The organism is Bacillus sp. SJ-10, from assembly GCF_002843505.1.
GTDB lineage: Bacteria > Bacillota > Bacilli > Bacillales > Bacillaceae > Bacillus > Bacillus velezensis.
In genome coordinates this window covers 1,103,328-1,159,794 of sequence record NZ_CP025258.1, presented here as the reverse complement: position 1 = coordinate 1,159,794, position 56,467 = coordinate 1,103,328, and the positions used below count along the sequence as shown (strand labels likewise).

General features: G+C 46.5%; 64 protein-coding genes and 2 pseudogenes (2 of these 66 only partly in view). 25 read left to right on the top strand and 41 right to left on the bottom strand.

The annotated features are described in order from the left end of the window. The 4 genes in view from CXL14_RS05990 to CXL14_RS05975 are tightly spaced (at most 60 nt apart) and all read left to right on the top strand, a layout consistent with a single transcriptional unit that may run on beyond the window. Positions 1-106, top strand: partial view of a sugar ABC transporter ATP-binding protein gene (locus tag CXL14_RS05990; RefSeq protein ID WP_014419046.1) — the 3' end only. The gene continues 1,388 nt to the left of window position 1, outside the view; the window shows 106 of its 1,494 coding nt (coding positions 1,389-1,494); its start codon lies off the left edge, out of view; it ends in the stop codon at positions 104-106. Continuing rightward, positions 96-1,067, top strand: a complete 972-nt coding sequence (rbsC, locus tag CXL14_RS05985; RefSeq protein ID WP_012118605.1) for a ribose ABC transporter permease RbsC — start codon at positions 96-98, stop codon at positions 1,065-1,067. The genes CXL14_RS05990 and rbsC overlap by 11 nt, the downstream gene beginning before the upstream one ends. A 13-nt stretch (positions 1,068-1,080) precedes the next feature. Next, the gene (gene rbsB, locus CXL14_RS05980) at positions 1,081-1,998 is read left to right on the top strand and encodes a ribose ABC transporter substrate-binding protein RbsB (protein WP_014419047.1); all 918 of its coding nucleotides are present in this window, start codon (positions 1,081-1,083) and stop codon (positions 1,996-1,998) included. A gap of 60 nt (positions 1,999-2,058) precedes the next feature. Next, a complete protein-coding gene (locus CXL14_RS05975; protein WP_007407525.1) occupies positions 2,059-2,592 on the top strand; it encodes an SH3 domain-containing protein in 534 nt (177 codons plus the stop codon). Positions 2,593-2,716: 124 nt separating this feature from the next. Here CXL14_RS05975 and CXL14_RS05970 read toward each other — a convergent pair whose 3' ends face one another. The 3 genes from CXL14_RS05970 to alsS all read right to left on the bottom strand — a co-directional run bounded on the left by CXL14_RS05970 (position 2,717) and on the right by alsS (position 5,883). Then, positions 2,717-3,241 (bottom strand): NAD(P)H-dependent oxidoreductase, encoded by a 525-nt coding sequence (locus CXL14_RS05970; RefSeq protein WP_014721897.1) that lies wholly within the window; start codon positions 3,239-3,241, stop codon positions 2,717-2,719. Positions 3,242-3,342: 101 nt separating this feature from the next. Continuing rightward, positions 3,343-4,110 (bottom strand): acetolactate decarboxylase, encoded by a 768-nt coding sequence (gene budA / locus CXL14_RS05965; protein WP_003151318.1) that lies wholly within the window; start codon positions 4,108-4,110, stop codon positions 3,343-3,345. Between the two features lie 60 nt (positions 4,111-4,170). After that, positions 4,171-5,883 (bottom strand): acetolactate synthase AlsS, encoded by a 1,713-nt coding sequence (gene alsS, locus CXL14_RS05960; RefSeq protein ID WP_032860108.1) that lies wholly within the window; start codon positions 5,881-5,883, stop codon positions 4,171-4,173. Positions 5,884-6,039: 156 nt separating this feature from the next. Here alsS and alsR point away from each other — a divergent pair, with 156 nt between their 5' ends. Together alsR and CXL14_RS05950 are read left to right on the top strand one after the other, a co-directional pair. After that, a complete protein-coding gene (gene alsR, locus CXL14_RS05955; protein ID WP_007407528.1) occupies positions 6,040-6,948 on the top strand; it encodes an acetoin biosynthesis transcriptional regulator AlsR in 909 nt (302 codons plus the stop codon). Positions 6,949-7,143: 195 nt separating this feature from the next. Next, entirely contained in the window at positions 7,144-8,475 is a 1,332-nt protein-coding gene (locus CXL14_RS05950; RefSeq protein ID WP_021494843.1) for an arsenic transporter, read from the top strand. Between the two features lie 48 nt (positions 8,476-8,523). On the opposite strand, the gene CXL14_RS05945 is transcribed toward CXL14_RS05950, so the two are convergent. The 3 genes from CXL14_RS05945 to CXL14_RS05935 form a co-directional block, all read right to left on the bottom strand. After that, on the bottom strand, positions 8,524-9,198 hold the full coding sequence (locus CXL14_RS05945) for a hypothetical protein (RefSeq protein ID WP_007407530.1): 675 nt from the start codon (positions 9,196-9,198) through the stop codon (positions 8,524-8,526). A 41-nt stretch (positions 9,199-9,239) separates the two neighbouring features. Beyond that, positions 9,240-10,133: a spore coat protein gene (locus CXL14_RS05940; protein ID WP_101287730.1), complete on the bottom strand. Its 894-nt coding sequence runs from the start codon at positions 10,131-10,133 to the stop codon at positions 9,240-9,242. A 122-nt stretch (positions 10,134-10,255) separates the two neighbouring features. After that, the gene (locus CXL14_RS05935) at positions 10,256-11,350 is read right to left on the bottom strand and encodes a CotH kinase family protein (protein WP_015240725.1); all 1,095 of its coding nucleotides are present in this window, start codon (positions 11,348-11,350) and stop codon (positions 10,256-10,258) included. Between the two features lie 140 nt (positions 11,351-11,490). On the opposite strand from CXL14_RS05935, the gene cotG reads away from it, so the two are divergent. The 3 genes from cotG (at position 11,491) to CXL14_RS05920 (ending at position 13,343) form a co-directional block, all read left to right on the top strand. Further along, entirely contained in the window at positions 11,491-12,057 is a 567-nt protein-coding gene (cotG, locus tag CXL14_RS05930; RefSeq protein WP_029972849.1) for a CotG/ExsB N-terminal domain-containing protein, read from the top strand. 156 nt (positions 12,058-12,213) lie between these two features. Then, the gene (locus CXL14_RS05925) at positions 12,214-12,834 is read left to right on the top strand and encodes a flavin reductase family protein (protein WP_053574035.1); all 621 of its coding nucleotides are present in this window, start codon (positions 12,214-12,216) and stop codon (positions 12,832-12,834) included. A 164-nt stretch (positions 12,835-12,998) separates the two neighbouring features. Then, the gene (locus CXL14_RS05920) at positions 12,999-13,343 is read left to right on the top strand and encodes a DUF4181 domain-containing protein (protein WP_088056396.1); all 345 of its coding nucleotides are present in this window, start codon (positions 12,999-13,001) and stop codon (positions 13,341-13,343) included. A gap of 11 nt (positions 13,344-13,354) precedes the next feature. Here CXL14_RS05920 and ggt read toward each other — a convergent pair whose 3' ends face one another. After that, on the bottom strand, positions 13,355-14,932 hold the full coding sequence (gene ggt, locus CXL14_RS05915; RefSeq protein ID WP_088056395.1) for a gamma-glutamyltransferase: 1,578 nt from the start codon (positions 14,930-14,932) through the stop codon (positions 13,355-13,357). A 207-nt stretch (positions 14,933-15,139) separates the two neighbouring features. Between ggt and CXL14_RS05910 the strand changes: the two genes are divergently transcribed. The 3 genes from CXL14_RS05910 to chrA are packed head-to-tail and all read left to right on the top strand — an operon-like array spanning position 15,140 to position 16,753. Beyond that, a complete protein-coding gene (locus tag CXL14_RS05910) occupies positions 15,140-15,616 on the top strand; it encodes a chromate efflux transcriptional regulator ChrS (protein ID WP_007407537.1) in 477 nt (158 codons plus the stop codon). Positions 15,617-15,629: 13 nt separating this feature from the next. After that, on the top strand, positions 15,630-16,220 hold the full coding sequence (gene chrB, locus CXL14_RS05905) for a chromate efflux transporter subunit ChrB (protein ID WP_014419054.1): 591 nt from the start codon (positions 15,630-15,632) through the stop codon (positions 16,218-16,220). After that, positions 16,217-16,753, top strand: a complete 537-nt coding sequence (chrA, locus tag CXL14_RS05900; RefSeq protein WP_014419055.1) for a chromate resistance efflux protein ChrA — start codon at positions 16,217-16,219, stop codon at positions 16,751-16,753. The genes chrB and chrA overlap by 4 nt, the downstream gene beginning before the upstream one ends. Before the next feature lie 26 nt (positions 16,754-16,779). Here the strand turns inward: chrA and CXL14_RS05895 are convergent, their stop codons facing one another. Together CXL14_RS05895 and CXL14_RS05890 are read right to left on the bottom strand one after the other, a co-directional pair. Further along, a complete protein-coding gene (locus tag CXL14_RS05895; protein ID WP_014419056.1) occupies positions 16,780-16,998 on the bottom strand; it encodes a hypothetical protein in 219 nt (72 codons plus the stop codon). Then, on the bottom strand, positions 16,995-17,540 hold the full coding sequence (locus CXL14_RS05890; protein WP_007614245.1) for a flavodoxin family protein: 546 nt from the start codon (positions 17,538-17,540) through the stop codon (positions 16,995-16,997). Before CXL14_RS05890 ends, CXL14_RS05895 begins: the two co-directional genes overlap by 4 nt. A 122-nt stretch (positions 17,541-17,662) precedes the next feature. On the opposite strand from CXL14_RS05890, the gene CXL14_RS05885 reads away from it, so the two are divergent. Continuing rightward, on the top strand, positions 17,663-18,544 hold the full coding sequence (locus tag CXL14_RS05885) for a LysR family transcriptional regulator (protein WP_014419057.1): 882 nt from the start codon (positions 17,663-17,665) through the stop codon (positions 18,542-18,544). Positions 18,545-18,630: 86 nt separating this feature from the next. On the opposite strand, the gene CXL14_RS05880 is transcribed toward CXL14_RS05885, so the two are convergent. From CXL14_RS05880 to CXL14_RS05805, 15 genes and pseudogenes are all read right to left on the bottom strand, one after another. Further along, the gene (locus CXL14_RS05880) at positions 18,631-19,347 is read right to left on the bottom strand and encodes an endonuclease V (RefSeq protein WP_014419058.1); all 717 of its coding nucleotides are present in this window, start codon (positions 19,345-19,347) and stop codon (positions 18,631-18,633) included. A 40-nt stretch (positions 19,348-19,387) separates the two neighbouring features. Further along, positions 19,388-19,888, bottom strand: a complete 501-nt coding sequence (locus tag CXL14_RS05875) for a hypothetical protein (protein ID WP_032863848.1) — start codon at positions 19,886-19,888, stop codon at positions 19,388-19,390. A 191-nt stretch (positions 19,889-20,079) separates the two neighbouring features. Continuing rightward, complete coding sequence (locus CXL14_RS05870; protein WP_014419060.1) at positions 20,080-20,520, bottom strand: SMI1/KNR4 family protein; 441 nt, start codon at positions 20,518-20,520, stop codon at positions 20,080-20,082. A gap of 421 nt (positions 20,521-20,941) precedes the next feature. After that, positions 20,942-21,407: pseudogene (locus CXL14_RS05865) on the bottom strand (DUF6985 domain-containing protein). Position 21,408: 1 nt separating this feature from the next. Continuing rightward, a pseudogene (locus CXL14_RS05860) lies at positions 21,409-21,953 on the bottom strand (HNH endonuclease); the annotation flags it as partial. A 160-nt stretch (positions 21,954-22,113) separates the two neighbouring features. After that, positions 22,114-22,419 carry a hypothetical protein gene (locus CXL14_RS05855; RefSeq protein ID WP_012118628.1) on the bottom strand — a complete coding sequence of 102 codons (306 nt, stop codon included), beginning with the start codon at positions 22,417-22,419 and terminating at the stop codon, positions 22,114-22,116. A gap of 16 nt (positions 22,420-22,435) precedes the next feature. Continuing rightward, complete coding sequence (locus tag CXL14_RS05850; RefSeq protein WP_014419064.1) at positions 22,436-24,181, bottom strand: ribonuclease YeeF family protein; 1,746 nt, start codon at positions 24,179-24,181, stop codon at positions 22,436-22,438. Positions 24,182-24,200: 19 nt separating this feature from the next. Then, complete coding sequence (locus CXL14_RS05845) at positions 24,201-24,461, bottom strand: YwqI/YxiC family protein (protein WP_007614257.1); 261 nt, start codon at positions 24,459-24,461, stop codon at positions 24,201-24,203. Then, entirely contained in the window at positions 24,461-24,895 is a 435-nt protein-coding gene (locus CXL14_RS05840; RefSeq protein WP_014419065.1) for a coiled-coil domain-containing protein, read from the bottom strand. Before CXL14_RS05840 ends, CXL14_RS05845 begins: the two co-directional genes overlap by 1 nt. Positions 24,896-25,175: 280 nt before the next feature. Continuing rightward, complete coding sequence (locus CXL14_RS05835) at positions 25,176-25,964, bottom strand: YwqG family protein (protein ID WP_014419066.1); 789 nt, start codon at positions 25,962-25,964, stop codon at positions 25,176-25,178. Positions 25,965-26,027: 63 nt separating this feature from the next. Next, on the bottom strand, positions 26,028-27,353 hold the full coding sequence (locus CXL14_RS05830; protein ID WP_014419067.1) for a UDP-glucose dehydrogenase family protein: 1,326 nt from the start codon (positions 27,351-27,353) through the stop codon (positions 26,028-26,030). 199 nt (positions 27,354-27,552) lie between these two features. After that, a complete protein-coding gene (locus CXL14_RS05825) occupies positions 27,553-28,317 on the bottom strand; it encodes a tyrosine-protein phosphatase (RefSeq protein WP_014419068.1) in 765 nt (254 codons plus the stop codon). A gap of 45 nt (positions 28,318-28,362) precedes the next feature. Continuing rightward, positions 28,363-29,052: a CpsD/CapB family tyrosine-protein kinase gene (locus CXL14_RS05820; RefSeq protein WP_014419069.1), complete on the bottom strand. Its 690-nt coding sequence runs from the start codon at positions 29,050-29,052 to the stop codon at positions 28,363-28,365. Then, positions 29,039-29,785, bottom strand: a complete 747-nt coding sequence (locus tag CXL14_RS05815) for a protein-tyrosine kinase activator TkmA (protein WP_007407552.1) — start codon at positions 29,783-29,785, stop codon at positions 29,039-29,041. The genes CXL14_RS05820 and CXL14_RS05815 overlap by 14 nt, the downstream gene beginning before the upstream one ends. Positions 29,786-30,000: 215 nt before the next feature. After that, complete coding sequence (locus tag CXL14_RS05805; protein ID WP_003151259.1) at positions 30,001-30,144, bottom strand: YwzD family small protein; 144 nt, start codon at positions 30,142-30,144, stop codon at positions 30,001-30,003. Positions 30,145-30,347: 203 nt separating this feature from the next. Here CXL14_RS05805 and CXL14_RS05800 point away from each other — a divergent pair, with 203 nt between their 5' ends. Together CXL14_RS05800 and CXL14_RS05795 are read left to right on the top strand one after the other, a co-directional pair. Next, positions 30,348-31,958, top strand: a complete 1,611-nt coding sequence (locus CXL14_RS05800) for an SWIM zinc finger family protein (protein ID WP_014419070.1) — start codon at positions 30,348-30,350, stop codon at positions 31,956-31,958. Beyond that, positions 31,945-34,719 carry a DEAD/DEAH box helicase gene (locus CXL14_RS05795; protein WP_101287728.1) on the top strand — a complete coding sequence of 925 codons (2,775 nt, stop codon included), beginning with the start codon at positions 31,945-31,947 and terminating at the stop codon, positions 34,717-34,719. Before CXL14_RS05800 ends, CXL14_RS05795 begins: the two co-directional genes overlap by 14 nt. A gap of 112 nt (positions 34,720-34,831) precedes the next feature. Here the strand turns inward: CXL14_RS05795 and CXL14_RS05790 are convergent, their stop codons facing one another. From CXL14_RS05790 to CXL14_RS05775, 4 genes are all read right to left on the bottom strand, one after another. Next, positions 34,832-35,689, bottom strand: a complete 858-nt coding sequence (locus tag CXL14_RS05790; protein ID WP_014419072.1) for a Cof-type HAD-IIB family hydrolase — start codon at positions 35,687-35,689, stop codon at positions 34,832-34,834. Continuing rightward, positions 35,686-36,468 (bottom strand): transcriptional regulator GlcR, encoded by a 783-nt coding sequence (locus CXL14_RS05785; protein WP_003151250.1) that lies wholly within the window; start codon positions 36,466-36,468, stop codon positions 35,686-35,688. The genes CXL14_RS05790 and CXL14_RS05785 overlap by 4 nt, the downstream gene beginning before the upstream one ends. A 208-nt stretch (positions 36,469-36,676) precedes the next feature. Then, complete coding sequence (locus tag CXL14_RS05780; protein ID WP_003151249.1) at positions 36,677-37,018, bottom strand: single-stranded DNA-binding protein; 342 nt, start codon at positions 37,016-37,018, stop codon at positions 36,677-36,679. Positions 37,019-37,115: 97 nt separating this feature from the next. Continuing rightward, the gene (locus CXL14_RS05775; RefSeq protein ID WP_003151247.1) at positions 37,116-37,469 is read right to left on the bottom strand and encodes a hypothetical protein; all 354 of its coding nucleotides are present in this window, start codon (positions 37,467-37,469) and stop codon (positions 37,116-37,118) included. A gap of 172 nt (positions 37,470-37,641) precedes the next feature. Between CXL14_RS05775 and CXL14_RS05770 the strand changes: the two genes are divergently transcribed. Beyond that, on the top strand, positions 37,642-38,052 hold the full coding sequence (locus CXL14_RS05770; protein WP_007407558.1) for a YwpF-like family protein: 411 nt from the start codon (positions 37,642-37,644) through the stop codon (positions 38,050-38,052). Between the two features lie 45 nt (positions 38,053-38,097). On the opposite strand, the gene mscL is transcribed toward CXL14_RS05770, so the two are convergent. Both mscL and fabZ read right to left on the bottom strand, forming a co-directional pair. Then, entirely contained in the window at positions 38,098-38,493 is a 396-nt protein-coding gene (mscL, locus tag CXL14_RS05765; RefSeq protein ID WP_014419073.1) for a large conductance mechanosensitive channel protein MscL, read from the bottom strand. A 56-nt stretch (positions 38,494-38,549) separates the two neighbouring features. Then, positions 38,550-38,975: a 3-hydroxyacyl-ACP dehydratase FabZ gene (gene fabZ, locus CXL14_RS05760; protein ID WP_003151242.1), complete on the bottom strand. Its 426-nt coding sequence runs from the start codon at positions 38,973-38,975 to the stop codon at positions 38,550-38,552. A gap of 195 nt (positions 38,976-39,170) precedes the next feature. Between fabZ and CXL14_RS05755 the strand changes: the two genes are divergently transcribed. Next, positions 39,171-40,235 carry a tetratricopeptide repeat protein gene (locus CXL14_RS05755; protein ID WP_017418759.1) on the top strand — a complete coding sequence of 355 codons (1,065 nt, stop codon included), beginning with the start codon at positions 39,171-39,173 and terminating at the stop codon, positions 40,233-40,235. Between the two features lie 17 nt (positions 40,236-40,252). Here CXL14_RS05755 and CXL14_RS05750 read toward each other — a convergent pair whose 3' ends face one another. The 4 genes from CXL14_RS05750 to spoIIID all read right to left on the bottom strand — a co-directional run bounded on the left by CXL14_RS05750 (position 40,253) and on the right by spoIIID (position 43,519). Continuing rightward, positions 40,253-41,074, bottom strand: coding sequence for a flagellar hook-basal body protein (locus tag CXL14_RS05750; protein WP_088056562.1), 822 nt, complete (start codon positions 41,072-41,074; stop codon positions 40,253-40,255). Positions 41,075-41,098: 24 nt separating this feature from the next. Further along, a complete protein-coding gene (locus CXL14_RS05745) occupies positions 41,099-41,896 on the bottom strand; it encodes a flagellar hook-basal body complex protein FlhO (RefSeq protein WP_007614310.1) in 798 nt (265 codons plus the stop codon). A 159-nt stretch (positions 41,897-42,055) separates the two neighbouring features. Then, positions 42,056-43,057 carry a cell shape-determining protein Mbl gene (mbl, locus tag CXL14_RS05740; protein ID WP_003151237.1) on the bottom strand — a complete coding sequence of 334 codons (1,002 nt, stop codon included), beginning with the start codon at positions 43,055-43,057 and terminating at the stop codon, positions 42,056-42,058. 180 nt (positions 43,058-43,237) lie between these two features. Continuing rightward, positions 43,238-43,519 carry a sporulation transcriptional regulator SpoIIID gene (gene spoIIID / locus CXL14_RS05735; protein ID WP_003151236.1) on the bottom strand — a complete coding sequence of 94 codons (282 nt, stop codon included), beginning with the start codon at positions 43,517-43,519 and terminating at the stop codon, positions 43,238-43,240. A 331-nt stretch (positions 43,520-43,850) separates the two neighbouring features. Here spoIIID and CXL14_RS05730 point away from each other — a divergent pair, with 331 nt between their 5' ends. Then, positions 43,851-44,264: a MarR family winged helix-turn-helix transcriptional regulator gene (locus CXL14_RS05730; RefSeq protein WP_007407562.1), complete on the top strand. Its 414-nt coding sequence runs from the start codon at positions 43,851-43,853 to the stop codon at positions 44,262-44,264. 24 nt (positions 44,265-44,288) lie between these two features. Further along, positions 44,289-45,485: an MFS transporter gene (locus CXL14_RS05725; protein WP_014419077.1), complete on the top strand. Its 1,197-nt coding sequence runs from the start codon at positions 44,289-44,291 to the stop codon at positions 45,483-45,485. A gap of 35 nt (positions 45,486-45,520) precedes the next feature. Here CXL14_RS05725 and CXL14_RS05720 read toward each other — a convergent pair whose 3' ends face one another. The 3 genes from CXL14_RS05720 to CXL14_RS05710 all read right to left on the bottom strand — a co-directional run bounded on the left by CXL14_RS05720 (position 45,521) and on the right by CXL14_RS05710 (position 49,066). Beyond that, entirely contained in the window at positions 45,521-46,975 is a 1,455-nt protein-coding gene (locus tag CXL14_RS05720) for an NCS1 family nucleobase:cation symporter-1 (RefSeq protein ID WP_014419078.1), read from the bottom strand. Positions 46,976-47,138: 163 nt separating this feature from the next. Further along, positions 47,139-48,503 (bottom strand): MFS transporter, encoded by a 1,365-nt coding sequence (locus CXL14_RS05715; protein ID WP_014419079.1) that lies wholly within the window; start codon positions 48,501-48,503, stop codon positions 47,139-47,141. Then, positions 48,500-49,066: an isochorismatase family protein gene (locus CXL14_RS05710; RefSeq protein ID WP_012118644.1), complete on the bottom strand. Its 567-nt coding sequence runs from the start codon at positions 49,064-49,066 to the stop codon at positions 48,500-48,502. The genes CXL14_RS05715 and CXL14_RS05710 overlap by 4 nt, the downstream gene beginning before the upstream one ends. Before the next feature lie 252 nt (positions 49,067-49,318). Here CXL14_RS05710 and CXL14_RS05705 point away from each other — a divergent pair, with 252 nt between their 5' ends. Further along, complete coding sequence (locus CXL14_RS05705) at positions 49,319-50,530, top strand: ammonium transporter (RefSeq protein WP_003151223.1); 1,212 nt, start codon at positions 49,319-49,321, stop codon at positions 50,528-50,530. A gap of 17 nt (positions 50,531-50,547) precedes the next feature. Continuing rightward, positions 50,548-50,898 (top strand): P-II family nitrogen regulator, encoded by a 351-nt coding sequence (locus CXL14_RS05700; RefSeq protein WP_014419080.1) that lies wholly within the window; start codon positions 50,548-50,550, stop codon positions 50,896-50,898. A 46-nt stretch (positions 50,899-50,944) separates the two neighbouring features. Here CXL14_RS05700 and ftsW read toward each other — a convergent pair whose 3' ends face one another. After that, positions 50,945-52,099, bottom strand: coding sequence for a putative lipid II flippase FtsW (gene ftsW, locus CXL14_RS05695; protein ID WP_014419081.1), 1,155 nt, complete (start codon positions 52,097-52,099; stop codon positions 50,945-50,947). 164 nt (positions 52,100-52,263) lie between these two features. Between ftsW and CXL14_RS05690 the strand changes: the two genes are divergently transcribed. After that, complete coding sequence (locus CXL14_RS05690) at positions 52,264-52,839, top strand: undecaprenyl-diphosphatase (protein WP_014419082.1); 576 nt, start codon at positions 52,264-52,266, stop codon at positions 52,837-52,839. Between the two features lie 17 nt (positions 52,840-52,856). Here the strand turns inward: CXL14_RS05690 and CXL14_RS05685 are convergent, their stop codons facing one another. After that, positions 52,857-53,279, bottom strand: a complete 423-nt coding sequence (locus CXL14_RS05685; RefSeq protein ID WP_014419083.1) for a VanZ family protein — start codon at positions 53,277-53,279, stop codon at positions 52,857-52,859. 91 nt (positions 53,280-53,370) lie between these two features. Next, complete coding sequence (locus CXL14_RS05680) at positions 53,371-54,240, bottom strand: stage II sporulation protein SpoIIQ (RefSeq protein ID WP_014419084.1); 870 nt, start codon at positions 54,238-54,240, stop codon at positions 53,371-53,373. Between the two features lie 138 nt (positions 54,241-54,378). Here CXL14_RS05680 and CXL14_RS05675 point away from each other — a divergent pair, with 138 nt between their 5' ends. After that, positions 54,379-54,870 (top strand): GNAT family N-acetyltransferase, encoded by a 492-nt coding sequence (locus tag CXL14_RS05675; RefSeq protein WP_087920810.1) that lies wholly within the window; start codon positions 54,379-54,381, stop codon positions 54,868-54,870. Beyond that, on the top strand, positions 54,867-55,316 hold the full coding sequence (locus tag CXL14_RS05670) for a DUF5362 family protein (protein ID WP_007407573.1): 450 nt from the start codon (positions 54,867-54,869) through the stop codon (positions 55,314-55,316). The genes CXL14_RS05675 and CXL14_RS05670 overlap by 4 nt, the downstream gene beginning before the upstream one ends. Before the next feature lie 31 nt (positions 55,317-55,347). Here the strand turns inward: CXL14_RS05670 and CXL14_RS05665 are convergent, their stop codons facing one another. Next, positions 55,348-55,785: a DUF5392 family protein gene (locus tag CXL14_RS05665; RefSeq protein WP_014419085.1), complete on the bottom strand. Its 438-nt coding sequence runs from the start codon at positions 55,783-55,785 to the stop codon at positions 55,348-55,350. Between the two features lie 220 nt (positions 55,786-56,005). Here CXL14_RS05665 and cls point away from each other — a divergent pair, with 220 nt between their 5' ends. After that, a protein-coding gene (gene cls, locus CXL14_RS05660) for a cardiolipin synthase (RefSeq protein WP_007407575.1) crosses the window boundary here: on the top strand, positions 56,006-56,467 show its 5' end (the start). It continues 987 nt past the right edge of the window; the window shows 462 of its 1,449 coding nt (coding positions 1-462); its start codon is at positions 56,006-56,008; its stop codon lies beyond the right edge, outside the window.

Below are 56,467 nucleotides of genomic sequence, written 5' to 3'. Positions count from 1 at the left end.
CATCGTCGTCCACGAAGGGCGCATCAGCGGAGAAATCAATGCGGCCGGCGCAACACAAGAACACATCATGACACTTGCCACGGGAGGGCAGCAGAATGAAAACTGAACCAATGACATCAACTGAACAAAAGCGATTTTCCATTCATACCTTTACGCAAAAACTCGGTCCGTTTCTCGGCTTACTGATTCTTGTGCTGATCGTTTCCGTTTTAAACCCGAGTTTTCTTGAACCCCTCAATATTCTCAACCTTCTTCGGCAGGTTGCGATTAACGCTCTGATTGCATTCGGAATGACGTTTGTCATTTTAACGGGAGGCATTGATCTCTCTGTCGGAGCCATCCTCGCCTTATCGAGCGCATTGGTCGCAGGTATGATGGTCTCAGGCATCGATCCGATCTTAGCCGTCATCATCGGCTGCGTGATCGGCGCCGTACTCGGCATGATAAACGGATTATTAATCACAAAAGGAAAAATGGCGCCGTTCATCGCCACTTTGGCGACAATGACCGTCTTTCGCGGACTGACCCTCGTCTATACGGACGGAAATCCGATTACGGGGCTCGGTTCAAATTACGCATTTCAATTATTCGGGCGCGGTTATTTTCTCGGCATTCCCGTACCTGCCATTACGATGCTGATTGCATTTGCGGCCCTGTGGGTTCTTCTGCACAAAACACCGTTCGGCCGCCGGACATACGCCATCGGCGGCAATGAGAAAGCGGCGCTGATATCGGGAATCAAAGTGCCCCGCATCAAGATCATGATCTATTCTCTGACAGGTTTATTATCGGCGCTGGCGGGAGCGATTCTGACATCACGCTTAAATTCCGCACAGCCGACGGCCGGGGAATCATACGAGCTGGACGCCATCGCAGCGGTCGTTCTCGGCGGAACGAGCCTGTCCGGCGGCCGAGGGCGCATCATCGGTACGCTGATCGGGGTTTTGATTATCGGAACGCTGAACAACGGCTTGAACCTTCTCGGCGTATCATCTTTTTATCAGCTCGTCGTCAAAGGAATCGTCATTTTAATCGCGGTGCTGCTGGACCGCAAAAAATCGGCATAGTAGGAGGACCATTATGAAGAAAGCCATCATCACGATCGCGGCATTATCACTGTTTTTGCTGTCCGCCTGTTCACTTGAACCGCCACAATGGGCAAAACCGTCAAACACAAAACATAAAAAAGAATTCACTATCGGGCTCTCCGTCTCTACATTGAACAATCCGTTCTTCGTTTCATTAAAAGAAGGCGTTGTAAAGGAAGCCAAAAAACGGCGCATGAAGGTCATTATTGTCGATGCCCAAAATGATTCATCTAAACAGTCAAATGACGTAGAAGATTTGATCCAGCAGGGAGTCGATGCGCTGCTGATCAATCCGACCGATTCATCAGCGATTTCAACAGCCGTCGAATCGGCAAATTCCCTCGGCATTCCCGTCATTGCGCTTGATCGTTCAGCCGAACACGGCAAAGTCGAAACGCTTGTCGCCTCTGACAATGTCAAAGGAGGAGAAATGGCGGCTGACTACCTCGCCGATCAGCTCGGAAAAGGCGCCAAAGTGGCTGAATTGCAAGGGGTGCCGGGCGCATCCGCGACACGGGAACGCGGAACGGGCTTTCATCATATTGCCGACAAAAAGCTGGATGTCGTAACAAAGCAAGCGGCGGATTTTGACCGTACAAAAGGATTGACCGTCATGGAAAACCTGCTGCAGGGACATCCGGATATTAAAGCCGTGTTCGCCCATAATGATGAAATGGCACTCGGGGCGCTCGAAGCGATTAACAGCTCGGGCAAACACATTCTGGTCGTCGGTTTCGACGGAAATAAAGATGCGATTTCTTCCATTAAAAACGGGAAGCTGACAGCCACGGTCGCCCAGCAGCCGGAGCTGATCGGAAAACTGGCGGCCGAAGCGGCGGAGCAGGTGCTCAAAGGAGAAAAAGTCAAAAAAACCATTTCCGCTCCATTGAAACTTCAAACACAAAAATAACCGGCCGATGTTTAGACTTCCGGTAAAACGTGAAAGGATGAAGTAAAAGGAGAGATACAGATGAAGAAAACAGCCAAAGCGGCATCCATTCTGACCCTTGCAGCGGGAATAACAGCGGCTTCAGCTGCCGGAATAACGCCTCTTCCGGAGACACACGCGCAAGAAGCGGTCAAAATTGACGATCTGTACAGCTACCCGCTTGACTCTTATCTCGTTTCCGCGGAAGCATTGAACGTCAGAACAAAAGCATCAGCAGCCAGTCCGAGAGCTGATACCCTTCATTTAGGCGACAGCTTAAAGATCGTTTCCTTCCAGAACGCTGACTGGGCAAAAGTACATTATAAAAACGGAAAAACAGGATTTGTATCTACTCATTATATTGTTAAAGAAGCAACAACCGTAAAAACGACGGCAAAAACAAAAGTATATACAGACAAACAAGCGGTCAAAGCTTCCCTTGCAAAAAACACGAGCGTTTCTTTCCTCGGATGGAAAAAGACAGCCGGCGGCGGCATTGACTTCGGCTGGGCGCTTGTCGATTACGGGGGCGCAACGGGATATATCAGCACAAAAGATCTGCAAAAACTGACATAATATCAAAACGGATTTCGCAAATTCAGCGCGAAATCCGTTTTTTCTTTCTTGAGCAGTCAGAAACGTCTAAGGTTCGAAATATTTCTCAGGAAATATTGTCGGATGAAGATGAATGCATACGACTCTAAAATGGCTTCTTTATGTAATCCGCCAGGCGTTTGGCATTGTCACGGATAGCCGCAGCATCGGCGCTGCTTACCCCGTACATCGCGAAAGCCGGCAAATAGGTCATACCCGTAAAATTAGCCATTGCCTGAAACGGCCTTAAGAGCTCGCTCAGTGAAAAATGGTTAGACCCGCCTGCCTGATATGCATCCTCTCCGGCACCTACGGAAACAGCCAGCAGCAATTCTTTGCCGTGCAGCGCCTTTCCTTTGGAGCCGTAAGCCCATCCATACGCCAGCACATGATCCATCCATGTTTTTAAAAGCGGAGGCGCACTGTACCAGTACAGCGGGAATTGAAATACGATCCGGTCATACTGTTCACACAGCTGCCGTTCCTTTTCCGCATCTATTTTCCCGTCCGGATATTCTTTATAAAGCTCACGTACCGTGATATCATCATGATTTTTTAATTCTTCTGTCCACGCCTTATTGACCGCTGAGTTGTCCATGTCAGGATGAACCGCTAATACCAATACTTTCACAGCTACCACACCTTTCCCTTTTGACTGTATTTTACCTAATCTTTGCCGGTTCAGCCAAATAAAAAGAAAGCCCCCGAGAAAAATGGGGCTTTCTTTTTATTTTATTCCGGGCTTCCTTCGGTTGTTTCGATATCCTTCGCAAAATTCGGATTATCTAAATTTGCGTTGAAAAAGTCCGCCGTATTCGGAAGCTTGAGGTTCATATTCATTTTTTGAGAAATGGTCACTTTACAATCTTTAATGACATAGTCAAACACGTGTCCGCCGGAATTGCGTCCTTCATCAATGAAGTGCAGGTGATATCCGGAAACAGCGATGCCGTTTGCGTAACCCGGCGTCCAGAAGCCGGCGATTGTACCCTGAATGTCGTCAAAGTTGAACACAGGCTGTGTTTTCACCGCTTCGATCATCGGAACGTACGGTTTCTCCTGGCGTTCTACCGTTCTTGTCTGCACCTTTTTAAATACGCCGTCTAAACGGATCGCATAAAATAAGTTTTTACTAGGCAGAAGGCTGGCGATTTCCTGCTCGAATTCTTCACGGGTCATTTCGCCGTCGATCGTATGCGTCATATCCGGCGTGAAAAATGTGAATGAGCAGAATGGTGACAGGTCTCCGCCTTTAACAGGCGTAGCCGTTCCGTCGCCGCGCAGACGGTAAAATTCTCCGTCAAATCCGATTAATTCGCCGTCCAGTTTGTTGAACGTGCCGATTCCGAAATCACCGAACTTCGGAATGTCAGCCATATCAAAATCTCCGTCATATACTCCGTCCAGCAGAGATGTCATTGTTGATACTTGATAGATCTGATCCTCAGGTGAGCCTTTTTCTCCGCGGCTCATCATATGGATGTCGCTTGCGTTTTTCATATTCCCTTCACTCCTTTTAAATTGGGCTGTTTTAGAAAACAGGTCATGGTGCGCAGAGTGCTAGAGAGCTTTTGCTTTCATTTTTTCTTTGAATTGCTTCGGAAGCATGTCGCTTGATAAATGGACATTGTCACTGTAATCGACAGGAATGTCAATGATGACAGGGCCTTCTGTGTTCAAGCCTTTTTGCAGCACGTCTGCCAGCTGTTCCGGTGACTCAACGCGCAAGCCGGTGGCGCCGAAGCTTTCTGCATATTTTACGATGTCAATGTTTCCGAAATCTACGCATGATGTACGGTTATATTTTTTCATTTGCTGGAATGCGACCATATCATATGTGCTGTCATTCCATACAAGGTGAACGATCGGCGCTTTTAAGCGGACTGCCGTTTCCAATTCCATTGCAGAGAACAGGAATCCTCCGTCTCCTGAAACGGATACGACTTTTTCACCCGGATTCACCAATGTGGCGGCAATCGCCCAAGGAAGCGCTACGCCCAATGTCTGCATGCCGTTGCTGATCAACAGCTTCAGCGGCTCATAAGCGCGGAAGTAGCGGGACATCCAGATCGCGTGAGAACCGATATCGCAAGTGACGGTTACGTCGTCATCAATTGCATTGCGCAGTTCTTGGACGATTTGGAGAGGATGCACTCTGTCGGATTTATGGTCGCTTGGCGCCTTCTCGCTGTCTGTGAGCATCTGTTTTAATTCGCTCAGCACTTCTTGTTCACGGCTGCCCATATCAAATGTCACAGCGTCGTGTTCAATTTGTTTAACCGTAGCGGCGATATCGCCTAATAATTCTAATTCCGGCTGATAGGCATGATCGATATCGGCCTGGATTTCGTCAAGATGGATAATAGCACGGTCACCGTTTACGTTCCAGAACTTCGGATCGTATTCAATCGGATCATAACCGATCGTTAATACGACATCCGCCTGTTCAAGCAGAAGATCGCCCGGCTGGTTGCGGAACAGTCCGATCCGGCCGAAATATTGGTCTTCCAGCTCTCTGGACAATGTGCCGGCCCCTTGGTACGTTTCTACGAAAGGCAGTTTTGTTTTGGCAAGCAGTTTGCGGATTTGTTTTACCGCTTCCGGTCTTCCGCCTTTCATGCCGACTAACAGAACGGGAAGTTTCGCCGTCTGGATTTTCGCGATAGCCGCGCTGACCGCTTCTTCCGGTGCAGGGCCTTGTTTCGGCGCCGGCACGCTGCGTACGTTTTTCACGTTTGTGATTTCATTCACAACATCCTGCGGAAAGCTCACAAAAGCCGCGCCTGCCTGACCTGCTGACGCTGCCCTGAAGGCGTTTGTTACCGCTTCTGGTATATTCCCTGTTTCCTGTACTTCTACACTGTATTTTGTAATCGGCTGAAATAGCGCCGCATTGTCCAATGATTGGTGTGTCCGTTTTAACCGGTCTGCGCGAATTACGTTACCCGCCAGCGCCACTACCGGATCACCTTCTGTATTAGCCGTTAACAAGCCGGTCGCCAAGTTGGATGCCCCCGGGCCTGAAGTAACGAGACAAACGCCTGGTTTTCCAGTCAGTCTTCCGACAGCCGCAGCCATAAATGCAGCGTTCTGTTCGTGACGGCATAAAACCAGTTCAGGTCCTTTATCTTTTAACGCATCAAATACTGCATCAATTTTTGCACCCGGAATGCCAAAAACATGTGTGACACCTTGCTCCACTAAGCAATCAACAACAAGCTCCGCCCCCCGATTTTTTTCAGAGGTTTTTAGTTCATTTGTTGCTTTTGCCAACACCCTCACTCCTTATTATGCATATTAAATATAAAATTTTAAGTAATTTGTGATATTATTCACTATACACTCTTTGGAAATTGACCTCCAATATCAATTCGCCGTATGATTAATATGTTTCACGAATAATTAACAAAGAGAAAGGAATGGATAAGGATGGAGCTTCGCCATCTTCAATACTTTATTGCCGTTGCCGAAGAACTTCATTTCGGCAAAGCTGCGCTTCGGTTAAATATGACACAGCCGCCTCTCAGCCAGCAGATCAAACAGCTTGAGAAGGAAGTCGGCGTGACCTTATTAAAGCGCACGAAACGGGTTGTAGAGCTTTCAGCTGCCGGAGAAAGTTTTTTAAAACACAGCAGAAACGCGATCGAAGAAATAGACAAAGCGATTGAAATGGCGCAGAGAACGGCGCGGGGAGAGCTCGGCCGCCTTGTCGTCGGTTTTGTCGGCTCGGCCACATATGAATTTCTGCCGCCGATCATTCGGGAATTCCGCGAAAAATTCCCCTCCGTTAAGCTTGATCTGCGTGAAATTTCTTCTTTCAGACAGCAGGAAGAACTTCTGAAGGGGAACATTGATATCGGCATCCTTCATCCGCCTTTACAGCATTCCGCGTTACATATGGAAAAGGTGCAGAGCAGCCCGTGCATTCTGGCTTTGCCGAAGCAGCACCCGCTTACCGCTAAACAGACAATCGACATTCAGGATTTAAAAAATGAACCGATTATCACACTGTCGAAAGAAACATGGCCGACTTTATACCTGGAGTTTGTAAACTACTGCGAGCAGGCGGGCTTTAAACCGAAAATCGTTCAGGAAGCGACGGAGTATCAAATGGTGATCGGATTGGTTAGTGCCGGTATCGGCGTAACCTTCGTGCCTTCTTCTGCTAAAAAGCTGTTTAATCTCGAAGTCGCCTACCGCGGCATTAATCAGGTGCAGCTCACGGCCGAATGGGTCATTGCCTACCGCAAGGATAATCAAAACCCGATTCTGAAACATTTTCTGGATATTATGAATAAGCGCCAGGCTTTATTGCAGGCGGATAAGGAAAATGCATAAAAAAGAGGGCCGCCGAAAGCAGCCTCTTTTTTTTGTGCTTTTATGGAATTTTACTAAATTGGTAGAAACGCTCAGTACACCTTACGACCTGTACCCGTATACATACAGTACAACTGATCAGGAGGGATAAAAATAACGGGGCGGCAATGACCCATCTAAAAGGAGGCAGAACACATTACACATATTACCGTCATTTTGACCCTGATTTCTTTCTTTGTGACCATTATTTTTATATTTTGGAGACCCGGGGGATTAAATGAAGCCGTTCCGGCGTCGCTGGGCGCCATTCTCGTTTTGTTATGCGGAACCGTTTCCTTTCATGATTTGGGGGATATAGGGTCAAAAGTCACCGGAGCATCAATCACCATTATCTCCACAATGATTATGGCAATCGCGCTGGAAAGCTTCGGTTTTTTTAACTGGGCGGCGGCCAAACTGCTTCACCGCGCCAAGGGATCGGGCATCCGGCTTTTTTGGCTGACCAACCTGCTCTGTTTTTCAATGACGCTCTTTCTGAATAATGACGGCAGCGTCTTAATCACCACTCCTATTTTACTATTGGTCTTACAATATCTCGGACTTAAAAGACATCAGAAAACACCGTATTTAATAAGCGGCGTATTAATTGCGACGGCGGCAAGCACCCCGATCGGCGTCAGTAATATCGTCAATTTAATTTCTCTCAAAATGATAGGCATGGACCTTTATTTGTACACCAATATGATGTTTATCCCCGGCACGCTGGGACTGGTGTTTATGGCATTGCTGCTGTTTGCCGTTTTTTACCGCCGTTTGCCGAAACAGCTCCCCGATATTCCGGTTCATTTTGATTCGCTGGAACACAAACGATATCACCCGCTTCAGCCTCCGCCAGACCCGACCCAAAACAGCCGTACGAACATCATGTTTTGTGTTTTGGCATTTGTATTGTTCGTCCGGATCAGTCTGTTTGCAGCTTCTTACAACGGCATATCCGTTTCGCTCGTGGCTGTCATCAGTTCAGTCATCCTGCTTGGCTGGAGATGGTTTTATTTAAAAATCGGACCGGCAGACTTATTAAGGAAAGCGCCTTGGCATATCTTTATTTTTGCCTTCACGATGTACATTATCATCTACGGACTGCATAATATCGGACTGACGGCGCTGCTTGTTCAGTCTATTGAACCTTATGTCTCACAAAGCATTGCCCACGCTGCATCTATTATGGGCATTGCTACATCCGTCCTCTCTAATTTGTTCAATAACCATCCCGCCTTAATGATCAGCACTTTGACATTAACTGAAATGTCCATCGACCCATTAACCGTAAAAATCATTTATCTGGCTAATATTATCGGCAGTGATATCGGATCATTGCTTCTGCCGATCGGGACATTAGCCACGCTGATCTGGATGCATATCATCAGACAGCATGGCGAAAAAGTTTCTTGGTCAGAATATATCAAAACGACCATTATCGTTGTCCCTCTCACCGTCGTGTTTACCATTACCGTTTTATATGTTTGGATCAGTTGGATTTACCTTTAGCTCCCATGAAAAAAACTGCCTGCTGTATAAGAGAGGCAGTTTTATCATTTATGGCAGGTGCATGGTCTTTAAATGATTCAATTTCCAAAAAACAGTATCGCCGTCTGCATTGGTCAATTCAAGAATATTATCTGAGACATCCTGCAACAGCCCCACTTTATTCGGTATATCTCCTAAATCCAGAATAATCAGCTTCCCGATATACCTTTTTAATTGCTCCTCAAAATTCCGGACAAGGGGCACATTAGCGGGAACAACCGGCAGCTCTGAACTGTTTAATGTATACGGCGTCTGCTCATCGGAATAGGGTGTCAGCCATTTCAAATGATGCATCGAGATGAAAAGAGTCTTATAAACCGGAGAGAAGAAAACAAAATAATCATTTAAAACACTTGTCACATACCCATGAATGGAACGGTCTCCCGTAACAAATATTTCTGTAAATCTGCCTTTTATATGCTGGAGGGTATTCCGGTAAGAAAATGAATGTTCCTGTTTTTCGGGATGCGGACTTTTTTTTCTTGCGTACGGTTCTTTATTCTCTTCGTCCGGGAGCGTCAATGTCATCCGCTGAAGATGCAGCAGCGGAATATAAAGAAACGTCCGGCCGTCATGAATCACAATGATATCCTGACCGATATCCAAAAGAGTTCCTGAAAATGTCGTATTCCCCGATATCTCAATATCGACTTGTTTATCCAGAAATCTGCTTAATCCAGCCATTTCATTCCCCCCTCTCCCGCGTTTACGGACAATCTTTCCAATCATTTACGGCCGCGTTTCCACCGGTAATCTATTGTCCTTAATACAGTGGCGTAGCTATAAGAGGTCTCTTCCTCCCGTTTTGAGGATCGAACGGATCTTGATGATCTTTTCGACTTTTTAGAGGAAGTACGCTTCTCTTCGCGTGATTCTTCTTCATGCGGCTTTTCTTCTTCGGCGCTCTCTTTCTCACCTTTATTCTCGTCGTCTTTATTCTCCTCTTTTTTAGCAGCTCCTTTTGCCCCTTCGCTGATGCTCTTGATATGAAAAGGATAGATCCGCAGCACTTCTTTATCTTTCACAAGAGTGTAGTGGCCGTCGGAATTATCCACAAGTATACCTTCAACGGCTTCAGGACCTCCGCGGTTGATGGATACCCATTTGTGGATCAGGCGTTTAAATATGCCGTGAAAATCATCAGCCATTTCAAATTCCGGGCGCTCCTCCTCTTGGCCGTCCTCTTCTTGTTCCGCGCTGATGCTTTTGACATGGTCGGCGTTAAAATATACAATTCCGTCATCTTCCGTTTCCAGCACGAGAAAATCATCCCCTGTTTCGTGAAGCTTTCCTCTTTTCGACTCCGGACCTCCCTGATTCAATTGCACCGTGCGATTGGTCATCCGGCTGATCAGGTCTTGAAAATCATCAGCTTTTTCACATTCTGCCGCTTCGGCCGGCGATACGGTTTCACTCGTATTTTCCGTCACACTTTTCACGTGTTTCCATTGATAATAAACGATTTTATTATCAACCTGAAGAGCGATATAATCCGATTGAATGTCTGCTAATCTCCCTGTCTTGGACTCCGGGCCTCCCCGGTAGACAGTAATTACTTTTCCTTCCATCGCATGCAAAAAGTTGTCATCAGACCGCTGCCGCTTCGTATTGCGTTTCATCTATTGTCCTCCTAGTCATTTTTCTCATAATGTAAAAAGCATAATGCATATATACGTATCACGATTATTTTCGGGAACTGATTCACCAGCCTATTTGTAAAAAATCTTTCTTCATTTCCAAATCAGATATTCCACCGCTCTAACTCACTGCTGATGAAGGCGGACCGCTCCTTAATGTACTCGCAAATCACTTCAGGCTCCCGGTCAAAGCAATCAATCTCCTCTTTCTTATATGGATCCTTCGCGACATGCGGCCTGATCTGCTCATACAGTGACATGACCTTCGGTTTCATATGTTCAATGGTAAACCGGGTCTGAAGCGTCTCTTCCAAAAGCCGTTTGTACGCTTTGCGGAAATACGGTTCATCCAGAAGCCTTGCAGTCAAGGTATTAAACCCTTGTATTCTGACATAATCGGCCTCCATCCGATCACCGTGAATGTCTCTTCCCCATGTCGCATCGTAATCCCACGGAATGACTTCAAAAAGTCCCGTTTCATGATTCCGGTACAAAGCGTAATTATGAACAAATCCATCGTAGTTTGAGGTAAACACGATGCCCGCAAGCCACCGCAAATACTTATCGGCGTCCAAGTGTTTGACGATCTCCCCCTTGAACTCTGACTTCGGCACGGTATTAATTTTATAGATCATATCCTGCAAGTATAAATCGTCTTCTTTCGTTCCCGTTTTCTTTTCATAACCAAGTTCGAGCGATGTTTTCGTATCCCGCTCCAGATCACTGACGAGGGAGAAATTGGCGTCGTCATCCACCGCGTAAAAAACAGCGCCGTCCGCCAAATTCCGTTTCGCCAGAAAATATTCATCCACTGACTCCAGCTCAAGATACACCCCCTCATGTCTGCCATTGATTTGCAAGGTTACGAAATTCGCCTTTGGTGACAGCGTCCCAAGCTCCGCAAAGAAATCGAGAGACAGCTTATTCCGCATCATCGACGGATCTTTGTATTCAGCGTTTAAATGTATCTCTTTCGCCCTGCGAAATGTTTTCGGCGAATAAAAAGCGATATGATACGATTTTTTCTTAAAATCTCTTATATGAGAGCCGCGGTACGCCAGATCAATGTCAAGCCGTTTTTGATTCACTCTCAGCACCGCGGGCACCGGATCATCATCCCAAATGTCTTTTTTCAGCTCCATTAAGTCTTTCGGGTGAATAAACAGCTGGTATAGAGGCAATGTTGATTGGTCTTTCATCAGTAACCCTCCCTGTATTAATTTAGGCTGTGCTTTTTATATAAAACTCAGCGAATCACACATACACTTTTTTCATCCATGCGTACTATGTGGTAGTAAGGATCGCATCCTTAAAACATATATCATGAGGAGGTTTCAAAATGGGCCACTATTCCCATTCTGATATCGAAGAAGCAGTAAAGTCCGCAAGCACCGAGGGATTGGAAGATTATTTGTACCAAGAACCAAAAAGCAGTAAGAAGAGAAAATCTCGCAGCCATAAAAAATCTCGTTCTCACAAAAAATCTCGCAGTCATAAAAAGTCCCGTTCTCACAAAAAATCTCGCAGTCATAAAAAATCGTGCCGCTCTCACAAAAGATCTCGCAGCCATAAAAAATCCCGTTCTCACAAAAAATCTCGCAGCCATAAAAAGTCCCGTTCTCACAAAAAATCCCGCAGCCGTAAAAAATCATGCCGGTCTCACAAAAAATCTCGCAGCCATAAAAAATCCCGCTCTCACAAAAAATCCCGCAGCCGTAAAAAATCATGCCGGTCTCACAAAAAATCTCGCAGCCACAAAAAATCATGCCGCCGCAAGAAAAAACGCACGCAGAAAAAACCTTATCGTCCTCATAAAAAAGACCCTTGCAAAAAAGACGATTACTGCAGCAAAACAGAGTACTGGAAAGACGGGAACATCTGGGTTGTAAAGAAAAACTACAAGTAACACCATTCGTAAATAGGCTGCCGGCTAAACGGAAGCCTTTTTCCTCAATCAGATATATGCCACGTGATAAGATATGCAGCCGGTTTTCTTTTGTTGTGTTTCCGAATTTTCTTTCTGTATAATCAGGTCATACGATAAAGAAAGGCGGCCGAAATCATGCATATCTTACGAGCAGACGAACTGAACGCAAAAGACACTTACAAATTGCTTTCGGGCACAGTCATTCCCCGGCCGATCGCATTTGTCACTACGCGGTCATCCATCAACGGCGCCGTAAACGCGGCGCCCTTCAGTTTCTATAACGTTGTCTCCGCAGAACCGCCGCTTCTGGCCATCTCAGTCAGCCGCGCGGACGGTCGGCAGAAAGACACCGCGAGAAACGCACTCGCTCATCGGGAATTCGTGGTGCACGTCAGTGATGAGTCCATTATTGAAGACATTAACAAAACGGCGGCAAGGCTTGATCCTGATGTTAGTGAACTTGGCATGACAGACCTTTCTGTGACAGACAGCGCTTGCATCAGCGTTCCCGGTATAAAAGAAGCAAAGGTCAGGTTTGAATGTATACTCGAACGCCATCTTCCGTTCCAAAATGACAGCGGAGAAACGACGACAGACCTCATCATCGGCAGAGTCGTTTGTTTTCATTTGAATGACCAAGTATATGACGCCGATAAAGGCTACATACGGACAGATGAGCTGAAGCCTGCGGCAAGGCTCGCGGGGAATGAATACGCCAGACTCGGGAAGACATATACGCTTGTCCGCCCGACCTGAAACAGGAACCATTATAATAGAAGAAACTAGTCAAAAAGACCCCTTTCGAAAGGGGTCTTTTTGAGTCTTTTACCATGTAACTCAACCTAATGTCTTGTAGAATGCTGAAACTTACAAGGTCCTCACCCGTATGAAACGAGTGGCACATTTTTAGGAGGCAGACGATGGATTTCATTCAGTTACTGATTTTTTCAGCCGTATTTATTTTGCTCAGCCTTATGTTTCAAGTATTTGCCGTCAAAGTTCTCAATTTGCCAAAGCCTGTTAAAAAGCAGAAGCCGATAAACGGCACACATCGATTAATCGAAATCACACTTCTTATTACGGGCATCGCAGCGGTGAATTTTTTCAATGAAATGTACGTATTTGCGGGAGTTGTTTTCATGCTATTTTGCTGCAGCGGCTTAATGGAATGGCGGCACCGGCGGGAGGAAAAGCAATATGTGTACGATTCGTTTTACACGGGTCTTTCTGCCGCGCTTGGCGTGCTTATTTTTTTCATCAGTTAGCGTATCATGCTCTATACTCCTGCGGCCGCTCCGTCGCCGCGCGGGTCGGCCCCGCCTTGGAGAAAGCCTTCTTCATCAATGACGATCGCTGCCGCGTGGCCCATAAGCCCGTTGAAATCACCAACGGTCTCGACGCGGTGGCCGCTCTGCCTTAGGGCTTCTCTTGTTTCAGGGCTGATTCTGCTTTCAACCCTCAGCCCTTCATACTCCTCTCCCCATGTCCGTCCCCAGACCCAGCGCGGCTCATTGATCGCCTGCTGGGGGTTCATTTTGTAATCAATGATGCGCGTAATCATCGCTGTCTGAGTTTGCGGCTGGCCTTCTCCTCCCTGGGTTCCGTACAGGATGTGCGGTCTTCCTTCTTTACAGGCCATCGCCGGCATGAGGGTGTGGAACGTCCGCTTGCCGGGTTCAAGTGTATTGACATGGGATTCGTCCAGCGAAAAAAATGACCCGCGGTTTTGCAGCAGAATGCCCGTCTCCCCCGCTGTAACGGCAGATCCGAACTCGAAATAGAGGCTCTGAATAAAGGAAACGGCATTTCCTTCCGCATCGGCAACGGCGGCATAAGCAGTGTCGCTTCCGACCGGCCGGCTTACCGCCGGCGCAGCCACGTTACCGATTTCTTCCGCAAGCTGCTTTGCATACCGTTTATCAAGCAGCCGATCCAGCGGAATATGAGAAAATGCCGGATCAGTCAGCACTTCATTCCGGTGCTGAAAACTCTTCTTCAGCGCCTCGATCAGCAGATGATAATAGTCAAAGGAACCGTGTTCGATCTGAGAAAAATCATAGTTTTCCAATATATTGAGCGTCATTAAGCCTGTAAAGCCCTGTGAATTCGGCGGAGCCTGATAGATTTTGCACCCGCGGTAATCGGAGGATACCGGGTTCGTCCACTCGCCGCGGTGGGCTTTAAAGTCATCAAGTGTCAGACGGCCGCCGTTGTTTTGCAGAAAGGATGTGATGCGTTGAGCGAGGTCTCCTTCATAAAAAGCGCTTCTGCCTTTCTCGGCAAGCTGCTCCAAGCTGGCCGCCAGATCCTTCTGGACAAACCGTTCACCGGGCATGGGCGCTTTTTTGTTTCTCGTAAAAATGGCCGAGGTGTAAGGCGTCGAGGCTAAAAGAGCGAGATTGCGTTCTGTGTGGGCGCACTGGTCGGCGGACACCGGAAATCCGTTTGCCGCATAATCAAGAGCTGGCTTCAGCACCTCAGCGAGCGAAAGACGCCCGTACGCCGAAAGCACGGCATCCCAGCTGTCCGCCATTCCCGGAACGGTAATGGCGCTTTCTGTCCCGCGCAGAGGGATCGCTTCTCTGCCCCGATACAAGTCTCTCGTCACATGCTTCCCTGAACGGCCGCTCCCGTTATAAGCTTTGATTCGTCCCGTTTCTTTATGGTAAGTGAGCCAAAATGAATCCCCGCCAAGACCCGTCATATGCGGATACACGACTGCCAGACAGGCGCTGACCGCCACTGCCGCGTCAAACGCGTTTCCGCCCTTTTCCAGAATGCCGGCCCCCGCCTGAGAAGCGAGATAATGCGGACTGACGACCATTTGTTTCGTTCCGATGGTTGAAGTATTCATGGCAAGCCCCTTTACAAATTTTCTCAAGTATAAAAAGCGGCTTCGGGGCCATCCACATTCCTGAAAGAAAATCTTACACACTATTTACTTTTCGATAAGAAATAATTCTAAGTTATTACGTATCGAAAACAATAAAAAAATTCTCCCTTCATACCGTAATGTTTCATGATACAATAATGTCTACCAAATGAAGGAAGGTGAAGCGGGTTGGAACATGAATACAGCATTCCGAATCTTGTCCTTGATGAAACGGATAAACAGATTCTTTCGATTTTGCACGAGGAAGGGAGGATTTCCTATACAGACGTAGGAAAGCGGGTTAACCTGTCGCGAGTGGCGGTTCAGCACCGCATTCAGCATTTACTGGATGCCGGTGTGATTGAAAAATTCACCGCTGTCATCAACCCGGCGAAAATCGGCCGTCACGTGTCCGTGTTTTTTAATGTGGAGGTGGAGCCGCAGTATTTGGAGGAAACCGCATTAAAGCTTGAAAAGGAGCCGGCCGTGACAAGCCTTTATCACATGACCGGACCGAGCAAGCTGCATATGCACGGCATTTTCGCAAATGATCAGGAGATGGAAGAGTTTTTGACAAAACGGCTCTATACGCAAAAAGGCGTCGTCAGCGTCGACTGCCAAATGCTGATTAAACGGTATAAAAGCAGAACGGGCATGAAGCTGTAAGGAGGACATAGCCATGAAACATCCCTATTGGGACATTACGGCGGCGATGGTCCGAACGGGCATTCTCGGATTCGGGGGCGGCCCGTCGGTGATCCCGCTCATCCGCCATGAAGCCGTCAATAAATACAAATGGATAGATGATGATGAATTCGGAGAAATATTAGCGATCGCTAATGCGCTTCCCGGACCGATTGCCACAAAAGTGGCTGCGTATCTGGGCTTTAAGCTGAAAGGCACGTTAGGCGCAATCGCGGCAACCCTCGCACATATTCTGCCTACATGTCTTGCGATGGCAGGCTTGTTTGCGGCTGTCAATGTCTTAAGCCACTCAGCAATTGTTGCCGGCATGATTGGCGCCGTAACACCGGTGATCGCCGTCATGCTCGGCATCATGGCGTACGAGTTTGGCCAAAAAGCGCTTAAAGGATTCGGCTGGGTCACGGGCATCCTGTTTTTTATCATCGCTTTTATCGGCCTGCAAACGTTACAGATCAATCCCGGCTTTGTCATTATCATTTTCTTGGCGTACGGCGCGTTTCATTTTAAATTAAAGGACAAAATCACAAATAAACGTTCAAAAGATAAAGGAATGTCGGCCTCATGATCATGATTTATATATTTATGGCGTTTTTTGTCGCAAACGTACTCGGATATGGAGGCGGACCGGCGTCGATCCCGCTGATGTTTGAAGAAGTCGTCAACAGATACAGCTGGCTCTCAAACGATCAATTTTCAAATATGCTCGCACTTGCGAACGCATTGCCGGGCCCGATCGCAACCAAAATCGCGGCGTATGTCGGTTACAGCGCAGGCGGGTGGCCCGGGTTCCTGATTGCGCTGATCGCCACTGTCGTACCGTCGGCGCTCGCATTGATCGTCCTCTTGCGCATCATTCAGCGCTTCCGCCAATCCCCCGTCATCAAAGGTATGACGCTGTCCGTCCAGCCTGTCATCGCCGTCATGATGCTCATTCTTACCTGGCAAATCGGCGCAGACGGCATCAAAGCGATCGGCTGGGTTCAAGCGATAGTGATTGCGGGGATTTCCCTCCTTGCCTTGACAAAATTCAAGATGCATCCGGCCTTCCTGATTATCGCGGCGTTTTTGTATGGAGGTCTTGTGATTCCTCATTTATAAAGAAAAGCACCTGGACAGGTGCTTTTTTATTTTGGCCCAGAAATACCATTTGATATGACAACTGTTTCTTCGCCTGCATCACTCTTGATGATTTGCTTGACTTGCAGCGTTGCGCCTGCCATTCTCACAAATTGCTGAACCTGAGGCGAATTGGTTTCAGCCTGTACCCAAACAGAAGTCGGCGCTTTCCAAGCTAAAAAGAGTGCGAGAATCAACATACCAGAGATAACCAGCAGCAGCTTCATAGAGCATCACTTCTTTTCAATAAGCTGCTCGCAGCGGACAGCGCCTGATGATCATGAAGAATATCACCGGGACGATTGCCTTCTCCCAGCACATAGCCTTTAAAGGACATCCCCATAAAATGAAAAATATGTTCAAATTGCTGAATCAGCGGCAGCCCTTTTAGTTTAGGATTGTCTCCTCCCACTGCTGTTACATATGCCTGCTTCGCTGACATTTGCTGTTTAAAATCAGGAAATCTCGGATCTCTCAGCGTCTGTGACCAGCGATCAATAAACAGCTTTAATGTCCCTGACATGCCAAACCAATAAATTGGGGTGGCGAATACAAGAATATCGCACGGCAATATCCGCTCAATGATAGAATCGCAGTCATCTTGAACAGGACGAAAGCCGCCTTGGGCGTGACGCAGATCTTCAATTGGCTGGAGCCGATATTTCCGCAAATGAATGTGCTCCGCATCGAATCCTTGAACAGCCTTCTCCGCAAGAATATCCGTATTTCCGCCAGACCTCGTTCCGCCATGAATAACCGCAATTTTCATGATGCATCTGCTCCTTTGTTTACGAATGATTTTCTTCATCATATAATGGATTCATCAATCAATACAGATGATTATTTCGATTATTCCAATCGGTAAAACCGATTTAGAAAGGACGAGAACATATGGAATTGAAGCAGCTGATCACCTTTATTACCGCAGCAGAACATGTAAACTTCACCCTAACCGCCAAGATGCTTAATTATGCACAATCAAGCGTTACCTCTCAGATCAAATCACTTGAAGAAGAAATCGGGACTCCTTTATTTGAACGGCTCGGCAAGCGGCTCATCCTGACAGAAGCCGGCAAAACATTCAAATCCTATGCGGAGAAGATCATTGCGTTAACAGAAGAAGCAAAAATGGCCGCAAATCAAGTAAGAGAAACAACCGGAACCTTGAAAATCGGCGCGACGGAAAGCCAGTGCACATACCGCCTTCCGCCTATCATAAAAGAATTCAAACAGGCTTTTCCTCAAGTAAAGCTCATATTCAAACCGTATGTTTCCAACGAACAAGCGAAAGAACAGCTCTTACAGGGCCAGCTTGATATCACTTTCATTTTGGATGTGAATCGGACGGAAGACGCACTGCACGTTGAATCTTTGATTCAGGATGAGATCAAAATGGTAGCCGCCAATGACCATCCTTTTCCAGCAGACTCACCAGCAACATTGAAGGATCTTCAAAACGAAACCCTTCTGCTGACAGAGGACGGCTGTTCATACCGCACGCTCTTTGAGAACACTTTACATGACGCCGGAGTCTACCCTAACAAATTAGAATTCGTCAGCATAGAAGCCATCAAACAATGCTTGATGGCCGGACTTGGAATTGGACTATTGCCTGAAATGACAGTAAAAGACGATATTGCCGAAGGACGGATGAAAGAACTCAGCTGGCAGAATGAATGCCCCGTTTTTACTCAACTAGCATGGCATAAGGACAAGTGGATGTCTGCGCCATTAAAGGCTTTTATCGATTTGACGCGAAAAACATTCAAATAAAAATCTATCTGCAAGGACGACAAAGTTTTTAATAAAGCAGACACCAGGCATACAAAAAAACACTTGGTGGCTTAGAGCCCCAAGTGTTACACGTGATTTTTCCGATAAAACGTTCGCAAAACATGCGTTTCAAGGTCAGCCAGACGGACAGGGATCGGCAGCCTGCTTTCTCGATTGATCATTTTCATTGTGATCTGATAGCTGCTTTCTAAATCAATGTTATGTCCGCAAGACAAAAAGATAGGCTTCACGTCCCGCTGCGTTCGCAGCGCCCGTCCATATACCTCGCCATCAATGATAATATCGGTGTATGCGCCGACTTCATTTTCAGGCGTCACGAAATCGCAGCCTTTGATTTTGAGATAGGTTTTCGCTATCCCAATCGTCGGCTTACCCAGAAAAAAAGCCGCATGGGTGGCAACGCCCATATGATTGTAATGCAGATACCCGTTGCCATCAAACAAAAACACATCCGGCTCCGCCTCCAGCTTTTTCGCCGCCTCGATGATCAAAGGCAGCTCGCGAAACGCAAGAAAACCGGAAACATACGGCACGCCGATTTTCCCCATGCTGTGCACTTTTTCAATCACTTCTTTTGTATCAGCGTCAATCACGATGATACTGCATACGCCGTACGGTTCCCCGTCCTGCTCCCAATAAGCGAGGTCGACGCCTGCGCAGGTGTTGACGGAGTCTGGATGGATGACGGGGGATAGGTTGATTTTATGTATTAGGGATTGTTGTGTTCGAACAAAATCCGATTCATCTTTTAGATCAAAATCGTGAATTTGATGTATTTTCATTTCACTTGTTTTCCTCGTTTTCATTTCTAAAATCGTCTTTTCAATTCAAGTTCTTCATTTCGATATACAACGCAATAAAACTTCCATAAGGATAATCTCCATCCCAGCCACATGGAAAATAGCCCGCTTTATAAATTTTGAAAAGTTTTCCAAAAAAATTGTCTGTTTTCCCGTTTACTGCTCTATTTATTGCACAATTATTTAGATCTGCTACGATCTCTTCAAGAAAAGTATTAAATTCAGTCGTAGCACTTCTGACATTTTCCGAAAAAATTTTCAGAAGCATGTCTAGGTTTTGTGGTTTTTGATCATCGTTTAATTCATAAAATTTTCCCCATACCTCACTCATCTCGTTTTCTTTTATATCTTTCCACGCATATTCATCTTCACCAATTACATCTTCGTAAGCATAGTACTTAGCTTTTTCTTCATCATTAATAATTTTAGTAAAATAAGAGATATCATGTGATGCAACTGCTTTAAAGGTTTTGGAAAAATCAATAACTTCTTTTACCTGATTATGATAATGTCCGTATTTCATTACTTTATACACCTTTCCTAAGTACAACCGTAGGGTTACCAACTCTCCGGTAACCGGAACGCAGCCTAAAGCCAAATAAATTATTCGGAATTCACAAAACAGAAAACAACAATTCACCTATGAAAAAACCTTGAAAGGCTTCAGCAGCCATCAAGTTTAATTAATTCTTCTAGCCATTCCCTCTTATAAGTCTAATCCTCAATTAAATCAAGATAATATTTATCATTTTTCATAAGCTCTATTAAAAACTCTTCTAATGAATCTGCAATTTTTATATCATCGTAATATATTGAATTGTTTTGTTCATTGCCTAATGCAATTAACAATAAAGCACTTTCATTTTCTTCAAAAAAAATCAATTTATCTTCTTCAAGTTCCTCATAAACTTCTATATCTGGATAAAACTCAAAGTCATTAACTTTTAATCTTGCATCTCTAATTGAAGCAGGTCCAAGAATGCGATTAATATTATATTCTGATTTTTTCAGAAAGCCGTAACCAACCTCTAGAAGAAACTGTCTCAAATCATAAGGTAACCTTAAACCTAACTTATTTTCTACTTCTAAGATTTCATTCTCACTTACTTGATAAAATGTATTTTCTTTGTAAGTTTTAATAAAATCATATTTCACAATTATTTACCTCCTTTGAGTGGAGAGTTTTTCTCCTGTGACGGGTTCATAGCCCAACAGACATTTAAGTCATCTTAAACAGAAAATAACAATTCATTTGTAAAAAAACCTTGAAAGGCTTCACTAGCCAATCAAGGTCAATTAATTCTTCTAACTATCCCATTTTTAAGTACCATTAAATTTATAAGTTTTTGGTAACAGTATGACACCTTTTATATGTCGTGACAACTACTACGTTAAAACTTGCGAGTTTGTACGAGTTTGTTAGTTTCATATACATTCCATGTGTTTATATCCACCACCCAGTATAAAAAGTGATCTCGCCTAAGCTCGTACTTCGTTTTCTATTCTATCATTGCACACAGTACTCCATGATGGTACAACCATCATGGAGTTTTCACTTTACTTTTAGCAGCCTATTTTAAATTGCAACATCCTGATAACCTACTTCAATTATTTTTTCATTTAATAGACGAAGCCCTAATCCATTTTCTGTATCCCATGAACAGTTAAATATAATTCCAATATCTCGTCCTTCAAAAATATCCGCATATGGAACAACAATTCCATCTAAAGTTATCATTTCTAGTATTTGATCAGGTGTTTCAATTAATGGATAATTTTATGTAATTCAATATCATAACCCAGTTCATGTCGCTTCTGTTTGTAATAGTCTAATACTGATTGCAATAAATTTGGCTGTAAATCCTCCCAATTCTGCATTAATGTTTGATATGCCATATACTGTTCTTCATCAAACTCTCCATCTTCTTCACCGTCTATCATCAAAGAGATCTCAGATTCTTTTCCAAAAAATGAATAATGGTATCCTTAACCCAACCATACTCATATTCAAGTTCACCAAAAATTGGATCGTTTATAGCCATTTTATATCTCCTCTTTTTGTTTATTAGCAAACCCTCCAGGTTTAAAAGCTCCTGCGTTTATTTCTCCTACACCACCAAGGTGTCCGAATTCACTATTTATTTTTGTTGGCACAAGTTGCATTGTTTTAACATCATTTAATTCATGCCATGTTAATTTATTTTTTTCTCGATATTTTTTTATATCTCTTGCACTAATTTTACCAGATTCCATCCAAATTGACTTGCTAACTCAGGTGAGCCATTAATTTGGTCAGCTAATTTTTGATCTGATTGAACAAAATTAGCTCGTCTGGCTTTCCCCCCATAAGTTCCTTTTCCTCCAAGCATATAGTTGATTTCAACTTGTGCTTTTGCTATTGGTGAAAAATCAGGTACTCCATTTTTATATTGAATACCTTTTATACCAGCCTCATCTAATATGCTTTTCAATTTAGGGTCTGGAGGTTTAAGCGTACTTAAAGATTCTCCCCTAATTCCTTCAAATTCAATCTTTGGATTGATCTGTGCAGGTGTTTGATTAATCCTTGATTCATACGATAGGGCATACATTTTAAAGTTATTTGTACGCACTCTATAATTTGGTAAAACATCATATAAGGCTTATAAGGATCACCTCTACTCTCTAAATAGAAAACAGTTTATTCGGCACTCACCCCCACTAAAAAAGCCTTAAAAGAAAATAAAAATCTTTTAAGGCTTTTCATTACTAGAGGTTATTGATTTTGTCTTTATAAACTTTTAAAATTGTTGTGTTTAAATCACTGATTTCTGAGAAATGCCATTCAAACGTCGTTAGAATTCTATGAAGTTCAAATAACATTTTCTCTATTTCATCACCATCGTTCTTATCCAATGAACCAAAATTGTTTAATATAATATCTAAATCTCTAGTTAACACCCTAAAATCCTCAAGGTTCTCGTACTGTTCATCTAAATCTTCTTTATTTACAATATTAATACTTGAATTAAGTTTATCTAGTATGTCCAATATTCCTTCTAACTTTTTATCCATATAAATTCCTCCACTATTATTTCCACCCCTTAACTACTCGTCCAAGTGCTTTCTTAGTCTTGTCAGGGTTTAAAGTACCATCTAAATTCAATACGTATTTCACATTTCCCGTCTTATCTATTACTTCTAAATGGTCTTTGTGTAATGCGTCAAGATAAACTCCATAACCCTTTTTCAGATATTGGTTATCAGTTTTCTTTTCCACCTTATATATTGATTGTCCATCGTACTTTACTTTTGATTTTGATAAGGAATTACTTATTTTTTTTCCAAATTCCATATCAAAAAACTCATTCATATTTGAAACAGGTTTAACAATACCCTTAATACCTTTACCACTACTAGCCATCTTCACAATTCCAAGATCCTTCACAGCCGTCTTTTCCACATCTACACGAACTGTCGGAATTCCGAACGTGAAGCCATCCGGAGTTACAGGGCGTTCTGCATACACGCGGACGTTGGTTGGGACTTTGAATTGTTTAACTTTTTCTAGTGTCTTGTTAGCTTTTTGAACTTTTGAATGGGTTGCAAGCGGTATGCCTTTGTTTACATGCTTCGCCAATGCACCGGCTCCAACCATACTCAGCGCAGCTTCCAGCGCCCCTTGCTTCCGCTTCTCCTCAGACACTTTGTTTCCGAACATATCTCTGCCTGTGACGGCTTCTGTGAATCCGTTTGAGGCAACAAGGCCGTATGCGCCCATTTCTGTCATTTTGAGAATGTCTAAGGATTTTCCGGTTTTATAGGCATCTAAAGCATGTTCTGCGGCAATGACGGTTTTTCCGGTTTTGTAAATGGCTTTTCCGCCTTTGAAAGCGCGGCCCGCCCAGCCGACGACCGGTATGAATCCGGCGGCGGCCATCGCTCCTGCTGTGACGCGTTCTGCGGTGGAGAGTTTTTCGCCGGTCACCGGATCAACGCCTTCGGCTGCTCTTTTATAATCATAATAGCCGGTGACTTCGCCGGTAAAGTTGCAGATGCCGTCCCATGTTTTTTCGTACCATGGTTTATTGGCTTCTTCTTCAGCCTTTTCCTGAAGCCGTCTTGCTTCGGCCTGCTGGGCTTTTGCGTCAATATAGTCCGTTCCCTGTTTTTCTGTCGCCATGACGCTTTTGTAGATTTCATTGCTGTGGAAAGCTTTTTTGTCATAGTACATAGGGGATGCGCTTTTCCCGTTGCTGGTGGCCTGCATGAGAACGGAATATTTGCTGAGCACTGCGTTGTCCAGAGATTCTAAGTTTTGATATTCAGCGGTCAGGGATTCATCAAGCGTATCGACTGCCGTGATCGTGTCGCGTCTGGTTTTCTGGGCATCGCCCATTTTATCAGCGTAATCATCCAGCGTATATGTGTCGAGATGAATAATATCGCTGATGCCTGACAAAATTGAATCGATTTCTGCTTTATGAGCGGAGACAATCTCTGAAGCTTTCAAATCCGCATTGGGCAGCTCATGCTCCAAAAATGAAGTCTCCACATATGTATCGCTGAGTTCTTGATCTTTAATGTCACCTGAAATGCCATTTAAAAACGCAATTTGAGCAGAGACAAGCGTCAGCCAGCTGTCGGCGATTTCCGCTTGTCCCTGAAAAAAATCTTTTATATTGTCTGCGCCTTTCCCTTTCAAAGCATCACCCAGATCGGCCACGCCTTGAAAGGCTTGTTTGAGCGCCCGCAGCTGCTCTTCAAGGGCTTCGTATTGTTTCTTTCTCTTATCTGCTTCGTCCGTTAACGATTGTGATTCAAACACTTTGCTCATCGGCAAGTCCTTTCTTTCGTTATTTTACGGCGATCGCCTCGTCCTGTTCTTTCAAAGAATCTACGTTGTCTTTAACGTCCGCGATATTCTTATGAACGGCCTGCTTGTATTCGCTGATCATCGATACAAGCTTTGCCTCGCGGGATTGGTACTTGGAGGTATAGTCGAGCTTGTTTTTTCCGTTTGAACCGGCGTTCCCGATCGAAACGGCCTCCAAAGCGCTGCTGACGGATTCAAGCTGCTTCATGACGGCTCCGTATTTGAGTTTTATTTCTGCCATTAAAACCAACTCCAGCTTCTTTTGATTGATTGTATTTTTTCTCCGACCGTGTCAAGGGCTTCTTCTCCCAGCGTCAGCAGGTGCTCTGCCTCTCTCGCGATGCTTCTGGCGGCAAGGAGCCCTCCTTTTTCAATTTCAAGCTGTGTCATCTTTAAGCCGATTCGGTAAATATAACCGTCGTATTTGTCTGTGACGATTCTGTATGCTTCTGTATGGGCCTGGTCGCGCCGGTCATCAAATTCTTCAGCAAAAGTGCCGGTCCAATGATGGTCCAGGTGCGGCTTGAGGATGTCTCTGATTTCAGATACGCCCTCTTCCTGCAGAGATTCTATCTCTCTTTTCGCTTCTTTTAATTTATCAATTTGGTGTTCAACCTCGCCCAGTTTATGGCTGATCGTGCTGTTAATATGGCTTAATGTGCTTGAATGGCTCATCTGTTTTCACCTCGTCTTACGCAAAAAGTCGTACAAAAAGCACAGACTTTTCCATACTATATTTCCATATATTATATTTTAAAATAGACAGAAAGCAGCTTAAATAGGTTAAATGACTTATTTTCAGCAGCCGAGATGCTCATCATTAACGCCAAAAGACTCACATAAACGGCATATCCATTCATTGATCTCCTCTATGTATCCATGATAAATTCCCTAAAAAAAAGGAGACAGTGATGAACCGTCTCCTTTGCCTTGTATCATGATTATCATACTGTCGTTAACTGCAGTCCCAGTTGTACAAAACGTTTGAGAAATCTTTTTTCTTCAAATCTTCCGGTCTGATAAAGAAATTTGCGATTCCCACATCTCCCCACATCGAATCAATGTCATCATCTGAATCAATTTGCAAAAGCAGAATCGTATGGTTTTGATGGGAGTAAGACCGCGGATCTTCCTGGGTGAAGGACGCATAGCCGCCGATTTTATGGCCGAATGCGTTCGCCGTATATTCGTCATACACCTCATCGTCAAACTGCTCGAAATAGTCAAAGGCATCCATCCCGGCATACCGCCCGAATTGAAAATCAGACGGGAGCACCCATTCAGCAGACAGCTCAGGGGTGATCAGCGCTTCGGATTGAATCGGAAAATCGTACTCCTCTTCAACCTGAACGAAAGAAAAATCATCCATGAGCTCCGCTACTTCTGCTGTCACATGTTCAAAATATTTGACGCAGAAACCCGTTTGCGCGCACCCGTCGTCAAAATTCAAACCGTATACGTCATCACTGACCGATATGTAAAACTGAAGAATGCCGGTGTCCGGAAAATCAGGGAGTCCGGGCATATCCGCAAAATTGATTTGAGCGAGAAGCTTCATCGGCCTGCCGCTTTCATCTTTAGGATATGGTTCATGTTTCGGAAAATAGGGGTCTCCGGCCATTTTACTGTCATACCGGCCCGTTTCAGCTTTTTTGACGTGCAGTTTGATAAAAGGCCGTGCTGACGTTTCCAGCAGACCGCGGGATGATTCCATTTGCTTCGGCAATTTCCATGTTTTTTCCACGATAAATATCCCCTTCGTCTCTAATGATTGTATGATAAAAGGCCGGCGCGGTCCGCCGGCCTTTCAAGTGACAGAATCAGTCTGAGGCACGACGGCTCTTCTTCCGATTGAAATATATTCCACGCCCGCCTGTTCCGCTTCCTCAAGCGAGTGGCAGTTTCTCCCGTCGAAAATAACCGGGGTTTCCATCAGCTCTTTGTACGCTTCAAGCGGAAAATGTTTAATTTGTTCCCAATCTGTCAGAATCAGGACGGCATCCGCTCCCCTGACGGCTTCTTCTATGGACTCCCGATAGGAAACCGCAGCCGGAAGCAGTCCGGAAGCCCGGAATGAAGCGATCGGATCGTACGCTGTCATCCGGGCGTCAAGAGCCGCCAGACGATCCGCAATGACAATGGACGGCGCATCCCGCATATCATCTGTATTCGGCTTAAAAGACAGCCCTAATAACGCGATGGTCTTCCCCGTCACTCCGCCGAGCCTGTTCAGCACTTTATCAACCAGCATGGACTGCTGGTTATTGTTGACTTTAATGACGGACTTCAGCAATTCAAAATCATGCTCCACATGTCCCGCAATCTGCACGAGGGCGTTTGTATCCTTCGGAAAACAGGAACCGCCGTAACCGATGCCGGCTCTTAAGAATTGATTGCCAATCCGTTTATCCAATCCCATTCCGTGTGCGACTGATTCCACGTCCGCACCGACTTTTTCACATATATGAGAAATTTCATTAATAAAACTGATTTTTGCCGCTAAAAATGCGTTTGACGCATATTTGATCATCTCAGCGCTTCTGATGTCCGTATGATATACCGGAATCGCAAGCGGCGCGAAAACCCGGTCAAGCGTTTCCCGCGTCTGCCGGTCTTCAGCCCCGATCACGATGCGGTCGCCGTGAAAGGTATCGTGAATCGCTGAACCTTCACGGAGAAATTCCGGATTCGAGGCGATTGAAATGTTCACGTCCGCTTTCAGCCGTGAATGAATAACTTCTCTGATCCTGTCATTCGTTCCCACAGGAACCGTGCTTTTTGTCACGACAATCGCATCTTTAGAAATATGTTCGGCAATCCGTTCGGCGACATTTTCAATATAAGTAAGGTTTGCGTGCCCGTCTTCTTTTTGCGGCGTTCCGACCGCTATAAAAATAACGTCCGCTTCCGCAAGCCCTTTTTCGTAGCTCGTTTCAAATGCCAGCCGATGCCGGCCGATATTTCGTTTCATCATATCTTCAAGGCCCGGTTCAAAGATAGGGGACAATCCCTTTCTCATCTGCTCAACCTTACGTTCGTCAATATCTATGCATGTTACGTCATGGCCGATTTCTGAAAGAGACACTCCTGTCACAAGACCGACGTAGCCTGTTCCGATCACTGTTATTTTCATCGTGTTCCCCCAACCGTTTAGAAATTGCTGCTGGGCAGCTTACCGTTATTATCATATGATCCCGGCGCCGGCGGAATGCCGGAAGCCTGAGGTCATGATAGGAAAAAACGGCGCCGGCCGCTGATAATAGCATAAGCATAAAAGAATCATCTTGCAAAACAGCCGCTTACGCTTCATTTAAACGGGATGGAGACGACGATTAAAAAAGACCCCAGCGCTTACGGCGGGCCACAGGCAGCGGAGGTTCCTTATAAACGGCTTTGTTTTCAGCGAGAAGCGCCGCATTTTCCGTGAGCATGTAAATCAGCTCAGCCCCTGCTTCTTTTTTCAGAACGCCGAGCGCCTCCTGATAATAAAAATTTCTCGGTCCGAGATTATGGGCGTCAGATGCGAGAAAGTGGATCAAATTCGCTTCCATCAGCTGCAGCGAAAAGGATTTCGCTTTCCGCCCGAATACTCCGGCAATGCAGCCGGCCGTCACTTGGGCGGCCGCGCCTTTCTTCACAAGACTGTATAGAACGGAAGGGTTTTCGCGAATTTCCCTGTTCCGCTCCGGATGGGCGATGACGGGGACATATCCGTTCAGCTGCAGTTCATAAAACAGCCTTTCAGCGTAGGCCGGGACATGATCCGCCGGAAATTCCGCCAGCACATACTTCGTATCATGGAGCGGGACAAGCGAGCCGCTTTGAAGACCTGTCAGCAGATCTCCGTCTGTTCTGATTTCCTGGCCGGGCAGAACAGTCAGCGGAATGCCTTCCTTATTCAAACGTTTGTTTAACATGCTGACCGCTTCGTTGACCGTATGTCGGTCCGTGTCATAGCGGTATTTCACATGATGCGGCGTCGCGATGATCGTATCAATCCCCTGTCTGACCGCTTCTCTCGCCATCTTCAGGCTTTCTGTATCATCCGCCGCGCCGTCGTCTATGGAAGGAAGGATGTGACAATGGATATCTATCATATTTCAATCCCTCCTTAAAAAGAATGGACCGCGCCCATTATGACATTATTGTCCGTAATAGGCGTAGTCCGAGTGTTTCGTTTGTTTCTTCCCGTTCATCACGGCCCCAAGGAGCTTGCACGGGCAGTAATCGAGCGCTTCTTTCGCCTTGGCCGCTTTTTCCTTGTCCGTTTTCCCGCTTGAGATCACCATAATGGCCCCGTCAGTGTAGCTGCCTAATATTTTCGTATCGGCTACGGCCAAAACGGGAGGCGTATCCAAAATCACCTTATCATAAACTGCGGCAGCTTCTGACAGAAGATCTTTCATGGCACCCGTCGATAAAAGCTCCGCCGGATTGGGCGGGATCGGCCCGCTCGTTAAAATATCCAGGTTTGCTTCATCAGCCGGCAGGACGGCTTTCTGAAACGGCATCTGTTTTAACAGCAGTGACGTTAATCCGGTTCCGTTATCCAATTTGAAGGTGAAATGAACCGTCGGTTTGCGCAGATCCGCATCAATTAAAAGCACTTTTTTCCCCTGCTGTGCAAATACGACGGCAAGGTTGGCCGCGGTTGTCGATTTTCCTTCTTCCGGGCCGGCGGATGTAATCAAAAGGGACTTCACCTCCGTATCAACGGAAGAAAATTCAATGTTTGTGCGGATCGTGCGATATTGTTCTGAGTTGATGGATTTCGGCTCAGTCATCGCAATCACGCTTCGTTTTCCGGGTTTGTCTTTTTTACGCGTCAACATGTCCGCCCCCCGCTTGTTTGGTTTCCGCCATCCTCAAGTTTTTGGCAACGCTGTCTTTAGTACTGATTGAAGTAACCGTTCCCAGGATCGGGATGCCGAGCAGCGATTCCAGCTGTTCTTCCGATTTGATCGTATTATCCAGATGTTCCAGCAAAAAGGCGAGACCGATTCCGCCCAAAAGTCCGGCGGCAAACGCAATCGCGATGTTCAGCTTACGGTTAGGCTCTGCCGGTGACTGGCTGTCCGCCGCTTCGGCCTTTGAAAGGATGCTGACATTATCCACGTTCATGATGGCGGTGATCTTGTCCTGAAAAACGGCTGCAACCGCATTTGCCATAACGGCCGCCCGCTTAGCATCCGTATCCCTCACGGCAATCGTCACGACTTGTGAATCCTGCTCGCTGGACACCGTGATTTTCGATTCCAGCTCTTTCGAAGTCATGGACAGATGCAGCTGTTTAATCACTTCGTCGAGGATGACCGGGCTTTTGATGATGACATTATACGTGTTGATTAATTGGAGGTTGGTTTGAACGTCATTGAATTGGACTTCTTTTTGATTGTTTTTGGATTGGCTGACCAAAATTTGAGTTGAGTTTTCATAGACCGGCGTAAGAGCGAAGAAACTGATGAGTCCGCCTGCGGCAGATGCCGCCGCGGTAATAATAAGTATAAACAGCAGACGCTTTCTCAGTATTGCGAATATTTCCTTTATGCTTGTAGATTCTCCCATATAACCTCCATATCACTTTCCGCGTATTCCCATTCCCTCCAATGATCTTTTCCAATTACGATTATACAGCTTTAAACTGTCATTTCTAACCTTTTCAAATGACAAAATTCGACAAAAATAGACAATCACTTCAATCTGTTTTATTTTTGTAAGCGCTTTAAATACTGGTGTTACAGGAAGATTAAAAAATCCCGCGGCCAAGAGCCTGCGGGATTTTATGTTGCATATCCATTTTTAATATAAGAAATCAAATTCTCAAGCATTTCTTTTGTGGTCATCTCAGAGGACTGCTCACCGATGTCGTGCGCATGCATTAAAATCTTCAGAAACTCCTCTTGATCTAACTTCGTTTTCTTCATCATTCGTTTCCTTTCGGCTTCCATTAAATTGAAAACAAGATTATTATATGCTGTCGGGTGCTGTTTTGCAATCTCTAATACATCATTCGACACATTCGGGTTTTTATGTCCTTTTTTAGGAAAAACTTTTTCCGGGCCATGTGTTGCGATATAATAGAGGAATTGGAATCTTTTTATTTTGTGACTCGTTAGGAGCGATAATCATGCTTCAGGATATGATTGCTAAAGAAGATGTGCTCGCAGCGGCTGAACAGCTTAAAGAACTTCTTCCTTACAATGAAGACAATGTTCAGCTGATGAAGAAAGCACTCATTTTATATCGGCAGGATTCCGTCTATCGTATACAGGTTCAAACCCCGACAGAGATTTCCGCATATGTGCAGGATGTTGTGCCTGTAAGGGTCACGCTGAACTTATTTTTCATGGTGAAAAGCGGCTGCGCATGCCCGTCTGAGGCGATCTGCCGCCACGTGCTGGCCGTTTTTCTTTACGTATATGCCCAATTCGAGCGGGTCGGTACCTTTACCGAACATTGGCTGGAAAGAGAAAAGCTTGAGGAAAGCAGGGAGCTTGTCCGCCGGCAGTTTCAGGAAAAAGTGCTGCCGAATGAAGAGTCGCTGTCAAGCTGGCTCGCTTTTTTTGATTCGGAATTCTCGCTGTGGGAGGCGCGGACGCCGGCCGGAAGCCAGACGATGCAGGGCCTTTATTACGGCTATCTGTCAGCGCTCAAAAAACACGCCCCGAAAAAACCCGAGCTTAAAAGCTTATATCAGATTCATTCGGCGCTTGCCGTCTGGCTTCACATGTTCACTTTGATTGAGTCAGGCAGATTGGATGCCGAAAAAGATTATTACAGCATCAATCCATACGTGGAACAGCTGATGGATACGATTTATTCCTCCATTGACAGACTGAAAACGTACGCCTTGTCTTTTTCACTCGATCCTTTTTTAGACCGGACGCCCCCGGTGCTCCGCAGACTGCTTGTGAAAGAAGAGCTTTTTCAATACGAACGCCTCCGGGTATTCGGTGAAATGTGGAGCGCGCTTTTGAACCGGCCGAAATGGGTCGCGCGTGAACAGGAGATTCTCGCACAGGAAAGCGGGCGCCGTTTTTCGCCGGAAGTGCGGTTCGGACGGCTTCATCTGGCCTTTTTGCAAAAAGATGATGAAGCGGTCTTCCAAGATATGTCCCGCTTCCCTCCTGAAGCGCTGCCGTATACCTTTCAATGGCTCGGTGAACTCACCGCGAAAAAAGACTGGAAACGGCTGAAAACATGGTATGGCCGGATCGAACCGCTTGCCGTGAACTATACGAAGCTTGATAAGCCGTTTAAAGAAATGCGCGACATCATCGGAGAGCTGTTTGCGCTATTGGCGGATTATGCGCGGCACTCACGGGATGATCAGCTGTTTGAACGGTTTGCTTCCGGCTGCCTTCCCTATACCTTTACCGAATACAGCCAGTACCTGTACGAAAAACGGCGGTACGCGGAGTGGGTGGAGATTCACAGCCTCGTCGGTTTTTCCGTCTGGGAAATCGAAAAGGACATCCTGAAGGAAATTGCCGCCAGTGATCCGGAAGCGCTCATCCCCTCCTATCACCGGGCGGCGGCCTTTTTTATCGACCAAAAAAACCGCAGCGCCTATAAAGAGGCTGCACGCCATCTGAAAAAACTGCGGACGCTTTATAAAAAGGCAAAAAAACAGCAGGTATGGGAGCGGTATATCAGCCGGCTGAGCGCAAGTTACAAGAGGCTGCGCGCCCTTCAAGAAGAATTGCAGAAAGGAAAGTTGATTGATGGCGAGTCTTAAGGAAATTTTCATTCATGTAGAACAAATGGAAGATTGGACATTTACGCTGTCAAGCCATGATGAGAAGGAGCAGCCGCTTACTCTCAGTCAGATGAAGACTCATTTGTTCCAATGGCATGAGTCCACCTTTTACGGAACGTTTCTTGAAGACGTCAGCTTCATAGGCACTCCGGCCGTTCTGCTCAGCCCGTGGATGACCGTCGAGCTGCTCGGAAAAAACTCGTTCAATTCATTCAGCACCGTGCAGCTGACAAAGGAAACGGAACCATTAATCGAAGCGGCTTCGACGATATACGAATTTATTGCCGACGGCGATTTTCTTCCGGACTATGAGGCTTGGCAAAATGGCGTCCTGCGTTTCAAAGACCGCGAGCTTTTGCTGGAAGGCTTTACGGCAGACTGGTTCTCAGCCGCGGTCCAGGACTACATTCAGTACAATGATGACCTGCTGGAAAAATGGCGGCGGATCGAAACCCGTTCGCCGGCCGTTCATACGTTTAAAGGCTCCTTTTTGGATGAAGATGATTTTCTCGAGGGAATCGGCTGGCATGACGATCTGACGCCGTTTACCGTCGGGCTCCGATTAAACGAGCCTGATTTCGACGGTGACGACTGGAAAATCGAAATGTTTTTACGTGAGAAAAAAACCGGCTCCATCACCTTTTTTGACGGACTGAAGGGACTGAAAAAAGCGTGGCAGGCATACAGCGGAAAAATCGCGCGCGAACAGGACCGCTTCCGCAGAACGGTTCCCTGGCTTTCGTTTGATTCAGGAACGACGCTGATATCTGAAGAAGAGGCTTGGATCTTCTTATCGGAAGCGAGTGAGACGCTTGTCGATATGGGTGTGGAGATTCTTCTCCCATCATGGTGGCAGATTGTCCGGGACAGCAATATGATGCTCAAGGCGAAAGTGTCATCCTCCCCGCGGGGCGAGTCCTTCGTCGGCATGAACGCTCTGCTTGATTTCAACTGGAGATTCGCCACTAACGGAATTGAGCTGACAGAGGATGAATTCAATGAGCTCGTCGCAAACAACAGACGTCTCGTCAATATCCGCGGCCAATGGGTGAAAATTGATCCGCAATTTATTAAACAGATGAAAAAACTGATGGAAAAAGCGGAATCTGAGGGCCTCCACATGTCCGACGTGCTGGCGCGCGAACTGATGGATCACGGGGAAAACGGAGCCGAGGACACGGACATCATTGACTCATCGGCATTTGCCGGGATCAAGATCGAATTATCAAAGCATCTCAGAAGCCTGATCCGCAAACTGACGGAAGCCCGGGATCTGCCGGAACATGAAGTCAGCGCCGCGTTTCAGGGCCAGCTCCGCCCTTATCAGATGTACGGCATGAACTGGCTTCTGTTTTTACGGGAAAACGGCTTCGGCGCCTGTCTCGCAGATGACATGGGACTTGGAAAGACGATTCAGATGATCGCTTATTTTCTCCATGTGAAGGAAAGCGGCCGGCAAAAAGCGCCTGCCTTAATCATTGCACCGACATCGGTGCTCGGCAACTGGCAGCGTGAGCTCCAGACCTTCTCGCCGCAGCTGAAGGCCGTGCTTCATTACGGCCCCCGCAGGCCGAAGGGGGAAGCATTTGTCCCGGCCTATCAGGACGCGGACGTCGTTCTTGCTTCTTACGGCCTCTCGCACGCCGATCAGGAAGAGCTTTCTTCCGTGACATGGAGCACCATCTGCCTTGATGAAGCGCAAAATATTAAAAACGCGCATACGAAGCAGTCCCGCGCGATCAGAAAGCTGAAAGGCGTCCATCATATCGCGCTGAGCGGAACACCGATGGAAAACCGCCTGACAGAGCTTTGGTCGATCTTTGATTTTATGAACAAAGGCTATCTCGGCAGTCTGACCGGCTTTCATAAACGCTATGTGCTGCCGATTGAGAAAGACCGTGACGAAAAAAGAATCAACCAGCTTCAGCAGTTAATCCGGCCGTTTTTACTGCGCCGGACAAAACGGGATGAAGAAGTGGCGCTTAATCTTCCTGACAAGCTGGAACAAAAAGAGTTTATCCCGCTCTCAGCAGAACAGGCATCCCTTTATGAACAGCTTGTCAAAGATACATTTGAACATATGGCTTCTCTGACCGGGATGCAGCGGAAAGCGCTGATTCTGAGCATGCTCGGCCGCTTGAAACAAATATGCGACCATCCTGCGCTCTATTTGAAGGAAGAACAGACAGAGCTGTTAAACGGGAGATCCGTCAAACTGGAAAAGCTGCTTGATTTAATGGCGGCGATCCGCGGACAGGGGGAAAGCTGCCTCATTTTCACCCAATACATTCAGATGGGCAACATGATGAAGCGCCTCCTGGAAAAAGCATTCGGAGAACCGGTTCAGTTTTTAAACGGAAGCCTATCCAAGCAGGAACGCGATTCTCTCGTCGAACGGTTCCAGAAGAAAGAATACCCGACGCTGATTTTGTCACTGAAAGCGGGCGGAACCGGCCTGAACCTGACGGCTGCCAATCATGTCATTCACTATGACAGATGGTGGAATCCGGCGGTGGAAAACCAGGCGACCGACCGCGCCTACCGAATCGGCCAGGAACGGTTCGTCCATGTTCACAAACTCATTACGACGGGAACGATTGAAGAAAAAATTGATGCCATGCTCGAAACGAAACAAACGCTGAACGATCAGATTATCCAAAGTGAAAATTGGATTACCGAGCTGTCATCCGCTGAGCTTGAAGAATTATTCACCCTCAGCGCATCGGCGCAATCACATTAAACGCAAAAAGGCCGGCTCTCTCAGAAGAGCCGGTCTTTTATGTCGTCCTTACTGTTACGCCGCATTTGCCATGAATGCGTCACGCCAGTCATGAACAGTATCGCCATACCTTTCACAGTAAATTCCTGATCATATGCGCAACGCCGTTTTGATCATTTGTCAATGTAACGGCATCAGCGATCTCTTTAATATCTTCTCTCGCATTCCCCATCGCTATGCCTTTTCCGGCCGCCTGAAGCATTGAATAGTCATTTAAGCTGTCACCGACCGCGGCGGTTTCAGCCATCGGAATGCCGAGCTTTTGCGCCAGCCGTTTGAGCGCCTGCCCTTTAGAGGCGTTTCGAGACGCCAGTTCGAAGTTGTGGTCGGCAGAGCTGACAAGGGTGAGATCTTTCTGACCGCTGAATCGGTCCCAGCCCGCTTTCAGCTTCCGCTCATCAAACGAAAATCCGAGAATATTATAAAAATCCAGATGCTCTTCTTTCTCAAAGAGCTCACGGTATGAATGAATGTAAGCAAAGCCGGACTGGCTGTATTGCACTGAAGCCGCCTGTTCCAAAACGGAAAGATCGGTTTCCGGATTGGCGCTTTTCACCCGGTCCATTTCGATATCGAGCAGCTGCCTGCCGGTTTCAGGCGTATAGATGGCTTTGTTTGTAAACACCTCATAGTAATATTGATTCTCTTCAAGCCATGACAAAATGCCGCGGGCTCTTGTTTCTTCAATCGCATCACAGTGGTACAGGCTGCCGTCAGGAGCATGAATGGCGGCTCCGTTTGCGCTGATGACCCACGTTTTTATGCCGAGCGGTTCGAATATGGAATGCACGTCAAAATGCGCGCGTCCCGTGGAAACCACGATTTCAATTCCCGCTTGCCGGGCTTCCCTTAAAGCCCGCTCATTTTCATCGCTTACTTGATGACTGCTGTTCAGCAGTGTGCCGTCCAGATCTATGGCAATCAGTTTCACATGTCCTCATCCTCTTCTTCAGATTCAGTTACAAGCAATTCTACGCCGTGCCGGTCGAGCAGATCGCAAAAATCCTGATCAGGCAGCCGATCGGTAATCAGCAGGTCAACCTCGTGCAGGTCTGCATACTGATAAAAACTCGTACGGCCAAGCTTGGAGTGATCGCTCAGCGCAATCACCTGTTCCGCCTGTCGGATCATTTTACGCTTTACCATGCCGTCTTCTTCATGAGGTATCGTCAGGCCGTTTTCCGAGATGCCGACAACGCCGATCAGCACCTTATCGGCGTGATAATCCCCCAGTTTTTCTACGACGGAAGCCCCGTATAAAAACCGGTGTTCCTTCTGGAGCTTTCCGCCGAGCAGGTGAATATCAATTCCCTCTTTTGCGGAAAGGATATCGGCCTGATTGATCGAATTTGTAATAACAGTACAGCCGGTGACATTTAAATGCTCCGCGCAGGCCTGCACGGTTGTCGAGGTGTCCAGGATGATCCGGTCTCCTTTATGGATCAGGGATGCGGCCAGCTTGCCGATTTTGTTTTTCTCTTCAGAAACGGTTTTCAGCCGGCCCGAATAGCCCGGAACTTCCTGATTCACCGACGGCAGAATCGCGCCGCCCCGTGTTCTGATAATGGCCCCGCGCTCTTTCAGCTTTACAAGGTCCCTTCTTGCGGTATCTCTTGAAATATGAAGCAGCGAACATATCTGTTCAGCGGTGATCCGCCGATGCTGTTTCAAATATTCCATTATCGCAATCAGTCTTTCTTCTTGATACACGTCCTCATTCCCTTTTTCGTCACTTATCTGTAAGTAATTATAAGTTTTTATCCCGATATATTCAATGTTTTTAAGTATTCATAAGCGAAATCACTTCTTTTTAACCATTTTTTAGCTCCCGCACAAAAAAACCAGTCTTTCGACTGGCAAATGGGAAGGAGGTATTGCGGGGCCCGCTGAATGGCGGGAAATCGAGGAAAAAAGAATGCTATTCAGCCAGCGGCTCTTTCCGTTTTTGATCCATAAACCGAACGGTATCAGCCATGACCTCGGTCACATAAACTTTTACGCCGTCTGTCTTTTCATAGCTTCTCGTCTGGATTCTGCCGCTTACACCGACCATTGACCCTTTTTGGCAGTACAATGCCGTGTTTTCAGCGTTTTTTCTCCAGATGGTGCAGTTGACGAAGTCGGTTCCGGTTTCACCCGACGCGCTTTTAAAATTGCGGTTTACCGCCAGCGTAATATGCGCGACGGGAATGCCCGCTGATGTAAAACGGAGCTCCGGGTCTTTCGTCAACCGGCCGACAAGCATAACGTGGTTAAACAAGCCGTATCCTCCTCTCTTTTTCGAGGCTGGCTTCATTGTAGTACAAGGGCTCGTGAAAGCAAAAAGCGGAAAAAGCCGTTATCCGTTTAGGCTGCTCTTATGTTTTCGTTTTTCTTTCTGATAAAAAAAACTTTTGTTTTTGACCGCTTATGTAATATGTATTTTTGAGCAGCCGCGAGAAAAGTTTCGTTTTGAGCCAGTCTTTCTCAAACATGCGGACAAACTTTCCGCCGTCCCATGCGAACCAGTAAAAACTCAGCTTTTTATCAGTCAGTGAAAGCTGAATTTTATACTGTTCCATGCGGTCTTTTGTTTCATATAAAAAGACGACATTTCCCCTTCTGTTAAGATGCACCTCACAATCTTCCTTTTTGCATACCAAGTAGGAATGATCGTCTTTTCGCCTTGAACCGTCTTCTATATAGATTTCCTTCAGGCGCAATTGATTCATAAGCATCTCTCCATGACCATATTCTTTTACATTATAATGAAAAAATAGAAATGATTAAATGTTGACCGCCTACAAAAATGATGAAGCATGACTTACAGCATTTTCCCGGGAAAAATGATATGTGTTATAATAAATGAACGAAAAACATGGACAACAGGGGTGAAAATAAGAGATGAAAACCTTTAAACTGGTTGATCTGAATGTGGAACGTTTAGATAAAGACGATCAGCCGATTGAGCAGTTTCCCCTTTTAGACGGATTGATTATCAACAAAGAGGACGGAGAAAATCACTGGTTAATTGAAGCACTGGTCCCGGCCGAACACTTTTCTTTTTTTGACATGCTGATGAAAAGCCAGAAAGAAGCGAAGGTGTTTGTAACGATTACGAAAAAAAGCAACCGTCCCGCCCAGCTGACGGGAAGCATCAAAAATATCGTCGAGCTGGAAAGAAGTATACAAGTTTTAATTTACGGTCAAATGGTGTCAAGAAACCACCCCGGATCAGAAAGCATTCTGGAGTCGCTCGTGAAAGAAGGCTACTCGGGCAGCCGGCTGATTGAAGCGTTTAAACAAAAATTATAATCATGAAAAAGGCCGGACGTTAATCATCCAGCCTTTTTTTGTGCCTTAGTCATTGTGAGGAGCCCGCTGTTTCAGCAGATCTCTGATTTCAGTCAGCAGTTCTGTCTGCTGATCTGTTTCCTCGGCTTCTTCAGCCTCTTCTTCTGCTTCTTTTTTACGTCTCAGCTTGCCTATTGTGCGGATCACGATAAAAATAGAAAATGAAATAATGAAGAAGTTCACAATCGTTTGAATGAAGCTTCCGTACTTGATATGAGCCTCGCCGAATGTCACGGCCAGCCCTGAAAAGTCAAGACCGCCAAGAAGCAGGCCGACAAGCGGCATGATGATGTCTTCAACGAGCGACGTCACGATTTTGCCGAAAGCGCCGCCGATGACGACACCGATTGCCAGATCCATGATATTGCCCCGCATCGCAAAGCTTTTAAATTCTGACCACATTAGATTCACCCCTTTCTATACAAAATGGGCTTTTTTATAAGCCCATTTGTTTGTTTTTATTCTCCGAGCGCAAAAGTTAATTCAGCTTCACACACGAGCTCGCCGTCAACTTTGGCAACGCCTTTGCCGCGTCCGATCGTACCGCGCGCGCGGGTAATATCAACCTCAAGCTCCAGCTTGTCACCCGGTTTTACCTGCTTTTTGAAACGGCAGTTATCAATCCCCGCAAAAAATGCGAGTCTGCCCCGGTTTTCTTCTTTAATCAGCATCGCAACCGCTCCGACCTGCGCCAAAGCCTCTACGATTAATACGCCAGGCATAACAGGGTATTCAGGAAAATGGCCATTGAAAAAATCTTCATTCGCCGTCACATTTTTATATCCCGCCGCCCGTTTTCCTTCTTCGACTTCCGTAATTCTGTCTACCAGAAGAAACGGATAGCGATGGGGAATAATTTCTTTAATTTGCTGAGTATCAAGCATTCTCTTGACATCTCCTTCATCGACAATAGTATGTATAGAAGGTATATGTGGCAACCAATCTGTACATTTGGAAGTATATTATGAATCAATTTCTTTTTCAACCGCGCTGTAAACTGTAACCAGCTGGCAATGAGCCTCGTCCATTAATGTGTTATGATAAATAAAGATTTTTACCCTATGCAAAGAGGTTGGAAGATGATTGCTAAGTTTACTGAAAAACGTACGCGGGTGATGCTGAATGAGTGGTATGACGCCATGGGAAAACGCCAATTCGATCTAGCCCGTTCCCTTCACGAACAAATCAATCAGCATCTCCCCAAATTACAAAAGAATGCAAAGCTCAAACTCAGATATCAGCTGTTTTTCGCACGGTTTCAGCTGCTGTTTGAGAAAAAAGACGGTCTGAATAAGCTGTTCTGCGAGCTGAAGCGGCGCAAAGATGAGATGGATCATGAATTAACTTATTATTTCTATTTTTTCAAAGGGTTATTCCATATGGTGAATGGCGCTCCGAACCGTGCTGTCTGCCGCTTTAAAGAGGCTGAACAGTACCTGCCGGCCATACAGGACCGTTTCGAAGCCGCTGAATTTTATTATAAAACAGCGGGTGCATATTACATGATGAAGTCGCCTGCGCTCTCCATTCAATATGTCAATAAAGCGCTGGAAATCTATCAAGATGAAGCCGGCTACATCAAAAAAACGCTCAGCTGCCGGCTGCTTCTCGCCGTGAATTATATAGACGAGGCACGCTATGAAGACGCAGAACAGCTCTTTAATGAATCCATAAAGATAACGGACCGGATCAATGACAATAACCTGCTGTGCCATGCCTATTATAATTTTGGTTTTTTAAAGACCGCCCAGAAAAAAGATAAAGAGGCCCTCCCTTTTTACAAAAAGGTATTGGGCAATCAGCGTTTCGAGAAAGAGTCTCCCGTTTCCTACCTGCATTGTGTATACGAAGCGGTCAGAGCACTTTTTAAAACCGGATCTGCCGCCGAAGGACAAACCGTGCTGCAGAAAGGTTTATACATATCTGAAAAAGTGCAGAACAAGATTATGAAATTGAAGCTGACCGCGCTCAACATACTGTACACCGCTCAGGAGGACCCGTACGACCGATTGCAGAAGCTTGTGCTGGAGCTGCAGAAAATTGAAGCGTGGGTGGATTTGGAAGTGCTGCTTCAGGATATTACTGATTACTACAAAAAAAAGGGCGATTTTGAGAAAGCCGCATTTTTTATCATGCGCGGCTGATCAAAACGCCCCTTCTTTTATCTGACTGAGTTGATTAAGCCCAGCATTTGGTCTCCCAATGTAATCGTGCGGCTGTTCAGCTGATAGGAACGCTGAGACACGATTAAGTCGGTCATTTCTTTTGACATATCGACATTTGAACTTTCAAGCGCGCCCTGCTCCAGGCCGATTGCCTGCCGGTTTGCGCCGGTAAGCTCTTCAATCGCTGAAGCCCCCGCGCCGTTTACGGAAAACAGATTATCCCCTTCCGCATGAAGCGCCTGAGGATTATTGACATTGACGATGCCGAGATTAAACGTCTGCGAACGGGTTCCCGCCTGGTCTGAAGCAGTCAGCGTTCCGGTTTTGCTGATTTTCAGCTGATTCAGCGAACTGTCAATTTGTATGGGCTGACCGTTCTCATCGAGAATGGGATTGCCTCCCGCTGTCATCAGCTGAAGCAGCCGGTCATTTCCGCCGGCCGGCTTGAGGGAAAGTGAGCCGTCCCTTGTATACACCCGCCGTCCGTCCGCTTCTGCCTGAAGATATTGATAAGGTGATGTGAACGCGATATCAAGGTCACGGTCGGTTTTTTTGATGCTTCCCTGCCCTGAGTCCAGCTGCGGGGTCATGACCGTTCCGGCGCCGAGACGCAGGCCGGGCGGCGTTTTCCGCATGTCCGGCGAATTTTCCTTTTTGTCATCTATATGGTCATACTGCTGTCTGATCAGCTCGGAAAAGCGGGAGTCCCTCGCTTTATAGCCTGTCGTATCACTGTTTGAAAGGTTGCTGCTGACTGTATCCATCTGCTGCTGAAGCTGATTTAAGGCTGTTGAAGCCGTCAGCATTGATCTGAGCATCATAATTGAACGTCCCCCATTTTGTTACACTTTGCCGATTTCATTTGCGGCTTTATCCATGCTTTTATCGTAAGCCTGAATGACTTTCTGATTGGCTTCAAATGATCTGTATGCTTCCGTCATTTCTGTATACGTGCTCGTCACGTCCACGTTCGAAAGCTCCGAGACGCCTTGCTTTAATGAATATGAGACTTGGGGATTCGCCGCCGCGCTCGGCAGTTCAGAGCCGTCGGCCGTGCTGTATAGGTCATTGCCGTCCCGTTTCAGATTGCGCACGTCTTCTTCCATTCTGATATCAATCTGCCCCGCCGGCCGGCCGTTTGTCGTGACCGTTCCGTTTTCTGATACGGTGAATTTTTCATTGTCGACTGTAATCGGCTGTCCGTTTGTTGATAACACAAGGTTTCCGTTTATCGTAAGCTGATTGTTTTCATTTAATGAGAAAGTGCTGCTTTTTGAATAGCGGACGCCTCCCGCGGTCTGCACGGGATAAAACAGCTCGGCGTTTTCATTCGTTTCGGCATTCTTGGGAACCTGATTCTCCATCAGCGCGATATCCGTCGGCTGATCGGTCGTTTTCAGGCTTCCCTGCGTAAACAACGGTTTCAGCTCCTGCATGTATACGCCTGTGTTGACGGAGCCGATTTTCGTTTTTTTATCGCCTTCTATTCGGCTCAGAAGCATCTCGGGAAAGGCGCGGATTGAACCTTGATCCTCTTTGTACCCTGATGTATTCGCGTTTGCGATGTTATTTGACAGCATTTCCGTTCTTCTCTGCTGTGTAATCATTGCGGACGTTGCGGTATATAATCCTTTTAACAAGTCTTCCACCTCTGAAATAGCATTATTTCCAGTTGCCTCACCGGAACATTTGTTCTATAATGAAAATCAGCATTTTTTCTTATTATCGGATTTACATTCCCGTTCGTGAAGGGTTTGACAGAAAAAAACCCCATTCTTTTTCAGAATGAGGTTTTATCATCAGCTCAGTTTGCGTTTTGGAAGCTTGTCCATGTTATCCAGCATGACGCCGGTTCCGACCGCAACACAATCCATCGGGTTCTCAGCGACAAGAACAGGCACCCTCAGCTCTTCGGCAAGAAGCTGGTCAAGCCCGTTTAACAGCGCTCCCCCGCCGGTAATGATAACGCCGCGGTCGATGATGTCAGCGGACAATTCAGGCGGTGTTCTTTCAAGAACCTGCTTGGCGGCCTGCACAATGACGGCAACTGATTCACGAAGGGCTTCTTCTACTTCTTTGCTGTTTACTGTAATCGTTCTCGGCAGACCGGAAACCATGTCACGGCCGCGGATGGTGATTTCTTCATGACGTGCGTCTGGGAAAACCGTTGCGACCTTCACCTTAATATCTTCAGCGGTACGTTCACCGATCAGCAGCTTATACTCGCGTTTGATATAATTTAAGATTTCCATGTCAAACTTGTCCCCAGCCATCTTAATAGAAGAGGAGGTGACAATATCGCCCATAGAAATAACTGCGATATCTGTCGTACCGCCTCCGATGTCAACAACCATGTTACCGCTCGGCTGGAAGATTTCCATACCCGCGCCGATAGCGGCAACTTTCGGTTCTTCTTCAAGGTACACATGCTTTCCGCCGCTTTTTTCAGCTGCTTCTTTAATCGCTTTTTGCTCAACGGATGTAATATTCGTCGGGCAGCAGATCAGCATGCGCGGTTTTGAGAAAAGTCCTTTTACATTCAGCTTATTAATGAAATGTTTCAGCATGGCTTCTGTTACTTCGAAGTCTGCGATTACGCCGTCTTTCAGCGGACGGATCGCAACAATATTCCCAGGTGTACGTCCAACCATTCGTCTGGCTTCTTCACCGACAGCCAGCACTTTGCCGCTGTTTTTATCAAGTGCCACAACGGAAGGCTCATTCAGAACAATTCCTTTTCCTTTTACATGGATCAGTACATTTGCAGTACCGAGGTCAATTCCAATATCCCTTGCAAACATCTATTTATATCCTCCTTGATATCTGTTTCACAGTAAAATATCCACATTGTGCCCTAATTATATATATTATCATAATTTATCAAAAAAAAGCTGCTGAACGATATAAGTTCTTGACAAAATTTTGCGGATATTCGCGAAACCGCCCGGGAGGAGAAAAAAGGGCCCGGCAGACGTCAGGCGCTACGGCTGCTGAACGGGCTCCCCTTCAAGAATTTCATCCTTCTTGTACTTTAATTTCGTCGCCTCTCCCCCTCTTAAATGTCTGATGGATTTATGATAATCGAGTATTTCTTTTACTTCATTCGCCAAGTCAGGATTAATTTCAGGCAGGCGCTCTGTCAGATCTTTGTGTACGGTACTTTTGGAAACACCAAACTCTTTCGCAATGACACGAACGGTTTTTTTCGTCTCCACGATATACTTACCAATCTTGATTGTTCGCTCTTTGATGTAATCGTGCACACCACTCGACCTCCCCAGTTGGATGTGAGAAGTGTGAAATGAGATCCGTATTCTGTAACAGATTCACTGATGATGCAGCTTCTTCGTTGTCCGATTATATAAGAAGGTTTTAGAAATATGCCCACGATCCCTCACCTCAAACACTCTCTTTGATAGGTTTGTAACAGTGTATTAGCAATGAATTGGGAATATGCTAAAAACTCAATAAGGACAAGGGGCGGGTCATAATTTTCTGCTTTTTGAACGGGGGGTTTACATCCGCGCGATCCTGCTGTAGAATGAAACAGCACAATTAGTTACTTAGGTAAGTTTTTTGAAAAGGAGAACGGAAATGATCCACGTCAACAGACGCCTCATTCATCAAATCAATCAATGCGCCCGCCTGATTACGAAGAAAGCCAATGAACGGCTGGAACCATTCGGCCTGTACTCCTCTCAATGGTCAATCCTATATTGCTTAAAAACGATCGGACCGATGACCCAAAAAGAAATCTGGTCCTATCTGAACGTAGAGGCGCCGACCGTTACCAGAACGATCAAACGCCTTGAAGAAAACGGCTGGATTCAGCGGGAACAGGGAGAAGACAAGCGGGAAAAGCTCGTCGTCCTGACGAAGGAAGCTGAATTGAAATACGACAGCATCAATCAAGAGATGCTGAAGTTCGAGGAAGACATGCTTGCGGATTTCCAAGATGGAGATAAGGAAGCTTTTTCTGAGTTTCTGAATGTGTTTTTAACGAAATAGAAAAGAAAGGGAAGTGCTGTACTTTTGAGTAAATCTGACTCGATCTGGACCAAAGATTTTATTATGGTCGTACTCGTGAATTTATTTGTCTTTGTGTTCTTTTATACATTTTTGGCCGTGCTGCCTATCTATATGATTCAGGAGCTTGGCGGCAGTGAATCGCAAGGAGGGCTTTTGATCAGCCTGTTCCTGTTATCTGCTATTATCACCCGTCCTTTTTCAGGGGCGATTATTGAACGGTTCGGCAAGAAAAGAATGACGATTGTATCCTTGGCGCTGTTCGCCCTGTCTTCTTATCTGTATTTGCCGATACACAATTTCTATCTGCTGCTCGGACTGCGTTTTTTCCAAGGCATCTGGTTCAGCATTTTAACGACGGTTACGGGCGCAATTGCCGCTGACATTATTCCCGCCAAGCGGCGCGGCGAGGGGCTCGGTTATTTTGCGATGTCTATGAACCTTGCCATGGCGATCGGTCCTTTTCTCGGGCTGAGCCTTGTGAAAGTCATTTCGTTCCCGGTTTTCTTTACGATTTTTGCCGTATTTGTTTCTTTAGGCTTGCTGATTGCTTTTATGATTCGTGTGCCGGATCAAAACAACAGCGGAACGACTGTCTTCCGTTTTTCTTTCTCCGACATGTTTGAAAAAGGCGCGCTTAAAATCGCGATTGTCGGGTTGTCCATTTCTTTCTGTTATTCAAGTGTGACTTCATATTTATCCGTTTATGCCAAGACGATCCACCTGTTGGATGTCAGCGGCTATTTCTTCGTCTGTTTCGCAGTGACGATGATGGCCGCCCGTCCTTTCACAGGAAAGCTGTTTGACAGAGTGGGGCCGGGAATCGTCATCTATCCGTCGATTATCGTGTTCTCCGCGGGGCTTTGCATGCTGGCGATGACAAACAGCGCCCTCATGCTTCTCTTGTCCGGAGCCGTAATCGGTCTCGGATACGGCTCGATCGTACCGTGTATGCAGACGCTGGCGATTCAGAACTCGCCCGGACACCGTTCAGGCTTTGCGACGGCTACCTTCTTCACTTTCTTTGACAGCGGGATTGCCGGCGGGTCATATGTATTCGGCCTCTTCGTCGCTTCGGCCGGATTCCATTCGATTTATCTGGCAGCGGGGCTGTTCGTCCTGATTGCTTTACTCCTGTATGGCTGGAGCCAGAAAAAAAGAACGCCGCTTGAAGCGGACGGAAACGTTTCAATCGCAGACTGATATGACAAAAAGCCGGGGGCAGCCCCCGGCTTTTTTTATTCGGCCGCTCTTTCCCGCACGATTCGTCCCGCCGCTTTTACATAAGGAGGATGAATATACATAAGCGCCGTATAACCGAGACATGACAAAATGACACCCGCAAACCAGGAAATATCATAGATGCCGGCGAACGCCGGGACGTACATCCCGATTAAAGAAATAAACGCGCCGAGAAAAGTCGCGGCAAAGGCCCGGTAATTATAGCCTTTGTAATAAGTGTATTGTCCGGTTTCCGAATAAAGGTCTTCAACTGAGAGCTGCCTTTTTCTGATGATAAAATAATCAGCCATCATCACCCCGGCCACCGGTCCGAGCATCCCGCCGATGAGTCCGAGAAACGCATAAACATTCGTGGCGCTCTCCATCAGCTTCCACGGTATTGTGAACAGAGCCAAAACGGCGGTCAAATACCCTCCCCTCCTGAATGTAATATACTTCGGCAGGACATTCGCCAAGTCATAGGCCGGTGACACGATGTTTGCCGCCACGTTAACCGAGACGGCGGCGATGCAAAGTGTGATGACCGAAAGAGCGATAACAAAAGGATTATCAAACCGGGCCAAAATCTCCACCACATCCCAAATCGGTTCTCCGAATGCTACCTGTGATCCGGATGTCACTGTAATGCTCGCAAACGCGAACAGCGCAAACGTTCCCGGCAGGCCGTAAAACTGGCCGCGAATCTGTTCTTTTTGCGACGCAGCGAACCGGGTGAAGTCAGGAATATTCAAAATCAATGTCGCCCATATCCCGATAATGCCCGTCACTCCGGCGGCAAACGGCCAAAACGTTTCAGAAAATGTATGGAACTTTCCCGGCTGTGAGTAAATCGGTCCGAGCCCGCCGGCAATATCTATCGCCCACCAGACCATGCCGCCGAAGACGAGATAAACAAGCGGACCCGCCCACACTTCAAATTTTTTGATTGATTCCATGCCGTGCCGCAGCACAAGCAGATGAATGCCCCAAAAGAAAATGAACGACAGAAAGCCCGGCAGATGAAGCCCAAATATATTCCAATCTCCGCCGAGACTCCCCCAGCCCGGCCATATATTCAAAAGCAGAATGTGCAAAGCCGTGCTCCCGGCAAATGTTTGAATTCCGAGCCACATAATGGCTGTAAACGCCCTGAGAAGCGCCGGAATGTTAGCGCCGTATATTCCGTAAGAAGCCCTGATAATGACCGGAAAAGGCAGTCCGTATTTCGTTCCGGCATGGCCGTTCAAGGCCAAAGCGGCGAACAAAATGAGTGACGCCGTCACGATAATGGCGAGCACCTGCCACGGAGAAAGACCGATCGCAATGAGCCCGCCCACAGTCGCATAGGTCGGGATATTATGAATACAGCCCATCCAGATGGATGCAAAATTCACCGCTTTCCATGTCCGTTCGCCGTCTTCTAAAGGCAGTAAATCTTTGTTGCTTAGCCGATCACTCGTTGTTTTTTTCATTTTCTCCCTCCCACATGTACGTTTTCCTTACATCACATGTGAAAAAATATAACTGAAAATTCCGTAAATAACATTGGTCGCTGTCGACAATAATCGTTTTAATTTTTGAGCACATTACACAAAAAAAGAGACGGGGAGAGCCCGTCTCTTTTTGTTGCGCCTGTTAAGAGGCTTTTTTGAGGAGAACCGAAAACCGGAATGCCATCAAAAGGCTTACAGCGCCGACAACGATAAGAATCGTGCCGAGCATATGAAAATGGCCGGCGGTAATTTCTTTTCCGAAAAGAATGCCCAAAATGACAGAAGACAAAATCGAACCGAGATACCGGCAGGTCTGAAACAGGCCGGACGTTGTTCCGACCATGTCGGCGGGGCTCGTTTTCAGCATGGCCGCCTGAAACGTGACATTTCCGAAGCCATAGCCGACACCCAGCACGGACAGGATCAGCCCTTTTCCTATCATAGGCGCCTGAAGAAAGAAAAACGTTAACAGCACCGCCCCGATCGCGGTCAGGCAGGTTCCGGCAACAATCGGCTGAAGAAGCCCTTTCTTATCTATCCATTTTCCGGTCAGAGGCGACACCAGAATACTCATGCCCGACATAAACAGCATAATCAATCCGCTTGTCTGAACGGACAAATGCATTTCATCCTGAAAATAGCTCGGAAGCCCGAAAAAGATGCAGTAAAAGAATATATTCAGCAAAATAAATTGAATATACACCGACGATAGTTTCCGATGCGTTTTAAACAGCCTGACATCAATAAACGGCTTCTCTGTTTTCAGCTCGCGCCAGATAAACAGCCCGACAAACAAAAGCCCGAATACGCCTTCTGTATAGTGAGGCTTCGTACTGAAGGACAATAAAAACGACAGGAGAAGGATAATCGCCCCGGCAAACAGGAGTATCCCGATCGTATCAAGCTGGCGGAGCACGCCTTTCAAGCCGCCGATCTCGCGTTTTTCATCTTTCGGAAACATATACATTCCGAGAAAAAAGCTGAGAATGATAAACGGCAGATTGACGAAAAAGATCGCCGGCCACCCTCCCCAAACGATCAGAAAACCGCCGAGAGTCGGACCGAGCGCCGTCATGGCTGATGCAAAGATTGACAGGACGGCCAGCGCCGAAGCCTGCTTCTCCCGTATATTTGAACGGATCAATCCGACGCCGGACGGATATATCGCACTGCTACCGATCGATTGAAAAAGCCGCATGATCAGCAAAGTCATGAAAGTCGGCGCAAACGGCGCGCCGACCGCCGAGACGGCAACAAGCAGAAGCCCAATCAAAAACAGCTTCTTCCTGCCGAGCATATCACCGAGCTTCCCGGTAACAGGCTGCGCCACCGCGCTGGCAAGATAAAAGGACGATATCAGCCAGGACACCGTTGTAAACGACAGGTGAAATTCATGCTGAATACTGTGAAGCGCAAGAGAAATCATCGACGAGTTCAATGGGTTCAGCATCGTCCCCGAAGCCACGGCCGTCAAGAACAGGACGCGGCTTTTTTTGGAGATTGTCATTTTGTCTGTGCGATAAATTCTTCCGTCGTCCGGCTTCTGCCGATTTTCGGGAAGATAAACTTGAGTGTCGCTTCGTGCTGTTCATCGCTGAATGTCGCCATCGCGTCAGTTACGAAAACTTGCTGATACCCGAGCTGAAAAGCTTCCCGCGCCGTGCTTTCCACACCGATGTTTGTCGCAATCCCGCATAACACGATCGTGTCGATTCCCCGTCTTCTGAGCTGAAGATCCAGGTCCGTGCCGAAAAACGCGCCCCACTGCCGTTTTGTTACCGTATAATCGTTTTCTTTCACTCCGATGTCAGGCACAAATTCAGCCCAATCCGCCGGCGGAGCCGAATGGCCCGCCGCCTCTTCATCCGTCAGCGGCTTCAGCGCATCCGCTCCGTCATGAAAATCCACGTTCACAAAGCTGATAAATCCGCCTTTTTCCCGGAACACATCAATTAATTTTTTCGCGTTCGGCACAACGGTACCGCTTTTATCAATCGGCACAATGCCTTTTTGTAAATCAATAAGGACCAAAGCCGTTTTTTCAAATTGCAGATTTAATGATGTTGTCATAATAATTCCTCCTGATGCAGTTAGTGTTTCTCACCCCGTTTATTTTACTCTTTCCCGGACAGGATTTCTTCCGCCATGCTCCGGCGCTCTTTTTATGGATATAAAGTCGCACGACACCAATATGAAAAAGCAACATTATGAACGCAAAAAACCATGTTAGATAACCTTACATGAAAATGTTTTATCGTTCTTTTTTCTCTATAATAATGAATTAATCACAATTACATTCTGAATGAGACGGAGGAATACAACATGCAGATGGGCGATACAGTATTTATGTTCTTTTGCGCTTTACTCGTGTGGCTGATGACCCCCGGGCTGGCTTTGTTTTACGGCGGAATGGTAAAAAGCAAAAACGTGCTCAGCACGGCGATGCATAGTTTTTCTTCTCTCGCCATCGTATCCGTCGTTTGGGTTTTGTACGGATATTCACTCGCTTTTGCCCCCGGCAATACATGGCTTGGCGGGATTGAATGGGCGGGGCTGAAGGGGGTCGGCTTTGAACCCGGAAGTTACAGTGATACGATCCCGCATTCCTTGTTCATGATGTTCCAAATGACGTTTGCCGTACTGACAACGGCCATTATTTCAGGAGCATTTGCTGAACGCATGAGATTCAGTGCTTTTCTTGTATTTTCCTTTTTGTGGGCTTCCCTCGTATATACCCCCGTTGCGCACTGGGTATGGGGCGGCGGCTGGATCGGCCAAATGGGCGCTCTTGACTTCGCAGGCGGAAACGTCGTCCACATTTCTTCCGGAGTCGCCGGGCTTGTGCTGGCGATTGTGCTCGGGAAACGCAAAGACGGCACGGCGGCTTCCCCTCACAACTTAATTTACACGTTCTTGGGGGGAGCGCTCATCTGGTTCGGATGGTTCGGCTTCAATGTCGGCAGCGCCCTCACGCTTGACAGTATCGCGATGTTTGCCTTCATTAACACAAACACCGCGGCTGCAGCCGGAATTATCGGCTGGATTTTAATCGAATGGATGCTGAACAAAAAACCGACCATGCTGGGTGCTGTATCAGGCGCTATCGCCGGGCTTGTCGCCATTACGCCGGCTGCCGGGTTCGTTACGCCGTTCTCTTCCATCGTAATCGGTTTCATCGGCGGGCTTGTCTGCTTTTGGGGCGTTTATTGGCTCAAAAAGACTTTCGGTTATGATGATGCGCTTGACGCTTTCGGGCTGCATGGAATCGGCGGGACATGGGGCGGCATTGCGACCGGTTTATTCGCCACCACTTCCGTCAATGACGGCGGGGCAAACGGGCTGTTTTACGGCGATCCGGGACTGCTCTGGAAGCAGATTGCGGCCATTGCGGCAACCTATGTATTTGTATTTATTGTCACTTTCGTTATCATTAAAATTGTAGGTCTGTTCATTCCCCTGCGCGCCAGTGAAGAAGAAGAGTCACTCGGGCTTGATTTAACGATGCACGGGGAAAAAGCATATCAGGACTTATAAAGTGAGGAGTGGCTTAGATGAGCGGTCAAATGTTCAAGGTAGAAATCGTTACGCGTCCGGCTAAGTTTGAAACATTGAAACAGGAACTCGGTAAAATCGGAGTCACATCGCTGACCTTCTCCAACGTACACGGCTGCGGCCTTCAAAAAGCCCACACCGAACTGTACCGCGGAGTCAAAATTGAAAGCAATGTATATGAACGGCTGAAAGTGGAAATCGTTGTCAGCAAGGTCCCCGTTGATCAAGTGGTGGAAACGGCGAAAAAAGTGCTGAAAACGGGAGAGCCCGGCGACGGCAAAATATTCGTCTATGAAATCGGAAACACGATTAATATCCGCACCGGAGAAGAAGGACCAGAAGCTTTATAAACAGACAGAACGCCCGGAAATGTCCCGGGCGTTTTTTCTGGCTTCATTAAAAAGAAGAAACCTTTTTTTCATGCGGGACAGGCCGCTTATGCCGTACGGGTTGTTTTTTCGCATATGTACTGATATTGACCAGTATGCCGCACAAAAACAGCGTCATAATCAATGAAGAACCGCCGTAGCTGATAAACGGAAGCGGCACACCCGTAACCGGGAGGAGTCCGCTCATCGCTCCCAAATTCAATACAACCTGAAACATTAATTGAAACGTAATTCCGATGGCAAGAAGCTTCCCGAACGGGTCATCAGCCCGCACGGCCGTTTTTACGCCGAGAAGCATTAACGCAAAATATAATCCCAAAACGATCAGAACACCGAATATCCCCAGCTCTTCGCTGATCACGGCCATAATGAAATCAGTATGCGCCTCAGGCAGATAGTTCATTTTTTCAACACTGTTTCCAAGCCCTCTTCCGAAAAACCCGCCTCCGGAAATAGCAAAATAGGATTGAATCAGCTGATAGCCGTCCCCGTTCGCGTCACCAAACGGATTGGTAAAGGAAACGAGGCGCTTCACACGATAGGAAGCGGAAAATGCGAGATAAACAACCCCGGACACCGCCGTCGCGCCGAGCACGAACAGATGGCGCTTTTTCAAGCCGGCACATAATAAAATCGACCCGCACGCCGCCAGGATTAAGGAAGCCGTCCCTAAATCAGGCTCCGCCAATGTCAGCAGAAAAGCGGTCCCCAAAATCACTAAAGGCGGCAGAACCCCTTTCACAAATTGATGAATGTACGGCTGCTTTTTCGTATAAATCGAAGCGAAATACAAAATCATCGCGATCTTCGCCAATTCAGACGGCTGTACGACAACCGGGCCCGCTCCCAGCCACCTGCGGGAAAAATTCCGCTCCAGCCCGATTCCCGGTATCAATACGAGCAGCAGCAATACCAGCGAACCGACCACAAACAGCGGTACAAGCCGCGCATACCGCTTATACGGCAGACAGGCGGCAAATAGAAATAAGCATAATCCGATCAGTAAAGAGGTACTTTGTTTATGGAAGAAATAGGATGGATCTCCGTACCGCTGAGACCCCATCACATCACTGGCGCTGTACACCATTAACAAGCCGAATCCGCAAAGCAGCATAATGACAAACACAAGCGGCAGATCGGCGTTTTTCAAACGTTTCAGCAACGGACAAAACTCCTTCGGCTATTCTTTTCCCGCATACTTGACGCACAGTAATACAGTCACGTTTCATTCTGTTTACTTTTTTATGATTATTTTTAATACCAATTGTGTCTCATAGAAAAAAGCATTACACTGTTCATATAAAATAAAGATAAAAGGTGATATTTGTGAATTACGAACTATTTAAAGCGATCAATGGTTTGTCGCACCATAGTGCCATTCTCGACTCTATCATGGTATTTATTACGGAATACGCCATTTTCGCCTACGCCCTTTTCCTGCTTGCCATGTGGCTGTTCGGAAGCACAAAAGGCAGACAAAACGCCCTGTACGCGGGCTTCACGGGTGTTGCGGCGCTTATCGTCAACTACCTCATCACGAAAGTCTATGTCGAGCCGCGCCCCTTTGTCGAGCATACGGTTCATACGCTGATCCCTCATGCCGCGGATGCTTCATTTCCGAGTGACCATACGACAGGCGCTTTGGCGATTTCAATTGCGATTCTGTTCCGCAACAAAAAACTCGGCTGGCCGCTTGTGATTTTCGGCCTTTTGACCGGCTTCTCAAGAATTTGGGTCGGCCACCATTATCCGATCGATGTGCTCGGAAGCATTATCGTTTCCCTCATTGTCGGATTCCTGCTGTTCAGATTTTCAAATGTGCTTCGTCCGATTGTCGATCTGATCGTGCGAATCTATGAAAGTATCGTTCATAAAAGCAAATCGACAAACCATAATATATAAAAAAAAGCCGGCGTCTGTCACAGACTGCCGGTTTTTGTATGTTTGGCTGTATGCTTTTTCCTTTGTAAAGCACAGAATGCGGCAATGCCGAGACTGTCAATCAGCACATCGCGGAGGCATCCGTTTCTGCCGAAAAAGAGCTGGACGATTTCTGTCAGGAAAGCGGCGGCCAATGCATACAGCACCGCCCTCTTCATGCGCCTGCTCTCTCTGAAAAACAAATAGGCGAGCACAAAAAATGAAAACGCGTGCCCGAGCTTTTGAATCGCCGCTTCCGGTATTGCGAGCTCCGCCATATCGAACACAAAGAAACCGGACACATCCGGATGGGGCGTGAAACGGAAGGACACCGTCTGCGACACAACCATATCGTGAAAGCTTTCAGTCAAAGCAGAAACGAAAACAAAGACGAGCCACCCGGCCGCCAGACATTTATTCATTCAGCATCTCCTTCGTTTTCTACTAGTATAAAGGCACATGCGGCAATATGAAAAGCGCCTATCAGAGCTGATAGGCGCTTTGGGATCAAGATTACTTGCCCGAATCTTTCATTGAGCCGTCATCTTTACCATCTGTCTTGTCTTTTGTGCCGTCCTCTTTGTCACCCGGTTTTTCTTCGGTTTCTTTTTTAGGCGTCACATCTTTTTTCTCGGAAGACTGCTGAATTGACCCTTCCGTTTCTTCTGTCAAAGCGTTTTTCTCTTCAGCCGCCGCTTTTTCAATAGATGTTACCGGCTTGTCCATAAAATTGAGCGGGTTCATCGCTACGCCGTCCTTGCGGATTTCAAAGTGCACGTGATTTCCGCTTTCTTCACTGTAAAGGTTTTTTCCGGATTTACCGATGACCTGGTTCTGCTTTACTTTGTCGCCCTGATCGACGCTGACTTCAGATAAAGACTGATAGACAGTAGACAGGCCGTCTGAGTGTTCAATTTCAACCACATATCCCAGTACCGGGTCTTTAGCAGCTTTAACAACCGTACCGCTCAGAGAAGCAGAAACATCAAATGATTTTCCGTCTTTCTCAGCTAAGTCAATTCCTTTACTGAGGCTGTACGTGTTATTATAGTTAACAAGTGCTGCTTCTTTCTCTTTTTTTGCGGCATCAGTTTCATAAAACTTTTTCACAACAGAAACATTTTCAGAATGAGCAGCCGGCATTGCGACGTTTTCCATTGACTTGCCTACTTCGACGGCATCATCTTTGCCGCTGTCATACGCGGAGTTTCCGCCGTTGTTCGTCAGATTGTCCTTCACATCATTCGAAACGGATTGATACCAAAGGACAGCTGTTAAAATGACGGCCGCACTGACTAAGTAGATTGCAGGGAATATCCAGCGTTTGCGAAAAAACCGCTGAAGTTTTTTGACTTGAGAAGTTTTCTTTTCTTCCTCTCTCATTTGTTCATCACCTCAGCAACATTCTGAACACTTTTCTGAAAATATATACACATCCATAAAAAACTTTTTTGGAAATAGTATGTGCAGATTGCACTTGATTATGTAATGAAATGTGAAGGGAGATCCCGGAATATGAATTTGACCCTGCGCAAAGCCGTATTGGAGGATTTAGATGCGGTGGTGGCCATATACAACTCGACGATTGCCTCACGGATGGTAACGGCTGATACGGAAGAAGTGACGCCCGCAGACCGGATGGATTGGTTTTTGCGGCACACGGACCGGCGTCCGCTGATGGTCGCGGAAGATGAGACCGGCAAAGTGGCGGCCTGGATCAGCTTTGAAACGTTTTACGGCCGTCCGGCCTATGACAAAACGGCGGAGATCAGCATCTATCTGCATCAGGATTGCCGCGGCAAAGGAGCAGGAAGCTTTCTGCTGAAAGAAGCCCTGGCACTCGCTCCGGCAATCGGCATCCGCAGCCTGATGGCTTTTATCTTCGGACATAATGTGCCGAGCATTAAGCTGTTTGAAAAATTCGGTTTTACCGAATGGGGCGTATTCCCGGGTATCGCCGAAATGGACGGAAAACGATATGACTTGAACATTTTAGGGAGAGAACTGTCATGATCACCATCGATAAAGACAAAGACGAAAACCAGCCGCTCAATAAAAAAGCCCGTTCCCTTGCCGACATCGCCAAATGGGGAAAGATCACTGCCGTGTTTCTGATCATCACGGGCTCTCTTTCCGCTCTGTCAGCCATTGTGACGCTGCTCGGAGCCATTCCGGGGGTTCTGCTCATCATTTCCGGCGTCATGCTGATGCGCTCGGCAAAAGCGGCGGCCGCCCTTCAGGAAGGACTAGAAGAAAACGCGGAAGAAAATATGCTTGCACATTACGCGTCATTTATCAAAATGCAGTTTTTTTACGCGGCTTCCAGTGTGGTATTGGGCATTCTCGCTTTTATTTTAGTCGTCATCTTCGCTGTCATCGGAATTATCGCTTATCACAGCACTGATACGTATGACACGCCTGATTCATATTACTATGAGAACGACCCGGTGTTTGAATGACAAAAAGAGCTGATCGCGCGTCAGCTCTTTTTTAATAAAGCATTTCTTTTTTCCGGTCTTCTTCCGTTAAAAATTCAATAAAGCTCTTCATCGCAGACGGCTCCTCGGCAATCAGCCGGGTATAGGCGCTTTTCCGTTCTTCGGACAGAATATCGCTTTTTCTGATTCTGTTCAGCATATAAAGGCGGATCGTTTTTTGCACCTGTTTCCGCTGATAGCCGGCTTCCTTAAACAATGCAAGACCCAAGGCCGCCAGGAGGGCAAAAATGCCGGCCGACACGAGAGCTCCTCTCCCGGAAGGGGCCTGAATCAAAAGCGATGCCAGATGAAACAGACTAAAAGCGGCAAGCGGGAAAGCAAGAAAACGGTAAATGATGCTTTTTTTCATCAGCGGCGCAATGGCGATTTGTATTTTCTGAATTTCTTTTTTTATGAATCCCGGCAATTGTTCCGCATGCTCCAGCTTCATGCCCTCTCCCCTTTGCTGTCATTTTTGTCTTCTTTTTCATATATGCATATTTTACCGCACCCGGAACTTTCTTTGAAAGAAAACTGCATTCATCTTTGATTCCGGCTCTTTATTCTTTCAAAATGTCAATGTTATAATTTGAAATGGGAATCAGATTGCTGCACTTGTCGGAATACTAATGGGCACAGTCTTGATAAATATGATATAGCGGGGTTGCAAAGTGAGCATTTCATTTATTTTATTCGGATTTTTTTTCGTTTTAAATATACTTTTGGCCGTCATCATGATTTTCAAAGAAAGACGCGATGCCAGCGCTTCATGGGCTTGGCTTTTGGTTCTTTTTTTTATTCCCATTTTAGGGTTTATTTTATACCTGTTATTCGGCCATAACCTGAGACGCAAGCATCTGTTCCAATGGGAGGACCGTAAAAAAATCGGGATTGAAAAGCTGCTGAAGTCTCAGCTGAAAGATCTGAAGTCGAGGCAATTCCAATTTAACAACAGAGCGACTGTGGATAATAAAGACCTCATCTATATGCTTGTCATGAACAACCACGCAGTCTTTACAGAGGATAATTCGGTGGAGATTTTGACGGACGGGCGCGATAAGTTCAAACGCTTAATGAAGGACATTTCCAACGCAAAAGATCACATTCACCTTCAATACTATATTTATAAAGGT

Coding starts and splice junctions, on each gene's coding strand:
- rbsC (WP_012118605.1), top strand. CDS start 96: ATGAAAACTGAACCAATGACATCAACTGAACAAAAGCGATTTTCCATT.
- rbsB (WP_014419047.1), top strand. CDS start 1,081: ATGAAGAAAGCCATCATCACGATCGCGGCATTATCACTGTTTTTGCTG.
- CXL14_RS05975 (WP_007407525.1), top strand. CDS start 2,059: ATGAAGAAAACAGCCAAAGCGGCATCCATTCTGACCCTTGCAGCGGGA.
- budA (WP_003151318.1), bottom strand. CDS start 4,110: ATGAAAAACGCAAGCGACATCCATATGATGAGCCGCGGAGAAAAAGGC.
- alsR (WP_007407528.1), top strand. CDS start 6,040: ATGGAGCTTCGCCATCTTCAATACTTTATTGCCGTTGCCGAAGAACTT.
- CXL14_RS05945 (WP_007407530.1), bottom strand. CDS start 9,198: ATGGCTGGATTAAGCAGATTTCTGGATAAACAAGTCGATATTGAGATA.
- CXL14_RS05940 (WP_101287730.1), bottom strand. CDS start 10,133: ATGAAACGCAATACGAAGCGGCAGCGGTCTGATGACAACTTTTTGCAT.
- CXL14_RS05935 (WP_015240725.1), bottom strand. CDS start 11,350: ATGAAAGACCAATCAACATTGCCTCTATACCAGCTGTTTATTCACCCG.
- cotG (WP_029972849.1), top strand. CDS start 11,491: ATGGGCCACTATTCCCATTCTGATATCGAAGAAGCAGTAAAGTCCGCA.
- CXL14_RS05925 (WP_053574035.1), top strand. CDS start 12,214: ATGCATATCTTACGAGCAGACGAACTGAACGCAAAAGACACTTACAAA.
- CXL14_RS05920 (WP_088056396.1), top strand. CDS start 12,999: ATGGATTTCATTCAGTTACTGATTTTTTCAGCCGTATTTATTTTGCTC.
- ggt (WP_088056395.1), bottom strand. CDS start 14,932: ATGAATACTTCAACCATCGGAACGAAACAAATGGTCGTCAGTCCGCAT.
- chrB (WP_014419054.1), top strand. CDS start 15,630: ATGAAACATCCCTATTGGGACATTACGGCGGCGATGGTCCGAACGGGC.
- chrA (WP_014419055.1), top strand. CDS start 16,217: ATGATCATGATTTATATATTTATGGCGTTTTTTGTCGCAAACGTACTC.
- CXL14_RS05895 (WP_014419056.1), bottom strand. CDS start 16,998: ATGAAGCTGCTGCTGGTTATCTCTGGTATGTTGATTCTCGCACTCTTT.
- CXL14_RS05890 (WP_007614245.1), bottom strand. CDS start 17,540: ATGAAAATTGCGGTTATTCATGGCGGAACGAGGTCTGGCGGAAATACG.
- CXL14_RS05885 (WP_014419057.1), top strand. CDS start 17,663: ATGGAATTGAAGCAGCTGATCACCTTTATTACCGCAGCAGAACATGTA.
- CXL14_RS05880 (WP_014419058.1), bottom strand. CDS start 19,347: ATGAAAATACATCAAATTCACGATTTTGATCTAAAAGATGAATCGGAT.
- CXL14_RS05875 (WP_032863848.1), bottom strand. CDS start 19,888: ATGAAATACGGACATTATCATAATCAGGTAAAAGAAGTTATTGATTTT.
- CXL14_RS05855 (WP_012118628.1), bottom strand. CDS start 22,419: ATGGATAAAAAGTTAGAAGGAATATTGGACATACTAGATAAACTTAAT.
- CXL14_RS05850 (WP_014419064.1), bottom strand. CDS start 24,181: ATGAGCAAAGTGTTTGAATCACAATCGTTAACGGACGAAGCAGATAAG.
- CXL14_RS05845 (WP_007614257.1), bottom strand. CDS start 24,461: ATGGCAGAAATAAAACTCAAATACGGAGCCGTCATGAAGCAGCTTGAA.
- CXL14_RS05840 (WP_014419065.1), bottom strand. CDS start 24,895: ATGAGCCATTCAAGCACATTAAGCCATATTAACAGCACGATCAGCCAT.
- CXL14_RS05830 (WP_014419067.1), bottom strand. CDS start 27,353: ATGAAAATAACAGTGATCGGAACAGGCTACGTCGGTCTTGTGACAGGA.
- CXL14_RS05825 (WP_014419068.1), bottom strand. CDS start 28,317: ATGATAGATATCCATTGTCACATCCTTCCTTCCATAGACGACGGCGCG.
- CXL14_RS05820 (WP_014419069.1), bottom strand. CDS start 29,052: ATGTTGACGCGTAAAAAAGACAAACCCGGAAAACGAAGCGTGATTGCG.
- CXL14_RS05815 (WP_007407552.1), bottom strand. CDS start 29,785: ATGGGAGAATCTACAAGCATAAAGGAAATATTCGCAATACTGAGAAAG.
- CXL14_RS05805 (WP_003151259.1), bottom strand. CDS start 30,144: ATGAAGAAAACGAAGTTAGATCAAGAGGAGTTTCTGAAGATTTTAATG.
- CXL14_RS05800 (WP_014419070.1), top strand. CDS start 30,348: ATGCTTCAGGATATGATTGCTAAAGAAGATGTGCTCGCAGCGGCTGAA.
- CXL14_RS05795 (WP_101287728.1), top strand. CDS start 31,945: ATGGCGAGTCTTAAGGAAATTTTCATTCATGTAGAACAAATGGAAGAT.
- CXL14_RS05775 (WP_003151247.1), bottom strand. CDS start 37,469: ATGAATCAATTGCGCCTGAAGGAAATCTATATAGAAGACGGTTCAAGG.
- CXL14_RS05770 (WP_007407558.1), top strand. CDS start 37,642: ATGAAAACCTTTAAACTGGTTGATCTGAATGTGGAACGTTTAGATAAA.
- mscL (WP_014419073.1), bottom strand. CDS start 38,493: ATGTGGTCAGAATTTAAAAGCTTTGCGATGCGGGGCAATATCATGGAT.
- fabZ (WP_003151242.1), bottom strand. CDS start 38,975: ATGCTTGATACTCAGCAAATTAAAGAAATTATTCCCCATCGCTATCCG.
- CXL14_RS05755 (WP_017418759.1), top strand. CDS start 39,171: ATGATTGCTAAGTTTACTGAAAAACGTACGCGGGTGATGCTGAATGAG.
- CXL14_RS05750 (WP_088056562.1), bottom strand. CDS start 41,074: ATGCTCAGATCAATGCTGACGGCTTCAACAGCCTTAAATCAGCTTCAG.
- mbl (WP_003151237.1), bottom strand. CDS start 43,057: ATGTTTGCAAGGGATATTGGAATTGACCTCGGTACTGCAAATGTACTG.
- CXL14_RS05730 (WP_007407562.1), top strand. CDS start 43,851: ATGATCCACGTCAACAGACGCCTCATTCATCAAATCAATCAATGCGCC.
- CXL14_RS05720 (WP_014419078.1), bottom strand. CDS start 46,975: ATGAAAAAAACAACGAGTGATCGGCTAAGCAACAAAGATTTACTGCCT.
- CXL14_RS05715 (WP_014419079.1), bottom strand. CDS start 48,503: ATGACAATCTCCAAAAAAAGCCGCGTCCTGTTCTTGACGGCCGTGGCT.
- CXL14_RS05710 (WP_012118644.1), bottom strand. CDS start 49,066: ATGACAACATCATTAAATCTGCAATTTGAAAAAACGGCTTTGGTCCTT.
- CXL14_RS05705 (WP_003151223.1), top strand. CDS start 49,319: ATGCAGATGGGCGATACAGTATTTATGTTCTTTTGCGCTTTACTCGTG.
- CXL14_RS05700 (WP_014419080.1), top strand. CDS start 50,548: ATGAGCGGTCAAATGTTCAAGGTAGAAATCGTTACGCGTCCGGCTAAG.
- CXL14_RS05685 (WP_014419083.1), bottom strand. CDS start 53,279: ATGAATAAATGTCTGGCGGCCGGGTGGCTCGTCTTTGTTTTCGTTTCT.
- CXL14_RS05680 (WP_014419084.1), bottom strand. CDS start 54,240: ATGAGAGAGGAAGAAAAGAAAACTTCTCAAGTCAAAAAACTTCAGCGG.
- CXL14_RS05670 (WP_007407573.1), top strand. CDS start 54,867: ATGATCACCATCGATAAAGACAAAGACGAAAACCAGCCGCTCAATAAA.
- CXL14_RS05665 (WP_014419085.1), bottom strand. CDS start 55,785: ATGAAGCTGGAGCATGCGGAACAATTGCCGGGATTCATAAAAAAAGAA.